General features: G+C 69.5%; 50 protein-coding genes (1 of these 50 running past the window's edge). 28 read left to right on the forward strand and 22 right to left on the reverse strand.

Annotated elements, in window-relative coordinates; all coding sequences use genetic code 11:
- Positions 1-1,143, forward strand: the 3' portion of a protein-coding gene (locus BR39_RS0108435; RefSeq protein WP_029909786.1) for a folylpolyglutamate synthase/dihydrofolate synthase family protein. The gene continues 171 nt to the left of window position 1, outside the view; only the last 1,143 of its 1,314 coding nucleotides appear in the window; its start codon lies off the left edge, out of view; the stop codon is at positions 1,141-1,143.
- A gap of 19 nt (positions 1,144-1,162) precedes the next feature.
- Here BR39_RS0108435 and BR39_RS0108440 read toward each other — a convergent pair whose 3' ends face one another.
- The gene (locus BR39_RS0108440; protein WP_029909788.1) at positions 1,163-1,438 is read right to left on the reverse strand and encodes a hypothetical protein; all 276 of its coding nucleotides are present in this window, start codon (positions 1,436-1,438) and stop codon (positions 1,163-1,165) included.
- 238 nt (positions 1,439-1,676) lie between these two features.
- On the opposite strand from BR39_RS0108440, the gene BR39_RS0108445 reads away from it, so the two are divergent.
- Positions 1,677-2,012, forward strand: coding sequence for a glycine zipper 2TM domain-containing protein (locus tag BR39_RS0108445; RefSeq protein WP_029909790.1), 336 nt, complete (start codon positions 1,677-1,679; stop codon positions 2,010-2,012).
- A gap of 66 nt (positions 2,013-2,078) precedes the next feature.
- Here BR39_RS0108445 and BR39_RS0108450 read toward each other — a convergent pair whose 3' ends face one another.
- The 4 genes from BR39_RS0108450 to BR39_RS0108465 form a co-directional block, all read right to left on the reverse strand.
- A complete protein-coding gene (locus BR39_RS0108450) occupies positions 2,079-2,591 on the reverse strand; it encodes a DsbE family thiol:disulfide interchange protein (RefSeq protein ID WP_029909792.1) in 513 nt (170 codons plus the stop codon).
- Entirely contained in the window at positions 2,591-2,767 is a 177-nt protein-coding gene (gene ccmD / locus BR39_RS0108455) for a heme exporter protein CcmD (protein WP_029909795.1), read from the reverse strand. The genes BR39_RS0108450 and ccmD overlap by 1 nt, the downstream gene beginning before the upstream one ends.
- A gap of 4 nt (positions 2,768-2,771) precedes the next feature.
- Positions 2,772-3,521 (reverse strand): heme ABC transporter permease CcmC, encoded by a 750-nt coding sequence (ccmC, locus tag BR39_RS0108460; protein ID WP_029909797.1) that lies wholly within the window; start codon positions 3,519-3,521, stop codon positions 2,772-2,774.
- 64 nt (positions 3,522-3,585) lie between these two features.
- Positions 3,586-4,134: a Spy/CpxP family protein refolding chaperone gene (locus BR39_RS0108465; RefSeq protein WP_029909800.1), complete on the reverse strand. Its 549-nt coding sequence runs from the start codon at positions 4,132-4,134 to the stop codon at positions 3,586-3,588.
- A gap of 165 nt (positions 4,135-4,299) precedes the next feature.
- Here BR39_RS0108465 and BR39_RS0108470 point away from each other — a divergent pair, with 165 nt between their 5' ends.
- Both BR39_RS0108470 and BR39_RS0108475 read left to right on the forward strand, forming a co-directional pair.
- The gene (locus BR39_RS0108470) at positions 4,300-4,650 is read left to right on the forward strand and encodes a DUF3147 family protein (RefSeq protein WP_029909803.1); all 351 of its coding nucleotides are present in this window, start codon (positions 4,300-4,302) and stop codon (positions 4,648-4,650) included.
- A 78-nt stretch (positions 4,651-4,728) separates the two neighbouring features.
- Positions 4,729-5,625 carry a DMT family transporter gene (locus BR39_RS0108475; RefSeq protein WP_029909806.1) on the forward strand — a complete coding sequence of 299 codons (897 nt, stop codon included), beginning with the start codon at positions 4,729-4,731 and terminating at the stop codon, positions 5,623-5,625.
- A gap of 241 nt (positions 5,626-5,866) precedes the next feature.
- Here BR39_RS0108475 and ccmB read toward each other — a convergent pair whose 3' ends face one another.
- Both ccmB and ccmA read right to left on the reverse strand, forming a co-directional pair.
- Positions 5,867-6,532 carry a heme exporter protein CcmB gene (gene ccmB, locus BR39_RS0108480; protein WP_029909811.1) on the reverse strand — a complete coding sequence of 222 codons (666 nt, stop codon included), beginning with the start codon at positions 6,530-6,532 and terminating at the stop codon, positions 5,867-5,869.
- Entirely contained in the window at positions 6,529-7,143 is a 615-nt protein-coding gene (gene ccmA / locus BR39_RS0108485; protein WP_029909814.1) for a heme ABC exporter ATP-binding protein CcmA, read from the reverse strand. Before ccmA ends, ccmB begins: the two co-directional genes overlap by 4 nt.
- 193 nt (positions 7,144-7,336) lie before the next feature.
- Here ccmA and acnA point away from each other — a divergent pair, with 193 nt between their 5' ends.
- The 4 genes from acnA (at position 7,337) to BR39_RS0108505 (ending at position 12,576) form a co-directional block, all read left to right on the forward strand.
- Positions 7,337-10,024: an aconitate hydratase AcnA gene (acnA, locus tag BR39_RS0108490; RefSeq protein ID WP_029909817.1), complete on the forward strand. Its 2,688-nt coding sequence runs from the start codon at positions 7,337-7,339 to the stop codon at positions 10,022-10,024.
- 279 nt (positions 10,025-10,303) lie between these two features.
- A complete protein-coding gene (locus BR39_RS0108495) occupies positions 10,304-11,020 on the forward strand; it encodes a thioredoxin family protein (RefSeq protein WP_029909820.1) in 717 nt (238 codons plus the stop codon).
- 587 nt (positions 11,021-11,607) lie between these two features.
- Positions 11,608-11,934, forward strand: a complete 327-nt coding sequence (locus BR39_RS0108500; RefSeq protein WP_029909822.1) for a DUF2794 domain-containing protein — start codon at positions 11,608-11,610, stop codon at positions 11,932-11,934.
- Positions 11,935-12,015: 81 nt separating this feature from the next.
- Complete coding sequence (locus BR39_RS0108505) at positions 12,016-12,576, forward strand: HdeD family acid-resistance protein (RefSeq protein ID WP_035018180.1); 561 nt, start codon at positions 12,016-12,018, stop codon at positions 12,574-12,576.
- A gap of 59 nt (positions 12,577-12,635) precedes the next feature.
- Here BR39_RS0108505 and BR39_RS0108510 read toward each other — a convergent pair whose 3' ends face one another.
- Entirely contained in the window at positions 12,636-13,388 is a 753-nt protein-coding gene (locus tag BR39_RS0108510; protein ID WP_029909828.1) for a Bax inhibitor-1/YccA family protein, read from the reverse strand.
- Between the two features lie 149 nt (positions 13,389-13,537).
- Here BR39_RS0108510 and BR39_RS0108515 point away from each other — a divergent pair, with 149 nt between their 5' ends.
- On the forward strand, positions 13,538-14,590 hold the full coding sequence (locus tag BR39_RS0108515; protein ID WP_029909833.1) for an aldo/keto reductase: 1,053 nt from the start codon (positions 13,538-13,540) through the stop codon (positions 14,588-14,590).
- Positions 14,591-14,596: 6 nt separating this feature from the next.
- On the opposite strand, the gene BR39_RS25715 is transcribed toward BR39_RS0108515, so the two are convergent.
- On the reverse strand, positions 14,597-15,421 hold the full coding sequence (locus tag BR39_RS25715) for an energy transducer TonB (protein ID WP_197026660.1): 825 nt from the start codon (positions 15,419-15,421) through the stop codon (positions 14,597-14,599).
- Between the two features lie 116 nt (positions 15,422-15,537).
- Here BR39_RS25715 and thpR point away from each other — a divergent pair, with 116 nt between their 5' ends.
- From thpR to BR39_RS0108535, 3 genes are all read left to right on the forward strand, one after another.
- The gene (gene thpR, locus BR39_RS0108525; protein ID WP_029909836.1) at positions 15,538-16,074 is read left to right on the forward strand and encodes an RNA 2',3'-cyclic phosphodiesterase; all 537 of its coding nucleotides are present in this window, start codon (positions 15,538-15,540) and stop codon (positions 16,072-16,074) included.
- A 108-nt stretch (positions 16,075-16,182) separates the two neighbouring features.
- Positions 16,183-16,647 (forward strand): DUF4126 family protein, encoded by a 465-nt coding sequence (locus tag BR39_RS0108530; RefSeq protein WP_029909838.1) that lies wholly within the window; start codon positions 16,183-16,185, stop codon positions 16,645-16,647.
- A 9-nt stretch (positions 16,648-16,656) separates the two neighbouring features.
- Positions 16,657-18,051: an FAD-containing oxidoreductase gene (locus BR39_RS0108535; protein WP_029909840.1), complete on the forward strand. Its 1,395-nt coding sequence runs from the start codon at positions 16,657-16,659 to the stop codon at positions 18,049-18,051.
- 95 nt (positions 18,052-18,146) lie between these two features.
- On the opposite strand, the gene BR39_RS0108540 is transcribed toward BR39_RS0108535, so the two are convergent.
- On the reverse strand, positions 18,147-18,527 hold the full coding sequence (locus BR39_RS0108540; protein ID WP_029909842.1) for a DUF2237 family protein: 381 nt from the start codon (positions 18,525-18,527) through the stop codon (positions 18,147-18,149).
- Positions 18,528-18,646: 119 nt separating this feature from the next.
- On the opposite strand from BR39_RS0108540, the gene BR39_RS0108545 reads away from it, so the two are divergent.
- Entirely contained in the window at positions 18,647-19,525 is an 879-nt protein-coding gene (locus BR39_RS0108545) for a CoA ester lyase (RefSeq protein ID WP_029909845.1), read from the forward strand.
- 12 nt (positions 19,526-19,537) lie between these two features.
- Positions 19,538-20,575, forward strand: a complete 1,038-nt coding sequence (locus BR39_RS0108550; RefSeq protein WP_029909848.1) for a hypothetical protein — start codon at positions 19,538-19,540, stop codon at positions 20,573-20,575.
- Here the strand turns inward: BR39_RS0108550 and BR39_RS0108555 are convergent.
- Positions 20,572-21,153: a TetR/AcrR family transcriptional regulator gene (locus BR39_RS0108555; protein ID WP_029909851.1), complete on the reverse strand. Its 582-nt coding sequence runs from the start codon at positions 21,151-21,153 to the stop codon at positions 20,572-20,574. The genes BR39_RS0108550 and BR39_RS0108555 overlap by 4 nt on opposite strands.
- 111 nt (positions 21,154-21,264) lie before the next feature.
- On the opposite strand from BR39_RS0108555, the gene BR39_RS0108560 reads away from it, so the two are divergent.
- Positions 21,265-21,999 (forward strand): 3-oxoacyl-ACP reductase family protein, encoded by a 735-nt coding sequence (locus BR39_RS0108560; protein WP_029909854.1) that lies wholly within the window; start codon positions 21,265-21,267, stop codon positions 21,997-21,999.
- A gap of 84 nt (positions 22,000-22,083) precedes the next feature.
- Here the strand turns inward: BR39_RS0108560 and BR39_RS0108565 are convergent, their stop codons facing one another.
- Both BR39_RS0108565 and BR39_RS0108570 read right to left on the reverse strand, forming a co-directional pair.
- The gene (locus tag BR39_RS0108565) at positions 22,084-22,509 is read right to left on the reverse strand and encodes an HIT domain-containing protein (protein WP_029909857.1); all 426 of its coding nucleotides are present in this window, start codon (positions 22,507-22,509) and stop codon (positions 22,084-22,086) included.
- Positions 22,502-23,554: a MaoC family dehydratase gene (locus tag BR39_RS0108570; RefSeq protein WP_029909860.1), complete on the reverse strand. Its 1,053-nt coding sequence runs from the start codon at positions 23,552-23,554 to the stop codon at positions 22,502-22,504. Before BR39_RS0108570 ends, BR39_RS0108565 begins: the two co-directional genes overlap by 8 nt.
- 147 nt (positions 23,555-23,701) lie before the next feature.
- Between BR39_RS0108570 and mdh the strand changes: the two genes are divergently transcribed.
- Positions 23,702-24,664 carry a malate dehydrogenase gene (gene mdh, locus BR39_RS0108575; RefSeq protein WP_029909863.1) on the forward strand — a complete coding sequence of 321 codons (963 nt, stop codon included), beginning with the start codon at positions 23,702-23,704 and terminating at the stop codon, positions 24,662-24,664.
- Positions 24,665-24,801: 137 nt separating this feature from the next.
- The gene (locus BR39_RS25720; protein WP_051695291.1) at positions 24,802-25,608 is read left to right on the forward strand and encodes a TonB family protein; all 807 of its coding nucleotides are present in this window, start codon (positions 24,802-24,804) and stop codon (positions 25,606-25,608) included.
- On the opposite strand, the gene BR39_RS0108585 is transcribed toward BR39_RS25720, so the two are convergent.
- The gene (locus BR39_RS0108585) at positions 25,605-26,042 is read right to left on the reverse strand and encodes a CBS domain-containing protein (protein WP_029909869.1); all 438 of its coding nucleotides are present in this window, start codon (positions 26,040-26,042) and stop codon (positions 25,605-25,607) included. The two genes, BR39_RS25720 and BR39_RS0108585, sit on opposite strands and share 4 nt — an antisense overlap.
- Positions 26,043-26,173: 131 nt before the next feature.
- Here BR39_RS0108585 and BR39_RS0108590 point away from each other — a divergent pair, with 131 nt between their 5' ends.
- Positions 26,174-26,680, forward strand: coding sequence for a DUF1993 family protein (locus BR39_RS0108590; protein WP_029909871.1), 507 nt, complete (start codon positions 26,174-26,176; stop codon positions 26,678-26,680).
- A gap of 234 nt (positions 26,681-26,914) precedes the next feature.
- Here the strand turns inward: BR39_RS0108590 and BR39_RS0108600 are convergent, their stop codons facing one another.
- On the reverse strand, positions 26,915-27,190 hold the full coding sequence (locus BR39_RS0108600; RefSeq protein WP_156035628.1) for a hypothetical protein: 276 nt from the start codon (positions 27,188-27,190) through the stop codon (positions 26,915-26,917).
- Positions 27,191-27,302: 112 nt separating this feature from the next.
- Here BR39_RS0108600 and BR39_RS0108605 point away from each other — a divergent pair, with 112 nt between their 5' ends.
- The 4 genes from BR39_RS0108605 (at position 27,303) to BR39_RS0108620 (ending at position 31,921) form a co-directional block, all read left to right on the forward strand.
- Positions 27,303-29,726 (forward strand): DNA translocase FtsK, encoded by a 2,424-nt coding sequence (locus BR39_RS0108605; RefSeq protein ID WP_029909879.1) that lies wholly within the window; start codon positions 27,303-27,305, stop codon positions 29,724-29,726.
- 101 nt (positions 29,727-29,827) lie between these two features.
- Positions 29,828-30,061: a CsbD family protein gene (locus tag BR39_RS0108610; protein ID WP_029909884.1), complete on the forward strand. Its 234-nt coding sequence runs from the start codon at positions 29,828-29,830 to the stop codon at positions 30,059-30,061.
- Positions 30,062-30,221: 160 nt separating this feature from the next.
- Positions 30,222-30,857, forward strand: a complete 636-nt coding sequence (locus BR39_RS0108615) for an outer-membrane lipoprotein carrier protein LolA (RefSeq protein ID WP_029909887.1) — start codon at positions 30,222-30,224, stop codon at positions 30,855-30,857.
- Positions 30,858-31,114: 257 nt separating this feature from the next.
- Positions 31,115-31,921 carry an exodeoxyribonuclease III gene (locus BR39_RS0108620; RefSeq protein WP_029909888.1) on the forward strand — a complete coding sequence of 269 codons (807 nt, stop codon included), beginning with the start codon at positions 31,115-31,117 and terminating at the stop codon, positions 31,919-31,921.
- A gap of 75 nt (positions 31,922-31,996) precedes the next feature.
- On the opposite strand, the gene BR39_RS0108625 is transcribed toward BR39_RS0108620, so the two are convergent.
- Positions 31,997-32,851, reverse strand: coding sequence for a helix-turn-helix transcriptional regulator (locus BR39_RS0108625; RefSeq protein WP_029909891.1), 855 nt, complete (start codon positions 32,849-32,851; stop codon positions 31,997-31,999).
- A 78-nt stretch (positions 32,852-32,929) separates the two neighbouring features.
- On the opposite strand from BR39_RS0108625, the gene BR39_RS0108630 reads away from it, so the two are divergent.
- Positions 32,930-33,820, forward strand: coding sequence for an SDR family oxidoreductase (locus tag BR39_RS0108630; protein WP_029909894.1), 891 nt, complete (start codon positions 32,930-32,932; stop codon positions 33,818-33,820).
- Between the two features lie 785 nt (positions 33,821-34,605).
- Here BR39_RS0108630 and BR39_RS0108635 read toward each other — a convergent pair.
- Positions 34,606-35,592, reverse strand: coding sequence for a zinc-binding dehydrogenase (locus BR39_RS0108635; RefSeq protein ID WP_029909896.1), 987 nt, complete (start codon positions 35,590-35,592; stop codon positions 34,606-34,608).
- Between the two features lie 100 nt (positions 35,593-35,692).
- Here BR39_RS0108635 and BR39_RS0108640 point away from each other — a divergent pair, with 100 nt between their 5' ends.
- A complete protein-coding gene (locus BR39_RS0108640) occupies positions 35,693-36,670 on the forward strand; it encodes a LysR family transcriptional regulator (RefSeq protein ID WP_051695293.1) in 978 nt (325 codons plus the stop codon).
- Here the strand turns inward: BR39_RS0108640 and dnaQ are convergent.
- Genes dnaQ through BR39_RS0108665 form a run of 5 tightly spaced genes read right to left on the reverse strand, consistent with a single transcriptional unit; the run spans position 36,667 to position 40,374 of the window.
- Positions 36,667-37,386 (reverse strand): DNA polymerase III subunit epsilon, encoded by a 720-nt coding sequence (dnaQ, locus tag BR39_RS0108645; protein ID WP_029909903.1) that lies wholly within the window; start codon positions 37,384-37,386, stop codon positions 36,667-36,669. The genes BR39_RS0108640 and dnaQ overlap by 4 nt on opposite strands.
- A gap of 6 nt (positions 37,387-37,392) precedes the next feature.
- A complete protein-coding gene (coaE, locus tag BR39_RS0108650; protein WP_029909907.1) occupies positions 37,393-38,016 on the reverse strand; it encodes a dephospho-CoA kinase in 624 nt (207 codons plus the stop codon).
- Complete coding sequence (gene aroE / locus BR39_RS0108655) at positions 38,013-38,870, reverse strand: shikimate dehydrogenase (protein ID WP_029909910.1); 858 nt, start codon at positions 38,868-38,870, stop codon at positions 38,013-38,015. Before aroE ends, coaE begins: the two co-directional genes overlap by 4 nt.
- On the reverse strand, positions 38,867-39,475 hold the full coding sequence (locus tag BR39_RS0108660; RefSeq protein WP_029909913.1) for a Maf family protein: 609 nt from the start codon (positions 39,473-39,475) through the stop codon (positions 38,867-38,869). Before BR39_RS0108660 ends, aroE begins: the two co-directional genes overlap by 4 nt.
- Positions 39,472-40,374 (reverse strand): pyruvate, water dikinase regulatory protein, encoded by a 903-nt coding sequence (locus BR39_RS0108665; protein ID WP_029909916.1) that lies wholly within the window; start codon positions 40,372-40,374, stop codon positions 39,472-39,474. Before BR39_RS0108665 ends, BR39_RS0108660 begins: the two co-directional genes overlap by 4 nt.
- A 453-nt stretch (positions 40,375-40,827) precedes the next feature.
- Here BR39_RS0108665 and hemE point away from each other — a divergent pair, with 453 nt between their 5' ends.
- From hemE to rho, 4 genes are all read left to right on the forward strand, one after another.
- On the forward strand, positions 40,828-41,856 hold the full coding sequence (hemE, locus tag BR39_RS0108670) for a uroporphyrinogen decarboxylase (RefSeq protein ID WP_029909919.1): 1,029 nt from the start codon (positions 40,828-40,830) through the stop codon (positions 41,854-41,856).
- Complete coding sequence (hemH, locus tag BR39_RS0108675) at positions 41,853-42,914, forward strand: ferrochelatase (RefSeq protein ID WP_231499417.1); 1,062 nt, start codon at positions 41,853-41,855, stop codon at positions 42,912-42,914. Before hemE ends, hemH begins: the two co-directional genes overlap by 4 nt.
- Positions 42,914-43,378: a CopD family protein gene (locus BR39_RS0108680; RefSeq protein ID WP_029909935.1), complete on the forward strand. Its 465-nt coding sequence runs from the start codon at positions 42,914-42,916 to the stop codon at positions 43,376-43,378. The genes hemH and BR39_RS0108680 overlap by 1 nt, the downstream gene beginning before the upstream one ends.
- 269 nt (positions 43,379-43,647) lie before the next feature.
- Positions 43,648-45,060 carry a transcription termination factor Rho gene (gene rho / locus BR39_RS0108685; protein ID WP_029909939.1) on the forward strand — a complete coding sequence of 471 codons (1,413 nt, stop codon included), beginning with the start codon at positions 43,648-43,650 and terminating at the stop codon, positions 45,058-45,060.
- Positions 45,061-45,676 lie beyond the last annotated feature (616 nt).

A 45,676-nucleotide genomic window follows, 5' to 3' on the forward strand; every position in this document is an offset into this window, starting at 1 on the left:
TCGACCGTCGCCTATCTGCGGGCCATGGCCGAGGCGGCGGGCCTGCGCGTCCACGTCTTCACCTCGCCGCACCTGGTTCGCTTCGCCGAGCGCATCCGCCTGGCCGGGACCCTGATCACCGACGAGCACCTGGGCCAGGTGCTGGAGCGGGTCGAGACGGCCAACGCCGGCCAGCCGATCACCTTCTTCGAGATCACCACCGCCGCGGCGTTCCAGGCCTTTTCCGAGGTCCCGGCCGACCTGTGCCTGGTCGAGGTGGGGCTGGGCGGGCTGCTGGACGCCACCAACGTGGTCATGCCGGCCGTCAGCGTCATCGCCCCGATCGACATCGACCACCGCGAGTTCCTGGGCGACACCCTGGGCAAGATCGCCCAGGAGAAGGCCGGGATCATCAAGCCGAACGTCCCGGTGGTCAGCGCCCGCCAGCGGGAGGAGGCCGAACGCGTCGTCGAGCGCGAGGCCGACCTGTTCGAGGCGCCCCTGACCCTGATGGGCCGCGACTTCGACGCCTGGAACGAACGCGGCCGGCTGCTGGTGCAGATGCCGGACCGCCTGCTGGACCTGCCCGCGCCCTCGCTGCCCGGCGAGCACCAGTACGCCAACGCCGGCCTGGCCGTGGCGGCCCTGTTGGCCCTGGGCGACGCGCGGATCGACGAGGCGGCCATGGCCCGGGGGATCGCGGCGGCGACCTGGCCCGCGCGGTTCCAGCGCCTGACCGCCGGTCCCCTGGCCGACACCGCCAGGGCGGCCGGCGCCGACCTCTGGCTGGACGGCGGCCACAATCCCCACGCCGGCGCGGCCGTGGCCCGGGCCGTGGGCGAGCTGGCGGGCCGCGACGGACGCCCCGTGGCCCTGATCTCGGGCCTGCTGGCCAACAAGGACGCCACCGGCTTCTTCGCGCCGTTCGCGCCGCTGGGGGCCAAGGTGTTCACGGTGACGTTCGAGGGGCATGCGGCCGCCAGCGCGGCCCAGACGGCGGCCGCCGCCGAGCTGGCGGGCCTGCGGGCCCATGCCTGCGACAGCGTCGGGGCGGCCCTGGAGAAAGCGCTGGCGATCGAACCGACGCCGCACGTGCTGATCTGCGGCTCGCTCTACCTGGCGGGCGAAGTGCTGGCGATGAGCCCGGAGACTTGGCCGGTCTAGGGGCCCGTCTAGGGCCGATCTAGACCAGGATGTTCAGCAGCGAGCCCGGGCGCAGGATCTTCTGCGGCTGTTCGGTGGGCTGGACGAACGGGCGGGCCGGCGGCTGGCGCTGCGGCTGGGCCTGGGTCTGCAGCTGGACGGCGATCGGCGGGGCCGTGGGCCGGGTCGCGGCGGCGTCGCTGACGGCCGCCTGGAAGAACGCCGCCGCGCGCGAGCCGCCGGCGCCGCTCGAACCCTGCGTCGAAGCAGGACGTTGCGGAACGGTCGGCAGGCCGGTGGGGCGGATCGTGCTCATGGACGCGACTCTATCATGGTTAACGCAAGGTCGGCGAGCATGGTCAACGCGCGGTTAATGGTCGCGGTTCGATCCCCGGAAACCGGGGAAAAAGCTCGGGCGAAACCCGGAGAAAAATGAACGGCAGATGAAAGTCGGGTTGTCGACGCCGTTCAGGGAGCGGGGGTTAGGGTGTCCTCAAGGTCGACCCGGATCGGGGCCGGGCGATCGGTCGGAAAAGATTTGAAAGGGACACCCGATGCGTACCGCCACCAAGACCACCGTTTCGCTGCTGGCCGCCGCGACCGCCGCGATCAGCCTGGCTTCGGCCCCGAGCTTCGCCTCGGCCCACGACAGCCGCTACTACCGCGACCACCACCGCTACGAGTCGCGCTACGACCGCCACTACAGCCGCTATGACGCCTGCCGTCAGGACCGCAAGCGCGGCAAGGCGACCGGCGCGATCCTCGGCGCCGTGGCCGGCGGCCTGCTGGGCAACTCGGTCTCGAACGGCAACCGCACCCCCGGCACCCTGCTGGGCGCGGGCGTCGGCGCCTACGCCGGCAGCCAGATCGGCAAGGGCCACCGCTGCTAACGGCGCGAGCCGCTTGACCTGAACGAAGGCTCGGATCGTCGGAAGCGATCCGGGCCTTTTTCATGCCTAGCGCAGCTTCTTGAGCAGCGCGTCGACGTCGGCGTCGGTCAGCGGGCCGCTGTGCTTGGCCAGGATCACGCCGTCGGCGCCGATCAGATAGGTCTCGGGCACGCCAGTGACGCCGAACTCGATGCCGGCCCGGCCGTTGCGGTCCATCAGCTTGACGGCGAAGGGATCGCCCAGCTCGGCCAGGAAGGCCTGGGTCTTGGCCGGCTCGTCCTTGTAGGCGACGCCGACCAGGGTGACGCCCTTGGCCTTCAGGGCCATCAGCTGCGGCGCCTCGACCCGGCAGGGCGCGCACCACGAGGCGAAGAAGTTGATCAGGCGGGGGCCGGAAGGGGCGTCATGGACCGCGACCATGGCGCCGGTGTCGAGGTCGGGCAGGCTGACGGCCGGGACGGGCTTGCCGACCAGGGCGTGGGGCTGGACGCGCGGGTCGTGCTTGAGGGCGTAGCCCGCGAACAGCACCGCCAGGCCGGCCAGGACGATCAGCGGCGTGAAGCCGATCCAGCGCTTGATCACCGCTTCGCCTCTTTCGAAACCTCTTTCAGCGCCTGCAGCCGCTCGGCCTCGCGCCGCCAGCGGCGGGCCGAGGCCAGGCTGTCGGCGATCATCCAGACGAAGGCCGCCGCCGTCAGGGCGAAGGCCGGCCAGACATAGACGGCGTACTTCCCGGCGTCGAAATCGAAGTGCATGCCGTCAGCCTTCCGCCTGCTGCAGGGCCAGGGCCCGGGCCTTGCGCCGCCAGACTTGGCTGCGGATCCGCACCAGCCAAAGCGAGCCGAACGCCGACAGATAGGCCAGGGTCATGATCAGCATCGGCCAGGCGTAAACCGCCGGCAGGGCGTCGCCCGGCTTGGCGAACAGGGTGGAGCTGCCCTGGTGCAGGCTGTTCCACCATTCGACCGAGAACTTGATGATCGGCAGGTTGATCACGCCCACCAGGGCCAGGATCGCGGCGGCGCGGGCGGCCTTCTGCTCGTCCTCGAGGGCCGAGCGCAAGGCCAGATAGCCCAGATAGAACAGCAGCAGCACCAGCACCGAGGTCAGGCGGGCGTCCCACACCCACCAGGTTCCCCACATCGGCTTGCCCCACAGCGAGCCGGTGGCCAGGGCCAGGACGGTAAAGGCCGCGCCCAGCGGGGCGCAGGCGACGGCGGCGGCGTCGGCCAGGGCGTGGCGGAACACCAGGGCCAGGAAGCTGGCGACGCCCAGGCAAAGATAGATGAACATGCAGATCACTGCCGCCGGCACGTGGATGAACATCATCCGCACGGTGTCGCCCTGCTGGTAGTCCTCGGGGGCGGCGAAGGTCAGCACCAGGCCGACGACCGCCAGCACCGCGGCGATCGCGCCGAACATCGGCGCGGCCCAGCGCGAGAAGGCCATGAACCGCTCGGGGTTCGTCAGGAAGTCCAGCGGGTGGTGGTGTGGATCACGGGCGCCCATTCCCAACGCCTTAGAAGACCTGGAGGGCGCCCGCAATCGTGGAGGTTACCTAGCCAGCCCCCTTTCAGTCGGCCTTCGGCGGAGCCGGCGGGCGACCCGGGCCGCCCTTGAAGCGCCGGAACTCGGCGTGGCGGATCATCGGGCCGTGGCCGCCGACCATCGGACCCAGGGTGTCGAAGGCCTTCTTCTGGCTGGGCGACAGGGCGGCGTAGAAGGCGCGGGTGGCGTCGATGCGGGCCTTGGCGCGGTTCAGGTGCTCGGTCTCGCGGTCCAGGCGCTCGGGCGTGGTCAGGGGCTTGGGCTCGGCGTCGGCGACGTCGCGCTTGGGGCCGTCCTTGTCCCAGCCCTTCGGCTCGGTCGCGGCCAGATAGGCCTTCAGGGCCCCGTCCTGGTCGGCGCGCAGCTGCAGCACGTCGCGCAGGTGCTGGGCGCGGGCCTCGGGGTCGAGGCGGCGATGATGGCGCATCATCGGCGGGCCGCCGGGACCGTCATGGGCCATGGGCGGCATGCCGGGCGGCGGCGGGCCGTCCTGGGCGACGGCGACCGCCGCGGTGGTGGAAAGGATGATCGCGGCCGCGGCCATCAGGGCGAGGCGGCTCGTTGGCAAGCGCATGGGTCGGCTCCGTGGAAAGTCCCTTGGACCGGAACCTCGGGTCCCCGTGTAACGCTGGAATGTCAGAATCCCGGGCGAATGTTGCAGGACTGACGGACAGGCTTCGCATAAGGCTTTGACAGCGCGCCGGATTTTCGCGGCGACGCGCGTCCGGGAGCTTTCGAGATGCTGTACCTGCTGGCCAAGGCGGCGATTTCCGGCGTGATCATCGCCCTGGTGTCCGAGATCGCCAAGCGCCAGCCCGGCTTCGGCGCCCTGGTCGCCTCGCTGCCGCTGATCTCGATCCTGGGCATGATCTGGCTGTGGCGCGACACCCACGACGTCGGGCGGATGGCGACCCATGTCGAGGCGACGTTCTGGTACGTGCTGCCCTCGCTGCCGATGTTCCTGATCGTTCCGGCCCTGCTGCGGCGGGGCGTCAACTTCTGGGTGGCGCTGGGGACGGGTTGCGCGGTGACGATCGGCCTCTATCTGGGCATGACGGCAATCGGTCCGCGCCTGGGCCTGAAGCTGTGACTGCCGCCACGTCCTGACAGCAGGACCGGCTAGATCGTCCTATCGCCCCCGCCGCGAACGCCGCTAGAAGCCCGGTCCATGCAAAGCCCCTCCAAAAAGATCGCCTTCGTCGCCCTGATCCTCGCCGGGGTCTGCTGGGGGCTGGGCTTCCCGCTGGGCAAGCTGGTGCTGCGCGAGACCGACGCGGCGCACATGGTGCTGCTGCGGTTCGTGGTGGCGGCCGTGGTCGCCGCGCCGTTCGCCCTGCGCACCCCCGAGGCCAGGGCCCTGTTCAAGTCGCCGGTGATCCTGGCGGCCGGGGCGCTCTACGGGATCGCCTTCATGGTGCAGTTCGAGGGCCTGGCCCATGTCAGCGTCACCCTGGCGGCCTTGCTGGTCGGGGCCATGCCGGCCCTGATCGCCATCTCGGCCAAGCTGCTGGGCGAGAAGGTCAGCCGCGCCTCGTGGGGCGGGGTGGCCGCCGCGACCCTGGGCGCCGCCCTGATCGCCGGCAAGCCCGACGGCGCCGGCTCGCCCCTGGGCGTCTTCCTGTCGCTGGGCTCGCTGCTGATCTTCCTGGCCTGGCTGATCGTGCTGCGCCGCGCGCCCAAGGCCCCGACGCCGATGGCCATCCCGGCCGTGACGGTGATCGTCGCCGCCGTCGTGATCCTGCCGATCGCCTGGGTGATGCACGGCCCGCCGAAACTGGCGCTCAGCCCCATGGCCTGGACCGGCATCCTGGGCCTGGGCGTCCTGGGCACCCTGCTGGCCACCGCCGCCTGGCAGTTCGGCTCGGCCCGGGTGGGCAGCGCCAGCGCCGGGGTGTTCATCAACATCGAGCCGCTGATGGGGGCCTGCGTCGGGGTGCTGCTGTTCGGCGACCACCTGACCTGGGCCCTGGCGGCGGGCGGGCTGATGATCATCGCCGGCAGCTTCGCGGTGGTGCTGGGGGAACGGCATGCGCCGCCGGTGACGGCGAGCGCCGGGCCGATATAAAAATCCCCTCTCTCATAGAGAGAGGGAGGGGCCCATGGCGCAGCCATGGGAGGGTGAGAGGTTACACCCTCTCAGAACGAAACTCTGACGATGACGACTTGGGTTGATCGCTCGATGCGGAGGTCTGGACCGCCCTTTGCCCAACCGCTCTGGATTTGCCGGCAGGCGGTGAAACCTCTCACCCTCCCACCGCCTGCGGCGGCGGGCCCCTCCCTCTCTCTATGAGAGAGGGGTTTCGGCGCTAATCCAGCGCGTTCCGGCACGCCGCCGCCATGGCGATCGGGCCCAGGGCCACCGCCGCCGTGCTATAGGCCAGCAGCAGGAACAGTCCGCCCGTCCACGGCAGGCCGCCGGCCAGGGCGTCCAGGGCGCCGGCCCCGAAGATCACCGGCGGCACGTAGAGCGGCAGGACGATCACCGCCACCAGCAGGCCCCCGCGTTTGGAGCCGAGGGCCAGGCTGGCGCCCAGTCCGCCCAGGAACGAGAAGGCCAGCCCCCCGGCCAGGGCGCAGGGGATCAAGAGCGGGATGATCGACGACGGCGCCCCGAGCGCCAGGGCGGCGACGGGGGCGGCCAGGGCCAGGGGCGCGCCGGCCGCCAGCCAGTGGGCCAGGCACTTGGCCACGGCCACGGCCTCCAGCGGCGCCGGCCCCAGGGCCAGCAGGTCCAGCGCCCCGTCCTCGAAATCGCGCTCGAACAGGCGCTCCAGCGACAGCAGCGCCGCCAGGGCCAGGGCCAGCCAGGCGATGCCGGGGGCCAGGGACGCCAGCCGCTCGGGCGCACGGCCCGCCGCCAGGGGCAGCAGGGTCACGACGCAGGCGTAGAAGGCCAGGGCCAGCAGCGGTCCGCCGCCATTGCCCCAGGCCAGGGCCAGTTCGCGGCGCAGGAGGATCAGGAACGCTCTCATCCCCCGATCTCCACCACGCGGCAGGGCACGGGCAGGGGGTCGTGCACGGCGGCCAGCACCATGCCGCCGCCGGCCAGGTGCTGGGCCATCAGGCCCCCGAAGCCTTCGCGATGGCCGGCGTCCAGCGGGGCCATGGGTTCGTCCAGCAGCCACAGCGCGCGCGGGCTGGCCAGGAGGCGCGCCAGGGCCACGCGGCGGCGCTGGCCGGCCGACAGACGGCGGATCTCCAGGCCCAGCAGGCGGTCCAGGTCGAGCTTGGTCGCGGCCGCCCGGGCCGAGGCCTCGGTCCCGCCGGTCCACAGGGTCTGGAACAGGAGTTCGTCCCAGGCCGAGCGCGTGGATTTCAGGCCATCGTGGTGGCCCACCAGGTGCAGGGCGTCGGCGCGCGCCACCTCGGCCTCCAGCGGACCGGCCTCGCCCTCGAAGCCGACGGTCCCCTGGGCGGGACGCAGCAGTCCGGCCACGGCGCGCAGCAGGCTGGTCTTGCCCGCCCCGTTTCGCCCGGTCAGGGCCACGGCGTCGCCGGCCGAAATCTCCAGATCAAGGCCCGAGAACAGCCGTCGCTCGCCGCGCACAAGACTTAAGTCCTTGATGCGAATAGCTCTCAACATGGGCCCGAAGACCTCAAGACCCTGTCCTGTGCATGGACGTTGCCCCTGACCGAGGCTAAGAAGCCCTCGGCCGTCACCCTCCGATTTGGATGGGATGAACGCGGCGCGGGGATGGACGCTGTGGGTCCGCCTCGAGCGCGCGCTCCCGGGAGTGGTTTTCCGGCGGCCGTGGACAGAGAAGGGATCCTTCCAAATGGCGTCAGTCGACAGCCTCAAAACCCGCCGCGAACTCGTCGTCGGCGGTAAGACCTACGTCTATTACAGCCTTCGCGCCGCTGAGGAAGCGGGTCTGAACGGCGCCGGCAAGCTGCCGGTGTCGATGAAGGTGCTGCTGGAGAACCTGCTGCGCTACGAGGACGGCGTGTCCGTCAACGAAGCCGACCTCAAGGCCGTGGCCGCCTGGCTCGAGAACAAGGGCGGCGTCGAGCACGAAATCAGCTTCCGCCCGGCCCGCGTGCTGATGCAGGACTTCACCGGCGTTCCGGCCGTCGTCGACCTGGCCGCCATGCGCGACGCGATGGTGTCGCTGGGCGCCGACCCGGCCAAGATCAACCCGCTGAACCCCGTCGACCTGGTCATCGACCACTCGGTGATGGTCGACAACTTCGGTTCGCCCAAGGCTTATGACGAAAACGTCGCCAAGGAATACGAGCGCAACATCGAGCGCTACCGCTTCCTGCGCTGGGGCTCGTCGGCCTTCAACAACTTCCGCGTTGTTCCTCCGGGCACGGGCATCTGCCACCAGGTGAACCTGGAATACCTGGCCCAGACCGTCTGGACCGCGGCCGTCGACGGCGCCGAAGTCGCCTATCCCGACACCGTCGTCGGCACCGACAGCCACACCACCATGGTCAACGGCCTGTCGGTCCTGGGCTGGGGCGTGGGCGGCATCGAGGCCGAGGCGGCCATGCTGGGCCAGCCGATCCCGATGCTGATCCCGGAAGTCATCGGCTTCAAGCTGAACGGCGCCCTGCCGGAAGGCGCGACGGCCACCGACCTGGTGCTGACCGTCACCCAGATGCTGCGCAAGAAGGGCGTGGTCGGCAAGTTCGTCGAATTCTACGGCGACGCCCTGGCCAGCCTGACCCTGGAAGACCAGGCGACCATCGCCAACATGGCTCCGGAATACGGCGCCACCTGCGGCTTCTTCCCGATCTCGGCCGCGACCATCGCCTATCTGAAGGGCACCGGCCGCGACGCCGCCCGCGTCGCCCTGGTGGAAGCCTACGCCAAGGAGCAGGGCCTGTGGTGGGAGCCCGGCGTCGCCGAGCCGACCTTCACCGACACCCTGGAGCTGGACCTGTCGTCGGTTCTGCCGTCGCTGGCCGGCCCCAAGCGTCCGCAGGACCGCGTGCTGCTGACCGAAGCCGCCGCCAAGTTCGCCGAATCGCTGGCCGGTGAGTTCGGCAAGGCCGAGGCCCCCAACGCCCGCGTGCCGGTCGAAGGCGAGAACTTCGACGTCGGCCACGGCGACGTGGTCATCGCGGCCATCACCTCGTGCACCAACACCTCCAACCCCTCGGTGCTGATCGCCGCCGGCCTGCTGGCCAAGAACGCGGTCGCCAAGGGCCTGAAGGTCAAGCCGTGGGTGAAGACCTCGCTGGCCCCCGGCTCGCAGGTGGTCACCGACTACCTGGCCAAGGCCGGCCTGACCAAGCACCTGGACGCCCTGGGCTTCAACCTTGTCGGCTACGGCTGCACCACCTGCATCGGCAACTCGGGCCCGCTGCCCGAGAACATCAGCAAGGCCGTCAACGAGGCCGACCTGGTGGCCTGCTCGGTGCTGTCGGGCAACCGCAACTTCGAAGGCCGCGTGAACCCGGACGTCCGCGCCAACTACCTGGCCTCGCCGCCGCTGGTGGTGGCCTACGCCCTGGCCGGCTCGATGAAGATCGACCTGGCCAACGAGCCGCTGGGCGAAGGCAAGGGCGGCAAGCCCGTCTACCTGAAGGACATCTGGCCCTCGAACGAGGACATCGCCGCCCTGCAGCGCAAGTCGGTGACGGAAAAGATGTTCGCCAGCCGCTACGGCGACGTCTTCAAGGGCGACAAGAACTGGCAGGGGATCAAGATCACCGGCGGCCAGACCTACGCCTGGGAAGGTGACTCGACCTACGTCCAGAACCCGCCCTACTTCCCGAACATGTCGATGACCCCCGCTCCGGTCACCGACATCGTGGAAGCCCGCGTCCTGGCCGTGTTCGGCGACTCGATCACCACCGACCACATCAGCCCGGCCGGTTCGATCAAGAAGACCAGCCCGGCCGGCCAGTACCTGATCGACCACGGCGTCGATCCGCTGGACTTCAACGGCTACGGCGCCCGCCGCGGCAACCACCAGGTGATGATGCGCGGCACGTTCGCCAACATCCGCATCCGCAACAAGATCACCCCGGACATCGAAGGCGGCGTGACCAAGCACTTCCCCTCGGGCGAAGTGATGTCGATCTACGACGCGGCCATGAAGTACCAGGACGAAGGCCGTCCGGCCGTGGTCTTCGGCGGCAAGGAATACGGCACCGGCTCGTCGCGTGACTGGGCCGCCAAGGGCACCAAGCTCCTGGGCGTCCGCGCGGTGATCTGCGAAAGCTTCGAGCGCATCCACCGCTCGAACCTGGTCGGCATGGGCGTGCTGCCCCTGCAGTTCATCCAGGAAGGCTGGCAGAAGCTGGAACTGACGGGCGAGGAGATCGTCTCGATCCGCGGCCTGCAAGACCTGGCCCCGCGCAAGCAGCTGATCGTCGAGCTCTACCGCCCGACCGACGGCCGCATCGCCCGCTTCCCGGTCCGCTGCCGCATCGACACCCCGACCGAGCTTGAATACTTCAAGAACGGCGGCGTGCTGAACTACGTGCTGCGCAACCTGGCCAAGGCCGACTAAGCGTCCGCACGGACCGCTCTTCGGAGCGTCGAAAAGACGAAGCCGGGTCCGAAAGGCCCGGCTTTTCTTTGGCTGGTCGGCCGTGCCTCCTTCGAGGCGCGCTCAGGCCCGCTTGCTGTGGTCCTCATCCCGAGGTGCGAGGCGTAGCCGAGCCTCGAAGGACGCACGGCGCCCAACCGCTGGTTTCAGGCCACGGTTCGCGTTGAAAGGCCAAAGAAGCCTCCCTTCACGGCCTCGTGAACGGCCATCCGCCGCGATCTTGGCCTAAATGCCCCGCACATGCGTCAGGCCCTGCTCTTCCTCGCCCTCACCGCCCTTTCGGGATTTTCCGCCGCGCCCGCGTTCGCCGCGAAACCGCCGGTGGTGGTCGAGCTGTTCACTGCTCAAGGTTGCTCGTCCTGCGGCAAGGCCAACCAGGTCGTCGCCGACATGGCCGACGACAAGGGCGTCCTGGCCCTGACCTATTCGGTCGACTACTGGGACTACCTGGGCTGGACCGACACCTTCGCCAAGCCGGCCTTCGCGGCCCGCCAGCGCGCCTACGCCACCAAGTTCTCGCTGCGCGACGTGCCGACGCCGCAGGTGGTGGTGGCCGGTCGCCAGCAGGCCTCGGGCGCCAAGGCCGAGGCGGTCGAGACCCTGGTCAAGGACGCCGCCAAGGCCGCGTCCAACCCGCCGGACATGGAATTCCTGGGCGACGGCCGTCGCGTCGCGGTCGGCTCGGGCCCCGCGCCGCGCGGCGGCGGCGAGGTCTGGCTGGTGCGCTACGATCCGCGCGAGCAGGACATCGCCGTCAAGCGCGGCGACAACCGGGGCCAGACCCTGGTCCACCGCAACGTCGTGCGCGAACTGGTCCGGCTGGGCCCCTGGTCGGGCCGGCCTAAACTGTACCGCCTGCCGGCGGCCGGCGACGACGCGCTGAAGACCGTGATCATCGTCCAGGGCGCCAAGGGCGGCCGGGTGATCGGCGTGCTGCAGGAAGCGGCGGAGAAGTAACCCCCGAGACCTCCCCAGGGGAGGACCCCAAAAAGAAAAGCCGCGCGGGGAGGGGACACCGCGCGGCTTCTTAGGGGAGGGGAATGTCTAGTCCGTCGGCCGACCGGAGCCCGGATCAGGGGGCTGGGGGGCAATCAGGGTCCGGACCCGAGGCATCCGATCGACCGACCCTGACCTTTTCGCCCGGCAAGTCGGCGCTGGAAGGGCGCGATCAAGGTCGTTTCGCGGCGGTTCGTGTCCGACGTGTGTCGAAGCGCCAGCACGACGCACACGCGAAGACCCCGCGTGGAGAGGGGCGCCACGCGGGGTCTCGAGCGATATCTTGGGATAGTCTGTCGGCCGACCGGCCCACGATCGAGGGGGCTGGGGGGGCTGTTCAGGATCCTGAACCGCAGGATGTCCGATCAGCCGACACCCTCAAGATCATGGGGCAAGCGGGCGCGGACGGGTCGAAATTAAGGTCATTTCGTGTCCGGTCACGTCGAGCCGGAAATTATCAAGCGTCACTGTAGCGCGCCGGCAACGCTCCGAAGACCCCGCATGGCGACGCTCGCCTAGGGGCCTGATTTGGGTTTAGGCTTCGTCCGATGGCCCTGGATTCCCGACCTGTCGCTGGTGTCGTTTTCTTCGAGCGTCGCGAGATCGACCAGCTCCTGCGGCTGTATGGCCGGATGGTCGCGGCGGGCGAATGGCGCGACTACGGCATGGCCGGCCAAAGCGACCACGCGGTGTTCTCGGTGTTCCGCCACGCGGCCGAGGCGCCGCTCTACCGCATCGAGAAACGCCCGGCCCTGGCCCGCAAGCAGGGCGAGTGGGCGGTGATCGGCCAGGGCGGCCTGACCCTCAAGCGCGGCCACGACCTGGCCCAGGTGCTGCGCATGTTCGACAAGGGCCGGTTCAAGGTCGTCGACTGATCCGCCGCGCGTGAGCGGATCAAGGCTGATCCGGCGTTTCCATGGGACCGGGCCCAAGCCGGGCCCGACAGGGAGCGCCGCATGATCGCCGAACCCCTTTCCGTGGCCCATCTGCTGGCGCGCACCTGGTGGCTGGTCTTGGCGCGCGGCGTGGCGGCGATCCTGTTCGGCGCCCTGGCCCTGCTGTGGCCGCATCTGACCCTGCTGATCCTGGTGATCCTCTACGCGGTCTACGCCCTCGGCGACGGGGTGTTCGCCCTGGCCGAGGCGGTGCGCGGCGGCGGCTGGATCCCGCGCTGGTGGCTGGTGATGCTCGGGATCGCCAACCTCGTCGCGGGCGCCGCCGCCCTGCTGTGGCCGCACCTGACCGCCGTCCTGCTGATCATCCTGATCGGCGCCTCGGCCGTGGCGCGCGGCCTGCTGGAGATCATCGGCGCGATCCACCTGCGCAAGGTCATCGACAACGAATGGTCGCTGATCGGATCGGGCGCGATCTCGGTGCTGTTCGGCGTGGGGGTGATCCTGGCGCCGCGGGCCGGCGCCGTGGCCCTGGCCTGGCTGATCGCCCTGTGGGCCATCGCCCTGGGCGTGCTGATCGTGATCCTGGCCTTCCGCCTGAAGCGGCTGCGCCACCGGCTCTAGGCAAGAAAAAAGCCCCGGCGGTTTCCCGCCGGGGCCGGTCGTCGGTCCTGGGCCCGCGATTATCGGCGGCTGCCGAAGATGCTGAGCAGGAATTGGAACAGGTTGATGAAGTTCAGATAGAGCCGCAGCGCGCCGTAGTTGGTGGCCACGGCCATCGACTGGCGGTCGCCGCCCAGCTGGTAGTAGGTCATCTTCAGGTTCTGGGTGTCGTAGGCGATCAGGCCCGCGAAGACGAACACGCCGACGATGCTGATGATGAAGCTCAGGCCCGGCAGCTGCAGGAACACCTGGGCCAGCGAGGCCAGGACCAGGCCGATCAGGCCGATCAGCAGGAAGCTGCCGAAGCCGGTCAGGTCCTTCTTGGTGGTGTAGCCGAACAGGCTGAGGCCGCCGAAGGCGATGGCGGTGACCAGGAACGTCGTGAACACCGACTGGACCTGATAGACCAGCAGCCACAGGCCCAGGCCCGCGCCGATCGAGGCCACCAGCGCCCAGTAGAGCGCGCCGGACGAGCGGGCGGTCGGATTGCGCATGGCGAAGATCGACACCAGGATCATGGCCAGCGGCGCGAACCGCAGCACCATGCCCAGCACCGTGAAGCCGGCCAGGCGGCCGTCCGGGGTCAGGACGTACAGCAGGTTGGCCACCGGCGCGTAGGCGGTGGTCAGGAAGGCCAGGGCGGCGGACAGCAGAAGACCCAACGCCACCTTGTTGTAGACGCCGAGCATGAAACTACGCAGGCCGGCGTCAACCGACATGTCGGCGCGATCCGCGGGGATCGAGCGCGCGTAGCCGCGGTTGAAGTCGCTCATCGGGGTAAAGCCCTTCGCAAAAAGCATCGCGCCCGTGCTTGGACGCTCCCCGAATATCGGGGCCGCGCCAGGATCATGCAAGATGTTGCGCTTTCTGCGGCGGGCGACAGCCTCTATTCAGGTCCCGCGCATCTATCGATGGGGATCACATGGATTACGTGGAACTCGGCCGGACCGGCATCCAGGTCTCGCGCTGCTGCCTGGGCACCATGACCTGGGGCTCGCAGAACAGCGAGGCGGAGGCCCATGAACAGATGGACTACGCCCTGGGCCAGGGCGTGACCTTCTGGGACACCGCCGAGATGTATTCCAGCCCGCCCAATCCCGAGACCCAGGGCAACACCGAGCGCTACATCGGCTCGTGGCTGAAGAAGACCGGCAAGCGCGGCGAGATCGTCCTGGCCTCCAAGGTGGCCGGCCGGGGCGCGGCGTTCGGCGGACTGTCGTGGATGCGCCCCGACGGCGGTCCCACCCGCCAGACCAAGGCCCAGATCGACTACGCGGTCGAGCAGTCGCTCAAGCGCCTGCAGACCGACTATCTGGACCTCTACCAGCTGCACTGGCCCGACCGGCCGGTGCGGGTGTTCGGCGGCCAGACCTTCAAGGACTACGAACAGGACTTCGAGGCGTTCGGCGACATCCTCGAAGCCCTGGACGCCCACGTGAAGAAGGGGACGATCCGGTCGATCGGCGTCTCCAACGAGTTCCCCTGGGGCGTGATGCGCTTCCTGGCCGAGGCCGAAACCAAGGGCCTGCCGCGCATCGCCTCGATCCAGAACGCCTATCACCTGGCCAACCGCACCTTCGAGTACGGCCTGGCCGAGATCGCCATGCGCGAACAGGTGGGCCTGCTGGCCTATTCGCCCCTGGCCCAGGGCCAGCTGACCGGCAAGTACCTGGACGGCAAGCTGCCCGAGGGCTCGCGCAAGGCGCTCTACAACCGCATGCAGCGCTACGAGGGCCCTGGCGCCGAGCCGGCGATCCGCGGCTATGTCGACCTGGCCGCCCATTTCGGCCTCGACCCGGCCCAGCTGGCGCTGAAGTTCTGCGACACCCGCGAGTTCGTGACCGCCACCATCATCGGCGCCACCTCGATGGACCAGCTGAAGACCGACATCGCCGCCTTCGACCTGACCTGGACCGAGGAGATGGAGAAGGCCGTCAACGCGTTGCACGCCCTGCAGCCGAACCCCTGTCCGTAGGGCGGCCTAAGGGGTGTCTTCCGTCTTCTTGCCGGTCAGCCAGTCCCACGGGAACATGATGACGACCGTCGTGGAGGCCGTCGCCAGACCGTCGGCGGTCTTGAAGGGCGCCTTGAGCAAGCCCATGGCGTCGCGCATCGCCTTCTCGGTGGCCGGCGTGTAGTCGTCTCCGCCGAACTGGCAGCCGTCCAGCAGGCCTTCGGTGGTGACGGTGCATTGGGCGAAGGTCGTGCCCTCGGATCGCTGGGCGGCCGCCACCAGACGTTTGTTCTGCTTCGCCGTCGGCTTCTGGAGCCACATGAAGAAGTGGCCCTGGCACATTCCCGTCCCATCGGGACAAGGAATGACCGGCGCCTTCGGCGTGTCGGCCGCCTCGACGGACGGCGCCACGACCGCCGGCTGGGTCCCGATGCGCGTCAGGACCATGGCCATGTCGCCTATTCCCGGCTGCTCCGGCGGGGCCAGGAAGACGACCGGGATGGTGATCGTGCCGCCGCCCACCGGCTCACCGTTGACCGTCTTGGGCTTCATCTGGAAAATCCCGCCCAGCGACACCGCCGCCTCGCCGAAGCCGTAGCCCTTGGGGCTCTCGTTCTTGGCCTTGCAGTCGACCAGGGCGCCCTCGGCGGTGATCTCGCAGGCGATCGTCGCCCGCCCCGAGACGTTCTCCGCCTTGGCCTTGGCGGGATAGAAGCGCTCCATGTCGTCGCCGGTCGGCTTCACCGCCCAATCGGGACGCGTGATGATCTTGGCCGGCGCTGCATTGGCCGCGGCCGCGCCGAGACCCAAGGCCGACGCGAAAAACACCGCGCCCCACGACAGTCGTTTCATGTTCATGCCCCCAAACCCCTGGGATCGGAGCTAGCAGCGCCGGGGCGGTCCCGCAACCGTCGGACGCGGTCGCCGCCCGCCCTTGTCCACCGAGGGCCGTCCGCTAAGTTCGCCCCATGATCCGCCTGTTCACCGCCATCGCCATCCCGCGTGACCTCGCCGAAGACCTGGTCCCGCGCCAGTACGGCATCGACGGCGCCCACTGGCGGCCGGTCGAGGCCTTCCACATCACCCTGCGCTTCGTCGGCGACGTGCCCGAGCCCGACGCGGCCGACCTGACCGAGGAACTGGCCAAGATCCAGGTCCCGGCCTTCGACCTGCGGATGGCCGGGGCCGGCCATTTCGGCGAGGGCGACGACATCCACGCCGTCTGGGCCGGGGTCGAGGACAGTCCGAAACTGGCCCGCCTGCAGCACGCCAACGAGGCCGCCGCCCGCCGCGTGGGCTTGAAGCCCGAGACCCGCGCCTACCGCCCGCACGTCACCCTGGCCTATCTGAAGCGCCCGCCGGTCCCCGAGGTCGCCGCCTGGATCCAGGGCCACAACCTGCTGCGCTCGCCGCCGTTCCGGGTGGACCGCTTCGGCCTCTATTCCAGCTGGCAGACCAAGCACGGTTCGGTCTATCGCCTGGAGGCCGAGTTCCCGCTGAGCTGAAGCCTGGGCCCAGGCGGAGCTTAAACGTCCAAGAACAGCGTTCGGCCTTGCGGTTTGATCAGGCGGCGCGCCAGATCAAGGCGACGCTCGCCGCAACCGGAGATACGCATGTCGCTCTACCTGTTCGCCCTGCTGATCGGGGTGGTGGCCGGCCTTCGGGCCCTGACCGCTCCCGCCGCCGTCGCCTGGGGCGCGCATCTGGGCCTGATACCGCTTCAAGGCACGCCTTTGGCGTGGTTGGGGGGCTCCATCGCCACCTGGGTGTTCACCGCCCTGGCCGTGCTGGAGCTGGTCGGCGACCAGCTGCCCAAGACCCCCAGCCGCAAGGTCCCGGTGCAGTTCGGCACGCGCATCGCCAGCGGAGCCTTCTGCGGCGCCGCCATCGGGATGCTGGGCGGGGCCTGGATCGGCGGCGCGATCGCCGGAGCCGTCGGGGCGGTGATCGGCACCCTGGGCGGGGCCGACGTCCGCGCCCGCCTGGCCAAGGCCTTCGGCAAGGACCTGCCCGCCGCCCTGATCGAGGACGTGGTCGCCGTCGGCGGCGCGGCCCTGATCGTCCTGGCCACCAAGTAGGATCACGTCATGGCCTCCGACACCGCCCAGGCGTTCGACGCCATCATCATCGGCGCCGGCCAGGCCGGACCGTCCCTGGCCGGGCGGCTGACCGACGCCGGCTGGACCGTCGCCCTGGTCGAGCGCAAGGACGTCGGCGGCACCTGCGTCAACACCGGCTGCATGCCGACCAAGACGCTGGTGGCCAGCGCCTACGCCGCCCACCTGGCCCGGCGATCGGCCGAGTACGGGGTGACGCTGGGCGGCGGCGAGGTCGGCGTCGACATGAAGCGGGTCCACGACCGCGCCCGGACCGTCACCCTCAACGCTCGGGGCAATCTGGAAAAGTGGCTGGGCGGCATGAAGGGCTGCACGGTCTTCCGGGGCCACGCCCGCTTCGAAGGCCCCGACACCGTCCGCGTGGGCGACGAGCTGCTGACCGCGCCGAAGATCTTCCTCAATGTCGGCGGCCGGGCCAACGCTCCGCCCATGCCTGGCCTGGACGACATCAGCTACCTGACCAATGTCGGGATGATGGAGGTCGAGGCCCTGCCGAAACACCTGGTGATCGTCGGCGGCAGCTATATCGGCCTGGAGTTCGCCCAGATGTACCGGCGCTTCGGCGCCGATGTGACGGTGGTCGAGATGGGCCCGCGCCTGATCGGCCGCGAGGACCCGGAGATTTCCGACGCCGTGCGCGAGATCCTCGAGGCCGAGGGCGTGAACATGCGCCTGAAGTCGGAGTGCATCAGCTTCGCGCCCTGTCCCGAGGGCGTCTGCGTCCATGTCACTTGCGAGGAGGGCGCGCCGCAGGTCATCGGCTCGCACGTTCTGCTGGCCATCGGCCGCAAGCCCAACACCGACGACCTCGGCCTGGAGAAGGCCGGGGTCGAGCTGGACAAGCGCGGCTACGTGGTGGTCGACGACCAGCTGAAGACGACCAATCCCGGCGTCTGGGCCATGGGCGACTGCAACGGCAAGGGCGCCTTCACCCACACCGCCTACAACGACTTCGAGATCATCGCCGCCAACCTGCTGGACAAGGATCCGAGGAAGGTGACCGACCGCATCACCTGCTACGGCCTGTTCATCGACCCGCCCCTGGGTCGGGTGGGCCTGACCGAGGCCGAGGCCCGCGCCACGGGCCGGCCGCTGCTGGTGGGCCAACGCCCGATGACCCGGGTCGGCCGGGCGGTCGAGAAGGGCGAGACGCTAGGGTTCATGAAGGTGGTGGTCGACGCCGAGACCAAGCAGGTCCTCGGCGCGGCGATCCTGGGCCTGAACGGCGACGAGGCGATCCACGGCATGGTCGACCTGATGTACGCCAAGGCCCCCTACACGGTGATCCAGCGCGCGGTGCACATCCACCCGACCGTGTCGGAGCTGATCCCGACGATGCTGGGGGAATTGAAGCCGCTGGAATGACCCTTCGACCGGGGACATGCACGTGTGCGTGTCCCCAGCCGCTTCACGGGCGCCGAGCCAGACTTGGGGACACGCGCAAGCGCATGTCCCCGGCCCTACGCCACCGCGTGATCCTTCAGCACGCCCAGCGGGACCACCGCCAGCATCTCCTCGTGCGTCGCCTCCAGCACCACTTGCGGGGCGACGCCGGCGTCCAGGGCCTCCTTCCAGCGGCCGGCGCACAGGCACCAGCGGTCGCCGGGGACCAGGCCCCGGAAGGCGTATTCCGGGCGCGGGGTCGACAGGTCGTTGCCGGTGGCCGCCGAGAAGGCCAGGAACTCCTCGGTCATCACCGCGCACACCGTGTGCAGGCCCAGGTCGTGCGGCCCGGTCTCGCAGCAGCCGTTGCGGTAGAAGCCCGTCACCGGGTTCAGCGAGCAGGGCTGGAGCTCCTGGCCCAGCACGTTCTTGGCGTTGTCGTCGTAGCGCGTGGTCATGGCGCGAGCTTAACCCCGTTCTGGGGAATCTGGACACCGTTCCGCTGTTAAGACGTGTGACGACTTCCGGCGGCGGCGTTCAGATGCTTAAGAGGGAGGAACGAGACTAAGGGAGCCTCATGTCCGATCTCGCCCGGCCGCGCCGCAGCGCCCTCTACATGCCCGCCTCCAACGCCAAGGCGGTGGAGAAGGCGCGCACGCTGGACGCCGACGTGATCATCCTGGACCTGGAGGACGCCGTCGCCCCGGACATGAAGGACGCCGCCCGCGAGGCCGCCGTCGCCGCGGTCAAGGCCGGCGGCTTCGGCCCGCGCGAGATCGTCGTCCGCACCAACGGCCTGGACACCCCGTGGGGCGAGGCCGACCTGAAGGCCGTCGCCGAGGCCGGGCCGGACGCGGTGCTGGTCCCCAAGGTCAACGACGCGGCCGACGTCTACGCCTACCAGGCCGCCCTGCACGCAGCCCCGGCCCACACCCGGCTCTGGACCATGATCGAGACCTGCAAGGCCGCCTTCCACCTGTGGGAGATCGCCGCGGCGTCCAAGACCACCCGCCTGACCGGCTGGGTGATGGGGGTCAACGACCTGGCCAAGGAGATGCGGGCCCGCCAGACGCCGGGCCGCGAGGCCTTCCTGCCGATCCTGTCGCTGTCGGTGGCCGCCGCCCGGGCCCACGGCCTGGCCGTCCTGGACGGGGTGCACAACGACATCGAGGACCTTCCCGCCCTGGAGGCGGTCTGCGGCCAGGCGGTGGATTTCGGTTTCGACGGCAAGACCCTGATTCACCCCAAGCACCTGGAGATCTGCAACCGGGTCTTCTCGCCCACCGCCGACGAGATCGCCTGGAGCCGGGCGGTGATCGCCGCCTTCGCCGCGCCCGAGAACGCCGGCAAGGGCGCCCTGCGCGTCGAGGGCCGGATGGCCGAGCGCCTGCACCTGGTCCAGGCCGAACGGCTGGTGGCGGTGGCCGCCGCCATCGCCGAACGCTCGGCCGCCTAGACCGGAAGCCTGATGCGCGCGCTCCTGATCTCCCTGCTGGCCTTCTCCGCCGCTCCTGTCCTGGCTCAGGAGGCGCCCGCCCCGGCCGCGCCGGTCCAGGCCGCGGCTGTCCAAGCCGATCCGAACGCCACGCCGCTCGTGCCCGCCCCGCCGGCCGCCGACGCGCCGGTCTCGGCCGACCAGGCCGTCGATCCCCTGGCCGACCTGATCGCCCAGAGCGGTCCCCAGACCACCGACGAGGAGGACGCCGCGCCCCAGGCGCCGGCCCCGCCGCACAAGCCGACCATCCTGCCGATCCCCGGGCGCGATCCCGACGAGATCGATCCCAACCACGCCATTCCGCAGGGCGGCTACGTGCCGATGGCCGAGGCCTACGACCTGCGGGTCAAGGGCTCGATCCTGGCCGCCCAGGGCCTGCAGGGTCCGCTGGACGGCGGCTGGTCGATCGAGGGGCCGGACGGCGCGGCCCTCTACCGGCTGCAGCTGGTCGACAAGGTCGGCGGCTATGACGGGCTGGAAGGCGCCTGGCGCGACGTGCGCCGGCCCGGGACGGTGGGCTCCACCGGCCTGATCGACTTCGTCGACCGCTCGTACGGCGGCTTCCTGGCCCGGTTCTCGCCGCGCCCCGGCCAGCTGGCCACCCTGGACCTGACGCCGCGCGGCGACGGGTCGTGGAGCGGCAAGCTCAACGAGAACGGGGCCGAGACCCTGGTCACCGCCCGTCGCGTGGCCCAGGCCACCCTGCCGCCCGGCTACGTCCCCACCGGCCGGGGCCCGGTGATCTGGGGCTCCCCGCGTCCCGCCGCGCCCCGCGTCGCGGCCGAAGCGCCGGCCAAGGCCGCCGCCTGTCCGACCAAGGGCAAGAAGGGCAAGGCCCTGAAGGCGGCCAAGGCCAAGTGCGCGGCCGCCGCCAAGAAGGCCGGCAAGGGCAAGGCGACCACCGCCAAAGGCAAGAAGGGCGCGAAGGGCAAGGCCGTCGCCTCGAAGGGCAAGGGCTCGGCCAAGGGCAAGGCGACCTCGAAGAGCTCGACCAAGAAGAAGAAGCGCTAGGCCGGGCGCAGGCCGCGCAAGGCCATCGCGACCATCGCCCGCAGATCCTCGCGGTCGGCGTTGCCGCGCGCGGCGATCTTCAGGCCCGACCGCACGGTCAGCAGGAAGGCCGCGGCCTGGTCGGGATCGATATCGGCCGCCACCTCGCCCGCCGCGACGCCCGCCCGGAGGCGCCGCGCCAGGGCCGCGCGCAGGGCCTGGCCGCTGGCGTCGTTGATGGCGTTGATGTCCGGATCGGCGCGGCCGAACTCGGCCACCGAGCCGACGCCCAGGCAGCCCTTCTGCGGATCGGCCCCCGGACGGGCGAAGGCCAGCAGCGACGCCTCGATCGCTTCCAGGCACGGCAGGTCGGCGTCCAGCGGCGCGACGATTTCGGCCAGGCTCTCGGCGTTGTGGCGCTTCAGCGCCTCCAGGAACAGGCGGCGCTTGTCGCCGAACGCGCCGTACAGGCTCTGGCGGGCGATACCCATCTGCTCCAGCAGGGTCGCGGTCGACGAGCCCTCGTAGCCGTGGCTGGAGAACACCTTGATCGCCGAGGCCAGCGCCTCGTCGCGATCGAATTCCATCGGTCTGGCCATGCGCCTTCCTAGCATATTTGACCGATCTGTCCAGAATATTCTTGACTGAACGATCCATAATGCCCTAAGGCCGCGCCGTTACGGACCGATCAGTCAAGAAAGAGACATCCGATGGAACGAGAACAACAGGGCAAGGTCGCCCTCGTGCTGGGCGGCTCGCGCGGCATCGGCGCGGCGATCGTCGAGCGCCTGGCGGCCGACGGGGCCCAGGTGGCTTTCACCTACGCCAGCTCGCCGGAGAACGCCGAGACCCTGCGGGCGGCGATCGAGGCCAGGGGCGGGACGGCTCTGGCGGTCCGGGCCGACAGCGCCGACGCCGACCAGATCAAGGCGGCCGTCGACCAGACCCTGGCCCGCTTCGGTCGGCTGGACATCCTGGTGGTCAACGCCGGGATCCTGCAGCGCGGCAGGATCGACGAGGTCCGATTGGAGGACTTCGACCGCATGGTGGCGATCAACATCCGCGGGGTGTTCGCCGCCCTGCACCACGCCGCGCCGCACCTTTCCGACGGCGGCCGGATCGTCACCATCGGCAGCAACGTCGCGGTCCGCATCGGGTTTTCGGGCAGCAGCACCTACGCCATGACCAAGGCGGCCGTGGCGGCCCTGGTCAAGGGCGCGGCCATCGACCTGGCCCCGCGCGCCATCACGGTCAACAACATCCAGCCCGGCCCCACCCTGACCGACATGACCTCGGACTATGTCGAGATGGTCCGGCCGCTGATCCCGCTGGCGCGGATGGGCGAGCCCCGCGAGATCGCCGGCCTGGTCGCCTATCTGGTCCGCGAGGAGGCCGGCTTCGTCACCGGCGCCAGCCTGACCGCCGACGGCGGGCTGTCGCTCTGATCGAAGAGCCCGTCCGCGAAGCTCCGCCTTCCTCCGTCATCCCGGACCTTGCGCCCGGGATGACGGAGGCGATGTGCGCTGGCTCTACAGGCCCAGCGCTTCCCGCGCCGCCGCCAGGGCCCGTGTCATCACAGCAGCCTCGTAGGCTTGGGCGGGCGAATGCCCCCACACCGGTCCCGGCCAGGCGGGATCGCCGACCCGGCGGCCCAGGACGTGGACGTGCAGCTGGGGCGTGACGTTGCCCAGGGCGCCGACGTTCAGCTTGTCGACCGCCAGGCCCAGCACCTCGCCCACGGCGCGGACCGCCGCCCCGGCCAGCACGGTCTCCTCGATCAGCCGCGCGCGGGCCGCGACCGACAGGTCCTCCAGCTCGCGCGCGCCGGCGAGGCGCGGGATCAGCACCACCCACGGATAGCGGGCGTCCAGCTGCAGGCGGGCGTGGCACAGGGGCAGGTCGCCCAGCTCGGCGGCGGTGGCGACGAAGGCCGGATCGAGGACGAACTCAGCCATGACGCTTCGGGACCGCCGCCCAATGGTCGAAGTCCAGGATCACGCCCGAGGCGTAGGCCCCGGCCTCGTCCTTGTCCGGGAAGTCGCCGCACGGCCGGTCCACGGTCGCCACCAGCCGCAGGCGCAGGGCGCCGACGCCGGGACCCAGGTCGGCCTTGTCCAGCACCTGCGACCAGGCGAACACCGTGCCGCCCGCGAAATAGGGGCTGACGTGCCGCCCGCCGTTGATGGCCAGGATCAGTCCGGCGTTCTGCAAGCCGTTGAACGACAGGGCCTTGGCGGTGGAGATCACCACCCCGCCATAGACTAGCCGCCGGCCCGAAGGGTCCTTGGCCCGTTCGAATTGGTTGAAGTGGACCTTGGCGGTGTTCTGCCATAGCCGCGTGGCCATCTGGGCCTCGGCCTCTTCGACGGCCATGCCGTCGACATGGTCGATCTTCTCGCCGATTTCGTAGTCCTCGAAGGCGTGCGGGGCGCCGGCGTGGGCAAAGTCGTAGCGCTTGAAGTCCAGCCCCGGGGGCGGCGTCAGATCGGCGGCGGCCACGGCGGCGGCCAGGTCCGGGACCGACTGCCCCTCGACCACCGCGGCGGGATCGCGCTTCTTCACCATCACCCAGCGTACATAGCTGAGCACCGCCACCCCGCGCTGGTTGGTCCCGGTGGTGCGCACATAGACCACGCCGGTCTTGCCGTTGGAGTTCTCCTTCAGCCCGATCACCTCGGACCTCGCCGACAGGGTGTCGCCCGGATGCACCGGGGCCAGGAATCGGCCCTCGGCGTAGCCGAGGTTGGCCACGGCGTTCAGGCTGATGTCGGGTACGGTCTTGCCGAACACCACGTGGAAGGCGACCAGCGGGTCGACCGGGGCGGTCTCCAGCCCGCAGTCGCGCGCGAAGACGTCGGACGAGAACAGCGGGAAACGCGGCCCGTATAGCGCCGTGTACAGCGCCACGTCGCCGGCCGTGACCGTGCGCGGGGTGGCGTGGACGATCACCTGGCCGAGCCTGAAATCCTCGAAAAACCGTCCCGGATCGGTCTTGCTCACGGCCAAGCCTCCTTATCGTTGTTCATGCCGTTTTGCCGCACCGCAGCGAAAGGGGAAAGAGGGCTTCAAAGAGGGCTTGAGGCCGAGCCTTTGCGGGCGTAGACCCCGCCGCGACATTTCTTGTCCAACAAGCCTGATGGAGACCCCATGGCTCGCGCGAAGATCGCCCTTATCGGCGCCGGCATGATCGGCGGCACCCTGGCCCACATCGCCGCTCGTGAAGAGCTGGGCGACGTGATCCTGTTCGACATCGCCGAGGGCACGCCCCAGGGCAAGGCGCTCGACATCGCCGAAGCCTCGGCCGTGTTCGGCAAGGACGTGGCCCTGAAGGGCGCCAACGAGTACGCCGACATCGCCGGCGCCGACGTCTGCATCGTCACCGCCGGCGTGCCGCGCAAGCCGGGCATGAGCCGCGACGACCTGCTGGGCATCAACCTGAAGGTCATGAAGGCCGTCGGCGAAGGCATCAAGGCCCACGCCCCGAACGCCTTCGTCATCTGCATCACCAACCCGCTGGACGCGATGGTCTGGGCCCTGCAGCAGTTCTCGGGCCTGCCGAAGGAAAAGGTCATCGGCATGGCCGGCGTCCTGGACTCGGCCCGCTTCGCCTACTTCCTGTCCGAAGCCACCGGCGTGTCGGTGGAAGACATCCACGCCTGGACCCTGGGCGGCCACGGCGACGACATGGTGCCGATGGTCCGTCACTCGACGGTCGGAGGCCTGCCGTTGCCCGAGCTGGTCAAGCAAGGCTGGCTGACCCAGGAGAAGCTGGACGCCATCGTCGAGCGCACCCGCAAGGGCGGCGGCGAGATCGTCGCCCTGCTCAAGACCGGCTCGGCCTTCTACGCCCCGGCTGAATCGGCCATCGCCATGGCCACCAGCTACCTGAAGGACAAGAAGCGCGTCCTGCCCTGCGCCACCTACCTGACCGGCCAATACGGCCTGAAGGACCTATACGTGGGCGTGCCGGTGGTCATCGGCGCCGGCGGCGCCGAGAAGATCGTCGAGTTCGAAACCAACGACGCCGAGAAGGCGATGTTCGCCGCCTCGGTCGCTTCGGTCCAGGGCCTGATGGAAGCCTGCAAGGGCATCGACAGCTCGCTGAAGTAGGCTTTCCAAGCCTTCGAGATACGGAAAGGGCGGCTCCGACGGGGCTGCCCTTTTTCGTGCAACGGGCCGCGAACCCGAACGACCCAGGATTGTCTTCCCTGTCGAAGCCGTACAGTTTCGCCGCTTCGGGGGTTTCCATGGCGCGCAGCACCATCTTCATCGTCGCGGCGGTCGCCGCGCTCGCGTCGGGCCAGGCTCATGCCGATCCTCGAGCCAACTGGCCCATGGGGTCGGACTGGCTGCACAAGCCGACCGGCCGGGATATGGCCAAATACTATCCGGAGAACGCCGCGCGCGACTCCGTCGTCGGCCGCGGGATCATCGATTGCGACGTGACGGCCAAGGGTTTGCTGGACCACTGCCGCGTGGTCGACGAATTCCCGACCGGCTACGCATTCGGGGAAGCCGCCCTGAAGCTGGGCCGCATTTTCCGCGTCGATCCGAAGACGGTCGATGTCACCGATCCGACCCGCAACCGGGCCATCGTGCCGATCATCTTCGCCGACCAGAACAGGCGGCCGCCGTCCAGCAGTTTCCTCGCCGGCAGCAACGCCATGGTGCTGACCCTCGGCGTCGCGCCGAAGACCCGCAACGCCGTCCCGTGCCCGACCGCTGAAAAGCCGGACCAGTTCTGTGCGTTGCACGCACTGGAGTGGAAGCAGCAGCCCTGGCTGGCCCTGACCCTGCCGGCCCTGGACGGCGTCGACATGACGGCCGGCGTCAGCCTGCTCCAGTGCCGGGTCTCGGCCGAAAGGCGGCTGACCCAATGCGTCGCGAGCGGCGATCCGACGCCCGCCGCGCAAAAGGCGATGCTGGCCGTGGCCGACATGATGGTGGCGCCGGAAAAGGCGCTCGACGGCGCGCCGGTGGGCGACGGCCCGGTGGTGATCCCCTTCGAGTGGTCGAAGATCACCCCGCTGGCCCGGGCCTTGAAGCGACCCTAGTGGGCCGCCGAGGTCTCGCCGCCTTCCTGCGAGATCTCCTCCAGCGTCCGGCCCACCTGCTTGGCGCCGTAGTCCTTGGCCACGTCGCCCAGCGACAGGATGCCGGCCAGGTTGCCGGCCTCGTTGAGCACGACCAGGCGGCGGATCTGGTGGTTGGCCATCTTGGCGGTGGCGTCGGCCAGGACGTCGTCCTCCTTGACGCTCTGGACCTCGCCCTCGCTCATCGCCTCGGAGATGGGGCTGTCGAAACTGCGGCCCTCGGCGACCACGCGCAGGACGATGTCGCGGTCGGTGACCAGGCCGACGACCTTGCCGCCTTCGACGATCGGCACGGCGCCGGTTTCGACGTGGGCCATCACCTGGGCGACCTTGCGCACGCTGTCGGTGGGGGCGGCGGTGCTGACCTGGCTGGTCATGGCGTCGCTGACTTTCATGGGAAGGCTCCTGAGGGGAGTGAATTGAACCCCTGAGAAACCCCGATGCGGCGGGCCCGTTCCGTCCGGTCCCGCTTTGCCGCTTCCGCGACGCAGGCTAGACCGGCCCGGCCTCATCCCCCGGAGCTTCCATGTCGATCACCATCCACCAGGCCAGCGTTCCCGTCTTCGTCCAGGGGCTGAAGGGCCTCAAGGGCGTGCTGGCCAAGGCCGCCGCCCATGTCGAGACCCGCAAGCTGGACCCCGACGCCCTGCTGAAGGCGCGGCTGTTCCCCGACATGTTCCCGCTGCTGCGCCAGGTGCAGATCGCCACCGACTTCGCCAAGGGCTGCGCCGCGCGCCTGGCCGGCCAGGAGGTTCCCGCCTGGGACGACGTCGAGACCGGCTTCGGCGACCTGATCGCCCGGGTCGATCGCGCGATCGCCTATGTCGAGGGCCTGGACCCGGCGGCGTTCGACGGCGCCGAGGATCGCGACATCACCCTGACGCGGCGCGGCGAGACCAGCGTGGTCAAGGGCTTGGCCTATCTGCAGACCCAGGCCCAGCCGAACTTCTTCTTCCACCTGACCACCGCCTACGCGATCCTGCGCAAGAACGGCGTCGAGATCGGCAAGAAGGACTATCTGGGCACGGCCTGAGGACGCGGTTCCGGCGACGATCAAGGCCGCCGCCGGAACGCCCACACCAAGGTCGCCAAGGCGGTGAACACGCCCGCGACCGCCGACAGGATGATCGGCAACTGACTCAAAAGCTCCTTGTCCATGACCAAGCGTCCAACTGACCCGCCAACAGCGGCGGGTTACGCGCCAGGATGACTCCCGCCCACGACGAGTCCGGACGTATGTTCTCTTTTTGTTCTATTCCGAGACCTGTTAGCCGACGTCGACGCCGCGGCGGTCTTCCCGCATCTGGAGAAGGACGCAAAGCGCGAACAGCAGGACCAGCACCGGGGCCACATGGCTCGCGTGACGGTACAGCAGGGCGTTCAGGTGCGTGAAATAGAAGGTCGTGCCCTTAAGGGGCAGACCGTAGAGGCGGCCGGTAGCCGGATCGGCATGGCCCACCGCCGCCGTGAACTGCAGGACGGCCGGGATCATGAAGGCCACGAGGCCCAGGCTCCCGAAGATCGACGCCAGTATCCTCGCCAAGTTCGTCACCCTCCGACGCGACCTCAAACCACAGGCAAACCCGATCATCGTAAATACGCCTTAACCCTCTTGCGGCAAAACAGGGGAGTCTACGAGTGCAAGGTGACTTCTGATGGCGCGAGCGGCGCGGCGATCGAGCGTTGAACTGGTCTGGGACGCGGTGCGGTACGGCTGGGCCCAGCCGTGGTCGGCGCGGTTCCGGGGCGGGGTGATCTGCGTGGTCGGCGCGGGCCTCTTGCTGTCGGTCGCCACCTACAACGCCGCCGATCCCAGCCTGAACGCCGCCACCGGCCAGCCCGCCACCAACGCGCTCGGCGGAGCCGGCGCGGCCCTGGCCGACGTGGTCATGCAGTCGATGGGCCTGGCCGGCTGGATGGCCGCCGCCCTGATGCTGGTGTTCGGCATGTCGCGCGTCACCCAGCCCGACCCGGCCGCCCACCGCCGCGACCTGCGGGTCCGCGCCGCCGTCGGCGGCCTGGGTCTGCTGGCCCTGGCCGGCCTGCTGGCCGCGCCGCCCAAGCCGGTCGCCTGGCCGCTGGCCAAGGGTCTGGGCGGGTTCTGGGGCGACGGCGTGCTGAACCTGCTGGCCGGCCTCCTGGGTTTCGCCCGCCTGCCCGGCGCCCACCTGATCGCCGCCCTGCTGCTGGCGATCGGCGCGGCCGTGGCCCTGGGCTACGCCATCGGCGTGCGCCGCATCGATCCCGAGGCGATCGGCGACATGGTCCACGGCCTGATGCAGCCGCGCGAGCGCGCGCCCGCGCCGCAGCCCGTCGCCGCCCCCGAACCCGCCGCCCGTCCGCGCGCGCCGCGCAAGGCTCCGGCCCCGGTGATCGAGGTCGAACCCCAGGCGGCCGCCGCCGCCGTGGCGCCGCGCAAGGCCGCCAAGGCCGCCCCGCCGCCGGTGGAGGACGACGACGACTTCGAGCCCAGCTTCGAGCCGCGGCCCCTGGCCATCGCCCAGCCCAAGACGCCCGCCAAGTCCAACAACCGCGAGCAGCGCGAACAGCAGAAGGCCTTCGACTTCGAGGCCGAGGGCTTCCAGCTGCCCGAGCTGGCCATGCTGGCCAAGCCCAAGCCGCGCTCGGCCGAGTTCGACGAGGAGGCCCTGCGCCAGAACGCCCGCCTGCTGGAAAGCGTGCTGGCCGAGTTCGGCGTGCGCGGCCAGATCGACCAGATCCGCCCCGGCCCCGTCGTGACCATGTACGAGCTGGTGCCGGCCGCCGGCACCAAGACCGCCCGCGTCGTGGCCCTGGCCGACGACATCGCCCGCTCGATGAGCGTGATCTCGTGCCGCGTGGCCGTGGCCCAGGGCCGCAACGCCATCGGCATCGAGATGCCCAACCAGCGCCGCGAGACCGTCTATCTGCGCGACCTGCTCAGCAGCGCCGACTACGAGCGCGCCAGCCACAACCTGCCCATGGCCCTGGGCGAGACCATCGGCGGCGACACCTACATCGCCGACCTGGCCAAGATGCCCCACCTGCTGATCGCCGGCACCACCGGTTCCGGCAAGTCGGTCGGCGTCAACGCCATGATCCTGTCGATCCTGTACAAGCTGCCGCCCGAGAAGTGCCGCTTCATCATGATCGACCCGAAGATGCTGGAACTCAGCGTCTATGACGGCATCCCGCACCTGCTGGCCCCGGTCGTGACCGATCCGAAGAAGGCCGTGGTGGCGCTGAAGTGGACCGTCCGCGAGATGGAGGACCGCTATCGCCGCATGTCCAAGATCGGCGTGCGCAACATCGGCGGCTTCAACGAGAAGGCCAACGAGGCCCTGGAGAAGGGCGAGCACTTCGAGCGGACCGTCCAGACCGGCTTCGACGACGCCGGCCGCCCGATCTACGAGACCGAGAAGATCCGCCCCGAGCCCATGCCCTATCTGGTGGTGGTCATCGACGAGGTGGCCGACCTGATGATGGTGGCCGGCAAGGACATCGAAGGCGCCGTCCAGCGCCTGGCCCAGATGGCCCGCGCCGCCGGCATCCACCTGATCATGGCCACCCAGCGCCCGTCGGTCGACGTCATCACCGGCACCATCAAGGCCAACTTCCCGACCCGGATCAGCTTCCAGGTCACCAGCAAGATCGACGCCCGCACCATCCTGGGCGAGCAGGGCGCCGAGCAGCTGCTGGGCCAGGGCGACATGCTCTACATGGCCGGTGGCGGCCGCATCACCCGCCTGCACGGCCCGTTCGTCAGCGACGGCGAGGTCGAGGCCGTGGCCAAGTTCCTGCGCGACCAGGGCATCCCCAACTATCTCGACGAAGTCACCGCCGGCGGCGACGAGGAGCAGGAAGAGGCCATCGAGGGCGCCTTCGCGGGCGAGGGCGGGGCCAACGACCTCTACGACCACGCCGTGGCCGTGGTCACCCGCGACCGCAAGGCCTCGACCAGCTACATCCAGCGCCGCCTGCAGATCGGCTATAACCGCGCCGCCTCGCTGATGGAGCGGATGGAGAAGGAGGGCGTGGTCGGCCCCGCCAACCACGCCGGCAAGCGCGAGATCCTGGCGCCGCCCCCGCCGCCGATGTAGGGGCGGCCCGGCGCGGCCGGATCGTTTATGGCTCCGCTTGCGTTGTAGGCGCGTGACGGCCGAGGTCGTCGCGCCCGATCATCGCCCACGGAGCCTCGCCCATGACCCGACCGCGCACGCCGTTCCTCGCCCTGACCCTGGTGATCGCCGTGGCGGGCCTGAGCGCCTGCGACAAGGAAGCCGGGCGCAAGCAGGAAACCGTCGGCAAGGTCGAATCCGGCCTCGGGACGGTCGTCGGCGACAAGGACCTGAAGGCGCAGGGCAAGGAAGACAAGGTCACCGGCAACGTGAAGCAGGGCGACCTGAAGGGCGCGGTCAAGGACGCCAAGAAGTAGGACCGTCCCACCGCCTGAAACCTCGGCCGTTCGACGGCGTTTCTTTCGCCTCCAACCTCCCGAACCTGAACGGCGCTTCATCGGAGCGCCGGAAAATGGTCGCGCGAGAGCCTTTCGCTCGTCGCACGCTCAGGGCAAAGGTTGACGTCTAGGAGATCGCATGACCAACACGACCCGCCGCCTGATCCTCGCCGCCGGCCTCGCCCTGGCCGCCGCGCCCGCGTTCGCCGCCCAGACGGCGGCCCCCAAGCTCTCGGCCGAGGACCAGGCCTTGGTCGACAAGGCCACGGCCTATATCCAGACCCTCGGCTCGGCCAAGGGGCGCTTCATCCAGACCGACGCGCGCGGGACCCAGACCCAGGGGACCTTCTACCTGCAGCGTCCCGGCAAGGCCCGCTTCGCCTATGACGGCCCCAACGGCCTGCTGGTGGTCAGCAACGGCAGCAGCGTCAACATCTCCGACCCCCGGCTGAAGACCTTCGAGAGCTATCCGCTCAGCCGCACGCCCCTGGTCCTGCTTCTGGCCCGCGAGGTGCGGCTGGACCGCGGCGTGACCATCACCGGCGTGCGCAAGCTGGCGGACGGTTTCAGCATCCAGGCGGTGGACGCCAAGAAGGAGACCCGCGGCCGCATCGAGCTGAACTTCAGCAGCGGCCCCGACCTGGTCGGCTGGACCGTCACCGACGCCAAGGGCGCGGAGACCCGCGTGCGCCTGGTGGACTTCGAAAAGACGTCCGGCCTGGACCCGAAACTGTTCGTCCTGAATGACCCCCGTCGTCGCGTCGGCAAGCCCTAGTTGTATTTTGGCCGTTCGACGCGGCCGAAATGCGACAATTTCACAACATGCAAGATGTTAACGCGATTGTCCTTGACTTAGATTCTCGCCGTGGCAGATTTAACACGCATGGCGAAGAGCGCCCGACCCGCCCTTCGCAACCGTGCCGGACCTATCCCCTCCCGGCGGCGGCATGAGAGACCCGACTTTCGCCCAGACACTTCGTGTCTGGGCGTTTTTCGTTGTCGCCGGCCGTTTCGAAGCTCTAGAGGAACGGCATGCGCCTCCGTATCGCCACCTGGAACGTCAATTCCGTCCGCCTGCGCGCCGAGCAGGCCGCCCGCTTCGTCGACGAGCAGGCCCCCGACGTGCTCTGCATGCAGGAGATCAAGTGCCAGGAGGGGGAGTTCCCCCGCGAGGCCTTCGTCGCCATGGGCCTGCCGCACATCAAGGTCATGGGCCAGAAGGGCTGGCACGGCGTGGCCATCGCCTCGCGCCTGCCCTTCGAGGACGTGCCGACGCTGATGAACTGCCGCGAGGGTCATGCCCGCTGCGTCGCGGTCAAGGTGGCCGGGGTCGACATCCAGAACTTCTACATCCCGGCCGGCGGCGACACGCCCGATCGCGTCGGCAATCCGAAGTTCGACCACAAGCTCGACTTCTATGAGACCCTGACCGCCGCCCTGAAGAAGCGTGACCCCAAGGCGCCGCTGATCGTCACCGGCGACCTGAACATCGCGCCCGGCGAGAACGACGTCTGGAGTCACCGCCAGATGCTGAAGGTCGTCAGCCACACGCCGGCCGAGCTCGAGGCCTTCGACGCGATGATCAAGTCGATGGACCTGCTGGATTTGCCGCGCCTGGCTGTGCCCGAGCCGGAAAAGCTGTTCAGCTGGTGGAGCTACCGCGCCGCCGATTTCCGCAAGTCCAACCGCGGCCTGCGCCTGGATCACATCCTGGCCAGCCCCGGCCTGCGCGACGCGGCGATCGTCGACGGCAAGGTGTCGTCGAAGGTCCACGACACGGTGCGCGAATGGGAACGTCCCAGCGACCACGCCCCGGTGACCGCGGATTTGCGGGTTTAGGGCCACCGCTCTTCCGGCTGTCATCCCGGAAGCCCCGCAGGGGCTGTCCGGGATGACAACTATTGGGGGAGGCGCCTAGCTCGCGGACACATCTCGCGCCGCCACCAGCTTGCGGATGTTGTCGGCGTCCTCGGCCGTCGCCGGGTTGTAGACCACCAGGCCCAGGTCCGGCCGGCCGTCGACGGCGAAGGCGGAATATTCGAAGGCGATCGGGCCAAGCACCGGATGGCGCAGGCGTTTGACCCCCTCGCCGTAGTGCCGCACGTCGTTTTCGCGCCACAGCCGGGCGAACTCCGGACTCGTCCGGCTCAGGTCCTCGACCAGGGCCTGGACCTCGGCGCCGGCCCCCGCCCGCGCCGCGTCGGCCCGGAAGGCGGCGACCACGAACCGCGCCACGCTGTCCCAATCGAACTGGGCCTCGCGCACGCGCGGATCGCCGAAGATCAGCCGCAGGATGTTGCGCTGTTCCGGGGGCAGGGCGCCGTAGTCGGTCAGCACCGCCGCGGCGGCCTTGTTCCAGGCCACCACGTCCCAGGTGGCGGTGCGGATCAGGGCGGGGCTGGCCTCCAGGGCGTCCAGCACCCGCTGCAAGCGCGGCGTCACCCCCTCGGACTTGGCGTAGCGCACCTCCGGCGGACGCCCCAGGCCCAACAGGAACAGGTGCTCGCGCTCGACATCGGTCAGCAGCAGGGCGCGGGCGATGCGGTCCAGCACGTCGGCCGAGGGCGCGCCGCCGCGTCCCTGTTCCAGCCAAGTGTACCAGGTGGCGCTGATGTCGGCCCGCTGGGCGACCTCCTCGCGCCGCAGGCCCGGCGTGCGCCGCCGCCCCGTCGGCAGGCCGAAGTCGGCGGGATTCAGCCTGGCCCGGCGCCCCTTCAGATAGGTCGCCAGGGAGTCCCGAGGCGCGGGCGTCTCGATCCTGTTAGTCATTATACCCTGATAATCTCTCGTCTTTTACCGGCATAGCATACGCGCCAAATGACCTCCGTCGAACATCGGAGAGTTCCCATGCGTGTTTTCGTCACCGGCGCCACCGGCTTCGTCGGCTCCGCCGTCGTCCAAGACCTGATCGCCGCCGGCCACCAGGTTCTGGGCCTGACCCGGTCCGAGGCCGGTGCCCGGCAGCTCGAGGCGGCCGGAGCCCAGGTCCACCAGGGCTCCCTCGAGGACCCGGACAGCCTGGCGCGCGGCGCCGCGGCGGCCGACGGGGTGATCCACACCGCCTTCAACCACGACTTCTCGCGGTTCGTGGAGAACTGCGAACAGGACCGCCGGGCCATCGAGACGATCGGCGCGGCCCTGGAGGGCACGGAGCGGCCGCTGCTGGTCACCTCGGGGACCCTGCTGCTGGCCGACGGCCGCCTGGCGACCGAGGACGACCGGATGCCCGTCGGGCCGGGCCATCCCCGCCAGTCCGAGCCGGCGGCCGCGGCCCTGGCGGCGCGTGGGATCAAGGCCTCGGTCGTGCGGCTACCGCCGTCGGTGCACGGGGCGGGCGACCACGGCTTCGTGCCGCATCTGATCGGCCTGGCCCGGCAGAAGGGGGCCGCGGCCTATATCGGCGAGGGCCTCAACCGCTGGCCGGCCGTGCACCGCTTCGACGCCGCCCCGGTCTACCGGCTGGCGCTGGAGCGCGGCGAGGGCGGGGCGCGCTACCACGCGATCGGCGAGGAGGGCGCGCCGTTCAAGGCCATCGCCGCCGCGATCGGCGCGGGGCTGGGCGTGCCCGTCGTCAGCGTGTCGCCGGACGAGGCCGCCGACTGGTTCGGCTGGTTCGCCCGCTTCGCCGCCGCCGACGCCCCAACCTCCAGCGCCTGGACCCGGGAGGTGCTGGGCTGGACGCCGAACCAGCCGGACCTGCTGACCGATATGCAGCAGGCGGGGTATTTCGCGGGGTGAAGAGGGCGTCTCGCACCCTCTCCCAGAGGGAGAGGGAGGGACCCGCGCCGCAGGCGTGGGAGGGTGAGGGGTTTCACCCTGTCGGGTTTGGCTGCCGCCGCACTGCCGGCGCTCCGTCGGACGTCGTAACCCCTCACCCGGCCCTCTCCCTCTGGGAGAGGGTTCCGAGTGGGCGACTTATGCTCGGTGGATTGCGACTGAAGTTCAGCGTTTTCAACACCCTGAACTTTCTCGACCTGATTTGGTCCTCACTCTTCCAAGCAGCCTTATCCTTTACCCACCTCGACGCAGGGAAAGGGCGCATGGCCAGCGACCGATGCGGCGGCGGGGGGCGATCGAGCGGGACTGGGCTGGAGGGGGTTACTCCAGCGTGTCCGGGGCCTTCCATCGTTGGGGAGCCCGCCCGCCGTCGGCGTCGAACGGGGACAAAGCGCGTGTTTGCCCTTAGGCCCGCGCCCCCGGCGGCCGGGAAAGCTGGAAACAGCCGCCCCGGGTCCGGCTAAGCCTCAACAGGGCTGCCCACCGGACGCTGGCGGATAACGCATCGCGCGGAGCGACTGGCTTCGTCGAAACGGTACAAAACACAGAACTCCGGACGTCGTCCGGCGCTCCGCGTCCCTTTCCATCAGCTCACAGCCATTGGCGTGGGATCACACTCCCTTGCCCCCACCTGGCGGCTTCGCCGCCTGTCCGCCCCCGTAGGGGGCGGAGCCGCCTGCGCGAGGCTCTTCCCCCTCCCGGGGACGACCGCGAAGCGGTCCGTAGGGGGCAAGGGGTCGCCGCCGCTAGTCCTCGAAGACCAGCACATGCTTGCCGCCCTCAGGCCGGAACGTCGCCCCTTCAAGCGCCTGGCGATGATCCTCGAGCGTCCAGCGGCCGGCGATGCGGACCTCGATCTCGGGATCGGCCAGCTCGGCCAGGACGCTGGCCAGATAGTCGGCGTCCCCCGGGGCCGGCGGATCGAAGAAGTAGCGGTAGACGTAGGAGCGGATTTCCTGCAGGTCCATCAACACCTTGAGCGCGCCGGCCTGGAAAGGCCGCAGATCGTAGGCGCCGACCACGACCGCCCGGCCCTTGAAGCCCAGGGCCTCAAGGAGTTGGGTCAGGACCTCGCCGCCCACGGCGTCGACGACGCCGCTCAGGCCCTGGCCGCCCGTCGCCGCCCGCACCGCCTCGGCCAGGGGGACCGCGAGGTCGGCCAGGGCGATCACGGCCTCCGCGCCCAGGGCCGTCAGGTCGCGGTCCTGGATCCGCCGGCGCACGATCGCCAGCACCCGCACACCGCGCCGCCGGGCCATCTGGATGACCAGGCTCGAGACCAGCGAATGGCCGGCCGTGACCGCCAGCCATTGTCCCGGCCCGACCTCGCTGGCCGTCAGGACGTCGCGGGCGGTGATCGCGGGCATCAGCTGGGCGGCGCGCTCGGCCGGATAGTCGGCGGGCAGGGGGATCAGGGCCCGTGCGTCGATCGCCGCGAACTCGGCCCAGACGCGGCCGGCGCTGAACGCCACCAGCATCCCCGGCGCCAGGTCGGCGCGGCCGCCGGTCTCGACCACCCGGCCCACGCCGTGGTTGCCGACCACCTGGCCGGGCAGGACCGGCCGCTTGGCCTCGGGATATTGGCCCTGGGTGAAGAAGAAGTCGCCGGGGTGGATCCCGGCGGCGACCATCCGCACCAGGGCCTCGCCCGGACCGGGACGGGGCGCGGGGACCTCCCGCAGTTCGACCACGTCGAGAGGCGGACCGAGACGATCCTGGACCAGCGCTTTCATCGGACTTGCTCCTGTCGGACCCGCCATCTCGCGGGGTGGAGGTCAAATGCGAGCGACCGCCGATCGGGACAATCGACCCGGATGGAGCGCTGTTTTCCAGATGAGCAACAATCCCGCCTTGCGTCCCCGGCCGCCGATCCCGATCTGCGGACCGGACTTCGAGGGAACGGCGATGCTGGGATTCGACGACGCGGCGATCTTCCTGAAGGTGGCGCGGGAAGGCAGCTTCATCGCCGCCGCCCGGGCCCTGGGCCTGCCGACCAGCTCGGTCAGCCGCCGGGTCGCCGCCCTGGAGGCGCGGCTCAAGGTCCAGCTGCTGCGGCGGACCACCCGGGCGGTGGGCCTGACCGACGACGGCCGGGCCTTCGTCGACCGCTGCGCGGCCGCCATCGACGAGATCGAGGCCGCGGCCAAGGGTTTCGACACCAGCGAGGCGCGGCTCACGGGACGGCTGACCGTCACCGCCCCGCACCATGTCTGCAACGAGGAATTCGCGCCCAACCTGCTGGCCTTCGCCGCCGGCCATCCGGATCTGGTCATGGACCTGCGGTTGACCAACGGCGCGCCCGACCTGATCGAGGAGGGGATCGACGTGGCCTTCCAGCTGGCCCCGCTGCCCGAAGGTCGCCACGTGGCGCGCAAGCTGTGGTCGTCGCCCTACATGATCTGCGCCAGCCGCGACTTCGTCGACCGCCATCCCGAAACCCGGCGGCTGGACCATCCCCGGCGGCTCTGCCCGCTGCCGGCGATCCTCACCCCGCCGATCCGCAACTGGCGGTTCGTCCATGCGGGCGGCGAGACCTACGCCATGGCCCCGCGCACCCTGGGGGCGTCGGTGGACGATCTGTCGATGGGCGCCCTGGCCGCGCGCCAGGGCCTGGGGGTCGCCTATCTGCCCAGGGGCCTGGCCGGCCGCTTCCCGGACCTGGTCGAGCTGACGTTCGGGGATTGGCGCGTCGAGGACCGCGAGCTCTACGCCCTCTATCCGGCCACCCGGCAGCTGTCGCCCAAGGTCCGCGCGGTCATCGACCACGCCCTGTCGACCCGCGCCGCGCATCAGTCCAGGCCGGCGGCCTAGCCCTCGGCGGCCACGACGCCCACGCCGAACTGGATCCAGACGGCCTTGTCCTTGAGGTTCTTCTTCACGAAGGCGGCGTGGATCTCGCGCTCTTCCTCGGTCGAGCGCGGGGCCAGCGGCCGGGCCCGGGCGCCGTACGAACCGGCGCGGGCGACCGAGACGGCGTTGACGGCGACCGCGTGGGTCAGCTCCAGCGCCCGTTCCTTGCCGCCCTGCAGCTCGAGATAGACCTCGGCCAGCAGGTGGGCGTCGATCAGGGCCCCGTGCTTGTCGCGGCTGTCGAGGCTGATCTTGAACCGCTTACACAGCGCATCGAGCGAGTTGTACATGCCCGGGAAGCGCTTCTTGGCCATGGCCAGGGTGTCGACCCAGCTGCTTTCGTGGATCGGCGCCCGACCACACTTCTCCAGCTCGAAATTGACGAAGCTGCGGTCGAAGGCGGCGTTGTGGGCGATGACCGGGGCGTCGCCGACGAAGTCCAGGAACCGGTCGGCGATCTCCTCGAACTTCGGCTTGCCCTTCAGGAAGGCGCTGGACAGGCCGTGCACCTTCTCGGCCTCGGCCGGCATGTCGCGCAGCGGGTCGCAATATTCGTGGAACGACCGCCCGGTGGGCATGTAGTCGACCACCTCGATGCAGCCGATTTCGACCAGCCGGTCGCCGGTCTTGGGGTCGAAGCCGGTGGTTTCGGTATCGAGGATGATTTCCCGCGCCATCGGATTTCAATGGCCCTGTTCGCGGCCGCCTTCAAGCGGAGCGGCGGCGCGCAGGCGAGTCAGGATGTCGCGGACCTGTTGACGGGCGTGGTCCAGGCCCCGGCCGGTGTCGATCACGAAGTCAGCGCGGGCGCGCTTCTCGGCGTCGGGCGTCTGGCGGGCCAGGATCGCCTCGAACTTGGCGAGGTCCATGCCCGGCCGGGCCAGGACCCGCTGGCGCTGGACGTCGGCGGGTGCCGAGACCACTACCACCTTGTCGACCTTCTTCTCGCCGCCGGTCTCGAACAGCAGGGGGATGTCCAGCACGACGACGTCGGCGCCCTGGGCCTGGGCGTCCTCGAAGAAGCCGATCCGGTGGGCGCCGACCAGCGGGTGGACGATGGATTCCAGCACCGCCAGGGCCTCGGAGTTGCCCATCACCGCGGCGCTGAGCCTGGCGCGGTCGATGGCCCCGTCGACCACCACGCCCGGAAACGCCGCCTCGACCGGCCCGACCGCCGCGCCGCCGCTGGCGTAGAGCGCGTGGACGGCCGCGTCGGAATCGTAGACCGGCACGCCGGCCTCGACGAACATCTGCGACGTCGTCGACTTGCCCATGCCGATCGAACCGGTCAGGCCCAGGACGATCATTTCGCCGCGTCCCCCAGGTGGGCCAGGGCCAGGGCGCGCACGTCGACCTGGGCCGGCGGCGCGACGCCGAAGAAGGCCTCGAAGCTGGGGACGGCCTGGCGCAGCAGCATCTCCAGCCCGTCCACCGTGCGGCGGCCGGCGGCCTCGGCGCGGCGCAGGAACTCGGTGCGGAGGGGCTTGTAGACCATGTCGACCACGACCGCGTTCTTCGGCGTCAGCGCCAGGTCCGCCGCCGGGCCCGCGCCGCCGCCCAGGCCCAGGGAGGTGGCGTTGATCACCAGGCCGGCCTGGGCGAGCAGGGCGTCCAGCTCGGTCTCCGAGGCGGCCTCGACCACGCCGCCGATGGAGGTGGCGATCGCCTCGGCCCGGGCGAAGGTGCGGTTGACGATGCTGACCCGGGGCGCGCCGGCCAGGGCCAGGGCGGCTGCCGCGCCCCGCGCCGCGCCGCCGGCGCCCAGGATCACCACCGGCGAGACGGCGATGTCGAAGCCCGGCGCCTGGACGGCGATGGCGCCGATCAGGCCCGGACCGTCGGTGTTGTCGGCGGTGATCGTGCCGTCGGCTTCGAAGATCAGCAGGTTGGCCGCGCCGGCCAGCTTGGCCAAGTCGCTGCAACGGTCAGCGCAGGCCAGGGCCTGCTCCTTGAACGGTATGGTGACGTTCAGCCCCCGGATCGCCCCGCCGCGCAGGCCCTCGGCGAAGGTCTCGAAATTGTCCTCACCCGGTCCGAACGGGACATATGCGGCGTTCAACCCGGCTGCGGCGATCCAGGCGTTGTGGATCACCGGGCTCATCGAGTGGCGGATCGGCTGGCCACAGACGCCGGCGACGATGGCCGAACCCGTCACGCTCATGCCTCGAGAGCTCCATGCAAGCGAAGGAAATCAAGCAGGCCGGTGATCGGCAGGCCCAGGATGGTGAAATAGTCGCCGTCGATGCGGTCGAACAGCTGCACGCCCTCACCCTCGAGGAAGTAGCAGCCGACCGACGACAGGATGTCGGGAGCGTTGCGCGCCAGATAGCCGTCCAGCCAGGCGTCGCTGAAGGGCCGCACCGACAGCTTCGCGGTCTCGACCACGCGCCAGATCGGGCGGCCGTCGCGGGCCACGACCACGGCCGAGTGCAGCTTGTGGACCTTGCCGCGCAAGCGGAGCAGCTGGTCGCGGGCGGCCTCGACCGTATCGACCTTGTCGAACAGCACGCCGTCCAGGTCGAGCGTCTGGTCCGAGCCGATCACCAGGCCGGCGCGCTTGGTCGAGACCTTGAACGCCTTCAGTTCGGCCAGGGCGTCGGCCACTTCGCGCGGCGAGGCGCCCTCGGCCAGCAGCCCGGCCTTGGCGGCGTCCTCGTCGACGCCGGACCGGACGGCCTCGAAGGCGACGCCGGCGTTGCGCAGGATCGTCTGTCGGGCCGAGCTGGTGGACGCCAGGGTTACGGGGGTGCGGGACGATGACGTCATCCCAGGACCTCGACCTGGCCGCGGCCGCCCGACAGCAGGTTGATGATCGCCGCCGCGGTCTCCTCGACCGATCTGCGGGTCACGTCGATGATCGGCCAGCCCTGGCGCTCGAACAGCCGGCGGGCGGCGATGATCTCCTGCCGCACGGCGTCGGTGTCGATATAGTCGCTCTCGCGGTTCTCCTTCAGCGACAGCAGGCGGTTGCGGCGGATCTGGATCAGCCGCTCGGGCGTGGTCATCAGGCCGACGATCAGGGTGTTCTTCAGGGTGAACAGCTCGTCGGGCGGCGGCCGGCCCGGGACCAGCGGCACGTTGGCGGCCCGCACCCCGCGGTGGGCCAGATAGATGCAGGTGGGCGTCTTGGACGTGCGCGACACGCCCACCAGGATCACGTCGGCCTGGGTCAGGTCCTGGCCGCCCTGGCCGTCGTCGTGGGCGATGGCGTAGTCCAGGGCCTCGATCCGGTCGAAATAGTCGTTGTTGAGCGCGTGCTGAGCGCCGACCCGGGTCGAGATCCGCGCGCCCAGATAGCGCGACATGGCGCTGACCACCGGGTCGAGGGCGGCGATGCACGGCATCTCCAGCCGTCGGCAGCCTTCCTCCAGCGCGGCCCGCAGGCCCGGGTCGATGATCGTGTGCATGACCACGCCCGGCGCGCCGGCGATCTCCTCCAACGCCCGGTCGAGTTGGCGCGTGGAACGCACCAGGGCGTAGATGTGTTCAATCGGCAGGATGTCGGTGAAACGCGCGCAGACCGCCCGGGCCATGGCGTTCAGGGTCTCGCCCGTGGAGTCCGACACCAGGTGGATATGGAAGTAGGTCGCGAACCTTGGCGCGGCTCTTTCACCCTCAGGGGCGCCCGCTTCCTGTGGATCATCTGTTAAGGGTTGGTTAACCACTGGCTTGGCCCTTGGGGATGAGCGGGGGTGAATCCGGGACAGTCACGGCGCGTCGAACTGACCCTGTGTTAAACGGTCACATTGATGCCGGACAATCCCCAGTCTCGGATGAGCTCCGCAGCCGGTGCGTTTCCGATTCCCCCAGAGCGGGGATGAGCGGACGCTCATGGTTACGGCGCTGTTCACCATCTTAACGTTTCATTAGGAATTACGAAGGCCTAGCGCACTATCCCCATAGTTCACAGGCGCGAGCCCACATGTGGGTCACGTTGGGATGGTTTTCGGATCGGCAGGGGGCATGGTGCGCCGCACGCGGGTTTTCCCCGTTTGGCACTTACCCACCATCTCCTACAATCTTCCTTAAAATCTTCTTAAAGAGAGAAGGAAGAAGGAAGAAGGCCTCCGGGGAGATACGGGCTTGAGCCCACGGGCCTGAGGGGATTTAAGGCCTGCATGACCTCGCTTCCCAAGCCCAAGCTCCTTTCCGTCCTGGATGGCCAGAAGGCCGAACGTCCTCCCGTGTGGTTCATGCGGCAGGCGGGTCGCTATCTGCCGGAGTACCGGGCCGTTCGCGCCACCGAGCCGACCTTCATCGATTTCTGCCTGAACCCGGAGAAGGCCGCCGAGGTCACCCTGCAGCCCCTGCGGCGGTTCCCGTTCGACGCGGCCATCGTCTTCGCCGACATCCTGCTGATCCCCCAGGCCCTGGGCCAGAAGGTGTGGTTCGAGGCAGGCGAGGGGCCCAAGCTGGGCGAGCTGCCGTCCATCGAGTCGATGCGCGACCTGACGGGCCAGGCCGGCCAGGCCTTGGGCGCGGTCGGCGAGACGTTGAGCCGTGTCCGGTCGGCCATGGATCCCGAGCGGACCCTGATCGGTTTCGCCGGCGCGCCCTGGACCGTGGCGACCTACATGATCGAAGGCGCCTCCAGCGACCGTTCCGGGGCCCGGACCTTCGCCTATCAGCACGCCGACAAGCTGGACGCCCTGATCCAGGTGCTGATCGACGCGACCATCGACTACCTGGCCATGCAGGCGGCTTCGGGCGCCCAGGTGCTGAAGCTGTTCGAGAGCTGGGCCGAGGGCCTCTCCGAGCCCTTGTTCGAGCGCCTGGTGACCAAGCCGCATGTCGCCATCATCGAAGGCCTCCGGGCCCGAGGCGTGACCACGCCGGTGATCGGCTTCCCGCGCGGGGCCGGGACCCTGGTCGAGACCTACGCCAAGGTCGCGCCGGTCCAGGGCGTGGCGCTGGACACCCAGGCCTCCGCGGCGCTGGGCCAGTCGATCCAGAAGACCAAGGCCATCCAGGGCGCGCTCGATCCGCTGCTGCTGCGGGCCGGCGGCGACGCCTTGATCGCGCGGGTCGACCAACTGCTGGAACAGTGGGGGCAGGGTCCCTACATCTTCAATCTGGGTCACGGCATCCTGCCCGACACGCCGATCGCCCACGTCGAGGCGGTGCTGGCCCGGGTCACCGGGAAATGACCAACGCGATGGGGACGAAACGGAAGATCGCCGTCGTCCTGTTCAACCTGGGCGGACCCGACGGGCCGGACGCGGTGCGGCCGTTCCTGTTCAACCTGTTCCGGGATCCGGCGATCATCGGTCTGCCGGCGCCGCTGCGCTATCCGATCGCCGCCCTGATCGCCGCGACGCGCACGAAGCTGGCCAAGGAGAACTACGCCCTGATGGGTGGCGGCTCGCCCCTGTTGCCGGAAACCGAGAAGCAGGCGAGGGCGCTGGAGGCCGATCTGGCCGAGCGCTTCCCGGACGCCGAGACCCGTTGCTTCATCGCCATGCGCTACTGGAAGCCGCTGACCAACCAGACCGCCAAGGCCGTGAAGGCCTTCGCCCCAGCCGAGGTGGTGCTGCTGCCGCTCTATCCGCAGTATTCGACCACGACGACCGGTTCGTCGCTGAAGGCGTGGAAGCGCGCCTACCGCAAGGGCCCGGGCCGGGTGTCGACGGTCTGCTGCTATCCGACGGACGAGGCTCTGGTTCAGGCGCATGCCGACCTGATCAGGGCCGCCTACGACAAGGCCGGACGTCCCGGTCCGGCGCGCCTGCTGTTTTCCGCTCATGGCCTGCCTGAGAAGGTGATCCTGGCCGGCGATCCCTACCAGAGCCAAGTCGAGGCCACGGCCGCGGCGGTGGCCGCGAAGCTGGGCGAGGGCTGGGGCTGGCGGGTCACCTATCAGAGCCGGGTGGGCCCGATGAAGTGGATCGACCCCTCGACCGAGGACGAGATCCGCGCCGCCAGCAAGCAGGGCCTGGCCCTGGTCGTCACGCCGATCGCCTTCGTCTCGGAGCACATCGAGACCCTGGTCGAGCTGGATCACGAATATCGCCAGGTGGCCTTCGAGAACGGCTGCCCGGTCTATGTCCGCGTGCCGGCCCTGGGCGTCGCGCCCGGGTTCATCCGCGGCCTGGGCCGCGCCATCCAGGGCGTGCTCGGCGCGCCGGACCGCTTGGTCACCGCCTGCGCCTGGCGCTGCGGCGGCGACCGCACCCAATGTCCGAACAAACAGGGAGCTTCGGCGTGATGGATTTCCTGGCCGGTCATTTCGACCTGATCCGCGGCCTGCACATCATCTTCGTGATGGCCTGGATCGCCGGCATGCTGATCCTGCCGCGCCTCTTCGTCTATCACATGAAGACCGAGCCCGGTTCGGAGATGGACGCGGTCTTTAAGCTGGCCGAGCTGCGCACCCTGCGGATCATCATCAATCCGGCGATGATCCTGGCCCTGCTGATGGGCCTGCTGCTGGCGATGATCGACACCCAGCGGCTGGGGCCGGACTTCTATCTGAAGCCCTGGGCCCTGACCAAGATCGCCGCCCTGCTGTTCCTGTTCGCCTGGCACGGCTTCGTCTCGAAGGCCCGCCGCCAGTTCGCGGCCGGGACCAACACCCGCTCGGAGAAGTTCTGGCGGATGACCAACGAGCTGCCGTTCCTGGCGGCGATCGTCATCGTGCTGTCGGTGACGACCAAGTTCCTGGGCCACTAGCTCGGCCACCCGGTCAGGCGGCTTTGCTTGACCGGCGGGGCCGCTTGTGGTTCCCATCCAGACAGACAGGTCGCCTGCGGCCTGTTCCCGCCTCTTACGGACCGGCGCTCGTCCTGACGCGCCCCCGGAGCCCAGCTCCGAAGGTCTGTCCCCCGATCGATACGCGCCGTCGTCATGGCGCGACCCGCTCGCCGCCCCTCGCGACGAGTCCGTTTTAGAACCAAGGCCCGGCTCGCGGTTTCGCGGGCCGAGCGACGTTGAGTGTCATCATGACCGACCAGACTGATACCCAAGACAATCCCGAGCTCGAACCCGTCGTCGACACGACGGTCGAGCCGGCCGCCGACACCGCCGCCAACGGCGACGACAACGGCGACGAAGACTCCGAGATCAGCGCCGCGGTGGCCGCCATGGGCCTGACGCGCATGTCGCTGCAGGAGCTGAAGGAGAAGTCGCCCGCCGACCTGCTGGCCTTCGCCGAGACCTTCGAGGTCGAGAACGCCAACTCCATGCGCAAGCAGGACATGATGTTCGCGATCCTGAAGACCCTCGCCGAGGAAGGCGTGGAGATCTTCGGCTCGGGCACCATGGAAGTGGTGCAGGACGGCTTCGGCTTCCTGCGCTCGCCGGAAGCCAACTATCTTCCGGGCCCGGACGATATCTACGTGTCGCCCTCGCAGATCCGAAAGTTCGGCCTGCGCACCGGCGACAGCGTCGAGGGCGCCATCCGCTCGCCGCGCGAAGGCGAGCGCTACTTCGCCCTGACCAGCGTCTCGAAGATCAATTTCGAGAGCCCCGAGAACGTGCGCCACAAGGTGCACTTCGACAACCTGACGCCGCTGTATCCCGAAGAGCGGCTGAACATGGAACTGCCCGATCCGACCATCAAGGATCGCTCGGGCCGGGTCATCGACATCGTCGCTCCGCTGGGCAAGGGCCAGCGCTGCCTGATCGTCGCCCCGCCGCGCGTCGGCAAGACGGTGATGCTGCAGAACATCGCCAAGTCGATCGAGACCAACCACCCCGAGTGCTACCTGATCGTCCTGCTGATCGACGAGCGCCCGGAAGAAGTCACCGACATGCAGCGCACGGTGAAGGGCGAGGTCATCGCCTCTACCTTCGACGAGCCGGCGACCCGCCACGTGCAGGTCGCCGAGATGGTCATCGAAAAGGCCAAGCGCCTGGTCGAGCACAAGCGCGACGTCGTCATCCTGCTGGACTCGGTCACGCGCCTGGGCCGCGCCTACAACACCACCGTCCCGTCGTCGGGCAAGGTGCTGACCGGCGGCGTCGACGCCAACGCCCTGCAGCGCCCCAAGCGCTTCTTCGGCGCCGCGCGCAACGTGGAGGAGGGCGGCTCGCTGTCGATCATCGCCACCGCCCTGATCGACACCGGCAGCCGCATGGACGAAGTGATCTTCGAAGAGTTCAAGGGCACCGGTAACTCGGAAATCGTCCTGGACCGCAAGGTGGCCGACAAGCGCATCTTCCCGGCCATCGACGTGCTCAAGTCGGGCACCCGCAAGGAAGAGCTCATCACCCCGCGCGACCAGCTGCAGAAGACCTACGTCCTGCGCCGCATCCTCAACCCGATGGGCGCCTCGGACGCCATCGAGTTCCTGCTGGAGAAGATGCGCCAGTCGAAGACCAACGGCGATTTCTTCCAGAGCATGAACACTTAAGCTTGGTGTTTCACGTGAAACATGAGGGGCGGCCGGTGCGAACCGGCCGCCCTTTTTGTTTGCTTGCTGGGCCTGGGCAGCGACCCCTGGCCCCCTACGGACCGCTTCGCGGTCGTCTTCCCCCGCAGGGGGAAGAGCGCGGGTGCGAGGGCTCCGCCCCCTATGGGGGCGGACAGGCGGCGAAGCCGCCAGGTGGGGGCAAGGGGGTGAACCACGGCTTTTCAGCCTCACGCGATCTCTCGCTGAAGGTATGGAAAGGGCTGCGGAGCGCCGGACATCGTCCGGAAGAAATTAGAGAATACCGTTTCGACGAAGCCCGATCGCTCCGCGCGGTCGTTATCCGGAAGCGCGACGGCGCTGAGTTCTATTGGAACCTCGCCGCCTTGAAGCCTCCGGCGGGCGGGCTGGAGCAACGATCCCCAGTCCCGGACCGCGAGCGTCTCACCGCCCGCCTGCTGCTCAACCGGCCCCCATCCAACGCTGTATCCGTGTTCCGAGCCCAGCCGGCACCAGATGGATGGGGTTTGATCCTTTCAGACCGCCGAAGGAGCTTCCCGCTCGATCGCCCCCCGCCGCCGCATCGGTCGCTGGCCATGCGCCCTTTCCCGCGTCGAGG

This window comes from Caulobacter sp. UNC358MFTsu5.1 (assembly GCF_000712075.1).
Lineage (GTDB): Bacteria > Pseudomonadota > Alphaproteobacteria > Caulobacterales > Caulobacteraceae > Caulobacter.

Bases quoted from the DNA above. Each gene is read 5' to 3' on its own strand.
- BR39_RS0108440 (WP_029909788.1), bottom strand. From the start codon at position 1,438: ATGAGCACGATCCGCCCCACCGGCCTGCCGACCGTTCCGCAACGTCCT.
- BR39_RS0108445 (WP_029909790.1), top strand. From the start codon at position 1,677: ATGCGTACCGCCACCAAGACCACCGTTTCGCTGCTGGCCGCCGCGACC.
- ccmD (WP_029909795.1), bottom strand. From the start codon at position 2,767: ATGCACTTCGATTTCGACGCCGGGAAGTACGCCGTCTATGTCTGGCCG.
- ccmC (WP_029909797.1), bottom strand. From the start codon at position 3,521: ATGGGCGCCCGTGATCCACACCACCACCCGCTGGACTTCCTGACGAAC.
- BR39_RS0108465 (WP_029909800.1), bottom strand. From the start codon at position 4,134: ATGCGCTTGCCAACGAGCCGCCTCGCCCTGATGGCCGCGGCCGCGATC.
- BR39_RS0108470 (WP_029909803.1), top strand. From the start codon at position 4,300: ATGCTGTACCTGCTGGCCAAGGCGGCGATTTCCGGCGTGATCATCGCC.
- BR39_RS0108475 (WP_029909806.1), top strand. From the start codon at position 4,729: ATGCAAAGCCCCTCCAAAAAGATCGCCTTCGTCGCCCTGATCCTCGCC.
- ccmB (WP_029909811.1), bottom strand. From the start codon at position 6,532: ATGAGAGCGTTCCTGATCCTCCTGCGCCGCGAACTGGCCCTGGCCTGG.
- ccmA (WP_029909814.1), bottom strand. From the start codon at position 7,143: ATGTTGAGAGCTATTCGCATCAAGGACTTAAGTCTTGTGCGCGGCGAG.
- acnA (WP_029909817.1), top strand. From the start codon at position 7,337: ATGGCGTCAGTCGACAGCCTCAAAACCCGCCGCGAACTCGTCGTCGGC.
- BR39_RS0108495 (WP_029909820.1), top strand. From the start codon at position 10,304: ATGCGTCAGGCCCTGCTCTTCCTCGCCCTCACCGCCCTTTCGGGATTT.
- BR39_RS0108500 (WP_029909822.1), top strand. From the start codon at position 11,608: ATGGCCCTGGATTCCCGACCTGTCGCTGGTGTCGTTTTCTTCGAGCGT.
- BR39_RS0108505 (WP_035018180.1), top strand. From the start codon at position 12,016: ATGATCGCCGAACCCCTTTCCGTGGCCCATCTGCTGGCGCGCACCTGG.
- BR39_RS0108510 (WP_029909828.1), bottom strand. From the start codon at position 13,388: ATGAGCGACTTCAACCGCGGCTACGCGCGCTCGATCCCCGCGGATCGC.
- BR39_RS0108515 (WP_029909833.1), top strand. From the start codon at position 13,538: ATGGATTACGTGGAACTCGGCCGGACCGGCATCCAGGTCTCGCGCTGC.
- BR39_RS25715 (WP_197026660.1), bottom strand. From the start codon at position 15,421: ATGAAACGACTGTCGTGGGGCGCGGTGTTTTTCGCGTCGGCCTTGGGT.
- thpR (WP_029909836.1), top strand. From the start codon at position 15,538: ATGATCCGCCTGTTCACCGCCATCGCCATCCCGCGTGACCTCGCCGAA.
- BR39_RS0108530 (WP_029909838.1), top strand. From the start codon at position 16,183: ATGTCGCTCTACCTGTTCGCCCTGCTGATCGGGGTGGTGGCCGGCCTT.
- BR39_RS0108535 (WP_029909840.1), top strand. From the start codon at position 16,657: ATGGCCTCCGACACCGCCCAGGCGTTCGACGCCATCATCATCGGCGCC.
- BR39_RS0108540 (WP_029909842.1), bottom strand. From the start codon at position 18,527: ATGACCACGCGCTACGACGACAACGCCAAGAACGTGCTGGGCCAGGAG.
- BR39_RS0108545 (WP_029909845.1), top strand. From the start codon at position 18,647: ATGTCCGATCTCGCCCGGCCGCGCCGCAGCGCCCTCTACATGCCCGCC.
- BR39_RS0108550 (WP_029909848.1), top strand. From the start codon at position 19,538: ATGCGCGCGCTCCTGATCTCCCTGCTGGCCTTCTCCGCCGCTCCTGTC.
- BR39_RS0108555 (WP_029909851.1), bottom strand. From the start codon at position 21,153: ATGGCCAGACCGATGGAATTCGATCGCGACGAGGCGCTGGCCTCGGCG.
- BR39_RS0108560 (WP_029909854.1), top strand. From the start codon at position 21,265: ATGGAACGAGAACAACAGGGCAAGGTCGCCCTCGTGCTGGGCGGCTCG.
- BR39_RS0108565 (WP_029909857.1), bottom strand. From the start codon at position 22,509: ATGGCTGAGTTCGTCCTCGATCCGGCCTTCGTCGCCACCGCCGCCGAG.
- mdh (WP_029909863.1), top strand. From the start codon at position 23,702: ATGGCTCGCGCGAAGATCGCCCTTATCGGCGCCGGCATGATCGGCGGC.
- BR39_RS25720 (WP_051695291.1), top strand. From the start codon at position 24,802: ATGGCGCGCAGCACCATCTTCATCGTCGCGGCGGTCGCCGCGCTCGCG.
- BR39_RS0108585 (WP_029909869.1), bottom strand. From the start codon at position 26,042: ATGAAAGTCAGCGACGCCATGACCAGCCAGGTCAGCACCGCCGCCCCC.
- BR39_RS0108590 (WP_029909871.1), top strand. From the start codon at position 26,174: ATGTCGATCACCATCCACCAGGCCAGCGTTCCCGTCTTCGTCCAGGGG.
- BR39_RS0108605 (WP_029909879.1), top strand. From the start codon at position 27,303: ATGGCGCGAGCGGCGCGGCGATCGAGCGTTGAACTGGTCTGGGACGCG.
- BR39_RS0108610 (WP_029909884.1), top strand. From the start codon at position 29,828: ATGACCCGACCGCGCACGCCGTTCCTCGCCCTGACCCTGGTGATCGCC.
- BR39_RS0108615 (WP_029909887.1), top strand. From the start codon at position 30,222: ATGACCAACACGACCCGCCGCCTGATCCTCGCCGCCGGCCTCGCCCTG.
- BR39_RS0108620 (WP_029909888.1), top strand. From the start codon at position 31,115: ATGCGCCTCCGTATCGCCACCTGGAACGTCAATTCCGTCCGCCTGCGC.
- BR39_RS0108625 (WP_029909891.1), bottom strand. From the start codon at position 32,851: ATGACTAACAGGATCGAGACGCCCGCGCCTCGGGACTCCCTGGCGACC.
- BR39_RS0108630 (WP_029909894.1), top strand. From the start codon at position 32,930: ATGCGTGTTTTCGTCACCGGCGCCACCGGCTTCGTCGGCTCCGCCGTC.
- BR39_RS0108635 (WP_029909896.1), bottom strand. From the start codon at position 35,592: ATGAAAGCGCTGGTCCAGGATCGTCTCGGTCCGCCTCTCGACGTGGTC.
- BR39_RS0108640 (WP_051695293.1), top strand. From the start codon at position 35,693: ATGAGCAACAATCCCGCCTTGCGTCCCCGGCCGCCGATCCCGATCTGC.
- dnaQ (WP_029909903.1), bottom strand. From the start codon at position 37,386: ATGGCGCGGGAAATCATCCTCGATACCGAAACCACCGGCTTCGACCCC.
- coaE (WP_029909907.1), bottom strand. From the start codon at position 38,016: ATGATCGTCCTGGGCCTGACCGGTTCGATCGGCATGGGCAAGTCGACG.
- aroE (WP_029909910.1), bottom strand. From the start codon at position 38,870: ATGAGCGTGACGGGTTCGGCCATCGTCGCCGGCGTCTGTGGCCAGCCG.
- BR39_RS0108660 (WP_029909913.1), bottom strand. From the start codon at position 39,475: ATGACGTCATCGTCCCGCACCCCCGTAACCCTGGCGTCCACCAGCTCG.
- hemE (WP_029909919.1), top strand. From the start codon at position 40,828: ATGACCTCGCTTCCCAAGCCCAAGCTCCTTTCCGTCCTGGATGGCCAG.
- hemH (WP_231499417.1), top strand. From the start codon at position 41,853: ATGACCAACGCGATGGGGACGAAACGGAAGATCGCCGTCGTCCTGTTC.
- BR39_RS0108680 (WP_029909935.1), top strand. From the start codon at position 42,914: ATGGATTTCCTGGCCGGTCATTTCGACCTGATCCGCGGCCTGCACATC.
- rho (WP_029909939.1), top strand. From the start codon at position 43,648: ATGACCGACCAGACTGATACCCAAGACAATCCCGAGCTCGAACCCGTC.